The organism is Pantoea agglomerans NBRC 102470 (assembly GCF_001598475.1).
GTDB lineage: Bacteria > Pseudomonadota > Gammaproteobacteria > Enterobacterales > Enterobacteriaceae > Pantoea > Pantoea agglomerans.
Genome location: NZ_BCZA01000013.1, coordinates 1 through 56,803 on the forward strand (window position 1 = coordinate 1; position 56,803 = coordinate 56,803).

Below are 56,803 nucleotides of genomic sequence, written 5' to 3' on the forward strand. Positions count from 1 at the left end.
GAGAGACACAATTTTCAGCCTGTACCGGATAAAAATTAGCGGAAACGAAAGATTTTGCGGCGTGACAAGGCGCAGAGCGAGGACGTCAGCGGGAGCATACTGAAGTATGTGACCGGTGCGGCTGAGCGATGGCAACGCGGTCATGGCGTAAAAGATTCGTTTCGTGCACCAAGATTTGCCTGGCGGCTTTAGCGCGGTGGTCCCACCTGACCCCATGCCGAACTCAGAAGTGAAACGCCGTAGCGCCGATGGTAGTGTGGGGTCTCCCCATGCGAGAGTAGGGAACTGCCAGGCATTAAACAAGTGAAGAAGCCCCGCACGGAAGTGCGGGGCTTTTTTACGTCTGCAGATCGTGAAAAACTGCATCACAACATCCATTTCAGCGTTTCTCAAGCCAGTCGGCAATGAAGTCTGCAACGCTGTCCGGACGATTTATATCCAGAACTGGCACGTTCAGCGTTAATTTCTGGTCGCTGGCGACAGCGATTACCTGCTCATCAAGCAGTTCCTCGATCCCACCCTTGATCCCGGCCCGCCATAAAACAATTTTAGGTACGGGTTCATCTTTGAAGCCTTCGACCAGCACGACCTCTAGCGTAGCGTGATCCATGCGGCTGAGCAGATAAGGCAGATTAATCGACTGCTTTTCCGGCGTCTCACACATCAATGCCCATCGCTCTGAACTGGCCAATATTACCTGACTGGCACCCGCTTTTCTGAGCAGATAGCTATCTTTGCCTGGCGTATCCACATCCATCTGATGATGGGTATGTTTAATCAATCCTGCGCGGATACCTTTATCGCCGAGAATCGGTATCACCTGCTGCAATAGCGTCGTTTTCCCGGTTCCACTCCAGCCCACAATGGCAAGTATAGGTAATGACATGTCAGCCTCTGTTGTTCAGGTCATCAGGCGTATTGATATTGCGGAAGGCAGCCTCATCCTCATCCATCCGGACAGCATGGCCACCGTGGTCGCGCAGAAAATGCATAAGACGTCGTTCTCCAGCCTGAAGATAGTCATAAAGAGGTGCAGCCATTTCCCGATGAATCAGCGCCAGCGTAGGATGATCGCGCGACTGTGAACGTACCCAGACTGCCGGCGCCTCACCGCGTTGATCGACCAGTTTTTCGACGAAGTAGAGAGGTATTGCAGGCGTATCGCAGGAGCAAAAAGCGGCCCATTCACCGTCGATGGCGAGCAACCCACTGTAGATCCCGGCCAGCGGACCGGGATAATCATCAAAAACATCCTGAATAACCCGACATCCGCTTAACTGATAGCGATCAATATTACGATTCGCATTAATCATGACAATGTCGACTTGTGGCCTGAGCCGTTCAAGGACATGCTGATAAAGCGGCCTGCCATCCAGCTGTACTAGCCCTTTGTCCTGACCACCCATACGGCGGCCCTGACCACCGGCCAGAATGATACCGGTTAATATTGTCATGACTGTGCCCTCGCTGATGACGCACTGTGAAAGGAGAAATCTGAATGAAATGCCATCGTTTAAACGAGTTAATCGAGTTGCTGCAACCCGCCTGGCAAAAAGAGCCTGATCTTAATCTGGTCACATTTTTGCAGAAACTGGCTCAGGAATCTGGTTTCCGTGGCCCGTTAAGTGAATTAACCGATGATGTATTAATTTACCATCTCAAGATGCGTGACTCAGCCAGCGATGATGAGATCCCAGGCCTGAAAAAAGATTATGAAGTTGATTTCAAAACAGCACTGCTCCGTGCACGGGGTGTCATTAAACAGGACGAGTAGTGTTATCCTTGGCTGCTATTTGCAAGGGCAACTACAGGTAACATGATGAGCGACGCTGCTTTTAACTTCCAGACATTGAATCCCGACGTGTTGCTTGATGCGCTCTGGGAAACAGGAATTCGCGTCGAATCGGGTCTGACAGCCCTGAACAGCTACGAGAACAGGGTTTATCAATTCAGCGACGACGAAAAACGCCGCTATGTTGCGAAGTTTTATCGCCCACAGCGCTGGCGTGCCGAACAGATTGCTGAAGAACATCAGTACGCACTTGATCTGCTGGCTGACGAAGTGCCCATCGCGGCGCCACTGCGGTTAAAGGGTGAGACACTGCATAGTCACGCTGGCTTCTTCTTTGCCGTATTCCCCAGCCTGGGCGGACGGCAATATGAGACAGACAACGAAGATCAGATGGAGTGGGTAGGCCGCTTCCTGGGCCGCATTCATCAGACCGGGCGTAAAGCGCTGTTCAGGCATCGGCCTGCCATCGGTCTGGATGAATATCTGCATGAACCCCGGCAGGTGCTGGAGCACTCTCTGTTAGTGCCTGCATCGCTTAAAGTCGCACTGCTACAGGCTATCGATAAGCTGGGAAACACGCTGCAACAACAGTGGCACACCACGTGGCAGCCGCTACGATTACATGGCGACTGCCATCCGGGTAATATCCTGTGGCGTGACGGACCGCTGTTTGTCGATCTGGATGATGCCCGTAATGGCCCGGCCGTGCAGGATCTCTGGATGCTGATCAGCGGCGATCGTCAGGAACAGCGTATTCAATGGGATATACTGCTGGAGGCGTACAGTGAGTTCAGTGATTTTGATATTAATGAATTGTCACTGATTGAACCTTTACGCGCCATGCGCATGGTTTATTATCTGGCCTGGGTTGTCCGACGCTGGCAGGATCCCGCTTTTCCGCGCGCTTTCCCCTGGATGACAGATGAAGATTTCTGGCGCAGGCAAATTTCACTCTTTACCGAGCAGGAGAAGCTGTTGCAGGAACCTCCTCTGCAGCTGACACCGCAATATTAATGACGTAGTCAGGAGAATTTTTCACGATGAAAAAAATTTGGTTTGCACTGATGGGTTTAGTGCTGGCATTCAGCGCATCTGCTGCCCAGTTCACTGAAGGTAAACAATATGTGAGTCTGCCTAAACCTGTGGCCGGCGAACCTCAGGTGATGGAGTTCTTCTCCTTCTTCTGCCCGCACTGCTATCAGTTTGAACGTATTTATCACGTCAATGACGCGGTGAAAAAGAATCTGCCTGCTGACACTAAGATGGTGAAATACCACGTCGATTTTCTCGGTGGAGAGCTGGGGCCGGTCGTGACCCAGGCTTGGGCTGTCGCGATGGCGCTGGGCGTTGAAGATAAAGTGACAGCACCGATCTTCGATGGCATTCAGAAAACGCAGACCATCACCGATCCTGCCAGTCTGAAAGAGACCTTTGTCAAAGCGGCCGGTATCTCTGCGGCGGACTATGATGCAGCCTGGAACAGCTTCGCCGTAAAAGCGCTGGTTGCGCAGCAGCAAAAAGCCGCTGCTGATGTTGATCTGCGTGGTGTGCCTGCTATTTTCGTGAATGGCAAATACATGGTTAACAACGGCGGTCTTGATACCAGCTCTATGGATAATTTCGTCGCAGACTATGCGAACGTGGTTAAATTCCTGGTAAGCCAGAAGTAATCAGCCTCACACCCCCGTTAAACGCCAGCTCTGCTGGCGTTTTTTTTATGCCTTTGAACAACGGGCCAATTTTTGTCCATCTCCAGGGCATAAATTTAATATCCACACAAGGGATCGCGCTATTAAAAATAGCGATCGGGTCACGGAAATTAAATAAGCCAATGAAATTTATGGTTTTTATTCAAGTGTCGATTATTTATTTTCCTGAAAAAAAGCGCGTTATAATTTTTACGCACAAAGTTATCCACAGAACGATCGTTGCGATCCTGTCCCCAAAAGCGTGAAAAACTCCAGACGTGGCACGCCTTAGTTCACCATTTCTGCCTGGTTGTGGCATCCTTATAGCCCAACTCATAGCAACGAAGACTACACAGACTTATGGCGCAAATAGCAGAAAATCCCCTGATTCTGGTCGATGGCTCATCCTATCTTTATCGCGCGTATCACGCGTTTCCGCCGCTGACCAACAGTGCAGGTGAACCCACTGGCGCCATGTACGGCGTGCTCAACATGCTGAAAAGCCTGCTGGCGCAATACAATCCGAGTCACGTTGCTGTGGTGTTCGATGCCAAAGGCAAAACCTTCAGGGACGAGCTGTTTGAGCATTACAAATCTCACCGTCCCCCGATGCCTGACGAGCTCCGTGCACAAATTGAGCCGCTGCATGAGATGGTGCGGGCGATGGGGCTGCCGTTGCTGGCTGTGAGCGGCGTCGAGGCTGATGATGTCATCGGTACGCTGGCGCTGGAAGCGGAGAAAAAGGGTCTCTCAGTACTGATCAGCACCGGCGACAAAGATATGGCGCAGCTGGTCACGCCCGCCATCACGCTGATTAACACTATGAGCAACACCATTCTGGGACCAGAAGAGGTTGAGCAGAAATATGGTGTTCCACCCGCATTGATCATCGATTTCCTTGCCATGATGGGTGATAGCTCCGATAACATTCCTGGCGTGCCAGGCGTCGGTGAGAAAACGGCACAGGCGTTGCTGCAGGGGCTGGGCAGCATGCAGACGATCTATGACAATCTGGACAAAGTGGCCGATCTCGGCTTTCGTGGTGCCAAAACCATGGCGACCAAACTTGAGCAGAATCGTGATGTGGCGTTTCTCTCTTATCAGCTGGCGACCATTAAGACAGACGTTGAGCTGGCGCTGCCCTGTGAAGAGCTCACAGTCACTGAACCCGATACAGAGGCATTGCAGGCCCTGTTCAGTCGTTACGAGTTCAAACGCTGGCTGAGTGACCTGCAGGACGGTAAATGGCTGCAGGGTAAAAAGAGCACTACGCAGGCGCAAAAAGCGCAGGCCGATGAACCGGCCCTGGTGGTTGAAACCAGCAGCGTGTTACCGACCGAGGGTTATGTCACCATTCTGGATCAGGATCTCTTTGATAGCTGGCTGGAGAAGCTGAAAAACAGCGAAGTCTTTGCGTTTGATCTGGAGACCGACGCGCTGGATACCCTGAGCGCTAACATCGTCGGCATCAGCTTCGCGGTGGCACCCGGTGAAGCCGCCTATCTGCCGGTTGCCCATGACTATCTTGATGCGCCTGATCAACTGGATCGCGCTACCGTTCTGGCACAGCTCAAGCCCTTGCTGGAAGATGAGAGCGCATGGAAAGTTGGCCAGAACCTGAAATACGATCGCGGCGTGCTGAAAAACTACGACATTGAACTGGCCGGTATCAAATTCGACACCATGCTTGAGTCCTATATCCTCAACAGCGTGGTGGGCAAACATGACATGGATAGCCTGGCCGCTCGCTGGCTTAACCATAAAACCGTGACCTTCCAGGAGATCGCCGGTAAAGGCAAAAATCAGCTGACGTTCAATCAAATCGCGTTAGAGCAGGCATCCCATTACGCTGCAGAAGATGCAGATGTGACCCTGCAGCTGCATCTGAAGATGTGGCCAGAGCTGGAGAAAGAAGCGGGTCCGAAAAAAGTCTTCGAACAGATTGAGATGCCGTTACTGACGGTGATTTCGCGCATAGAGCGCAACGGTGTGCTGATCGATCAGTCTATTCTGGCGCAGCATTCGAAAGAGCTGACGGCCCGACTGGCTGAGCTTGAGTTGAAAGCGCATGAGCTGGCGGGGGAACCCTTCAACCTCTCATCCACCAAGCAGCTTCAGGTGATCCTGTTTGAAAAACAGGGCATCAAGCCCACAAAGAAAACACCAGGCGGCGCGCCGTCAACCAGCGAAGAGGTGTTAGCCGAGCTGGCACTTGATTATCCGTTACCCAAAGTGATTCTGGAGCATCGCGGCTTATCCAAACTTAAGTCTACCTATACGGATAAATTACCGCTGATGATCAATCCGATCAGTGGCAGGGTACATACCTCTTATCATCAGGCCGTCACCGCAACCGGACGCTTATCCTCTGCCGATCCGAATCTGCAAAACATTCCGGTGCGTAATGATGAAGGACGCCGAATCCGTCAGGCATTTGTTGCGGCCAAAGGCCATCGCATTGTGGCGGCAGACTATTCACAAATCGAACTGCGTATCATGGCGCATCTCTCTCAGGACAAAGGATTGCTGGACGCTTTTGCCCAGGGCGAAGATATCCACCGCGCGACGGCATCCGAAGTGTTTGGCGTGGCGCTGGATAAGGTCAGCGGCGAACAGCGTCGCAGCGCCAAAGCGATCAACTTTGGTCTGATTTATGGCATGAGCGCCTTTGGTCTGTCGCGTCAGCTGAATATCGGTGCGGGTGAAGCGAACAAGTATATGGATCTCTACTTTGAACGCTATCCGGGCGTCCTGCGCTATATGGAGAACACACGCCAGCTGGCGGCGAGTAAAGGCTATGTCGAAACGCTGGAAGGCCGTCGACTGTGGCTGCCCGATATTAAATCCGGTAATGCCATTCGCCGGAAAGCCGCAGAACGTGCCGCTATCAATGCGCCGATGCAGGGAACGGCAGCCGATATCATCAAGCGGGCAATGATTGCCGTGGATAACTGGCTGGAACAGCAAAACGACAATGCCGTCAGAATGATTATGCAGGTTCACGATGAACTGGTGTTCGAAGTTAAAGCCGAGGCGGTTGAAGAGGCGAGCCAGAAAATCCGTGCGCTGATGGAGGGTAGCGTACAGCTCGACGTACCTTTACTGGTTGAGGTCGGTGTGGGTGACAACTGGGATGAAGCCCACTGATTCGATGTATGTGGTCGGTTCTGAAGAACAGAATCGGCCCTGAATCAGGTATAAGAAAATCGTTTAGTTGACCGGTTTAGCGCGGTCAACGCTGGCACGGAGAGAAAGCGCTTTTCTAACTGCTTATCGCCTAAACACTTTTTTCGTCATTAAACTACATCACAACGCTATTTTTGTGACGTGCATGGTAAAAAAAGTCCTGTTTGATGTAAGTAAGCAACAAAAAAGCCTTTGTCACGCACAGAAAATCAGGTAAAGTTCGTCGCGTAGGGTACAGAGGTAAGATGTTCTATCTTTCAGACCTTTTACTTCACGTAATCGGATTTGGCTGAATTTAGCCGCCCCAGTCATTCTGTGACTGGGGCGTTTTTTATTGGGCTTTTTGTACCGTCAGCGTCACCGGCACAGGGTTTCCACTCACTCTTCCGCGTCCTGATCTTCAACCGCCGGTTCAAGCGTATTAAACCAGCTGTCCAGCTTCTGACGAACCTTATCCACGCCGATTTTCTTCAGCGATGAGAAGAGTTCTACCTGCACATCACCAACAAATTCGAGTGCGGCTTCACGCACGACATTGAGCTGCGCTTTACGGGCACCTGAGGCCAGTTTGTCTGCTTTAGTGAGAAGCAACAGCACCGGAATGCCACTTTCCACTGACCACTGAATCATCTGCCGGTCGAGATCTTTCAGCGGATGACGGATATCCATCAGGATAACCAGTCCTTTCAGCGCCTGACGTTTTTGCAGGTATTCACCTAACGCGCGCTGCCACTTCAGCTTCATCTCTTCCGGGACTTCGGCATAACCGTAACCGGGCAGGTCGACCAGACGCTTACCTTCTTTCACTTCAAACAGGTTAATCAGCTGCGTACGTCCCGGCGTTTTACTGGTACGCGCCAGACCCTTCTGATTGGTTAACGTATTCAGCGCACTCGATTTTCCCGCGTTCGAGCGGCCAGCGAAAGCCACCTCAATTCCGGTATCGGCAGGCAGATGGCGGATATCCGGCGCGCTCATGACAAAGTGGGTAACGTGGTAATTCAATTCAGACAAGGTGACACTCCAGAAAACGCATTAAGGCAATGCGGGCGATTATACGCGTTATGACGCGAAAGTGCTCAATCGCATCTCGGTAACAAACTTTGTAAGAGATTTGCCATTCACGGTGCGGGTTATTTCGCTTTTTACTTTAATTACTAAAAATAAAAAAATATGTAATTCAATCCCTTATCTTAAAACGTTCTTTTTTTGAACTAACTATTTTTGACACTGACTTGAGGCTTTTACCAGTTGGTCTACATTAGTGTGCAGTGCACGGCAGCACACATCAGGATGATGCGCTCAGGGATACCAGGAGGGTTATGAGCGATGGAATGGAACAGGGTCAGGGATGCGGCCAGACAGGGATAAGGAATAGCTCAGGAGTTGAGCAGGCGCGGGATTAACCGGGATGTTACGAGCCGAAAAGGATTTAAAACATGATTCCTTCTCATGAAGGTATGAAATAAGGCGACAGCTTGAGCTGTCGCCTTTTTTCTTTGTCTACTTTCTGCTAGATTTCGCCGCAATTCTATACTGAATAAAAAAAGCCGGGACCGAATACTATGAAGCAACCTGCACGAGCTGCTAACGGCAAACCTGCCGTCAAAGCCAAACGCAAATCGCGTGACGATATCAACCATGAAGCACGCGATCGCAAACGTGATAAAAAGCATCGCGGACATGCATCTGGCAGCCGTGCTAATCCGGCTGCGTCCGAAAACAATGGCGGACGTCAGGCGGACAGCGTCAAAGATCCGCGCATCGGGAGTAAAAAACCGGTGGCCCTGATCGCTGAAGGAAAAACCGCCGCCGTTAAACCAAAGAAAAGCGCAGAAAAACCGGCAGCAGAGAAGAAAGTGCGTCTGACACCAGAAGAAGAGCTGGCGAAGCTGGAAAATGACGAACGTCTGGATGCGCTGCTGGATCGGCTGGAAAATGGCGAAACACTGTCAGCTGAAGATCAGGGCTGGCTGGATGCCTCGCTGGATCGTATCGACGAACTGATGGAGCAGTTAGGCATTGTGATGGATGATGCCGAAGATGAGCAGGCTGAAGAAGATATGTACCGTCTGCTGAAAGGCAACTAAGCAAATTTGATCGGCATGCGTTACCCGCATGCCGCGCTTAACAGGTAAACGACAATGTTTTGGCCTGGATCAATTTTCGCGCTGCTGGCGACATGTTATCTGCTGTGGTTATTGTTTAAACTACGACGCCTGTCGCGTCTGAAGCAACGTTTACGTCGGGTCTCATCCCGCTCACCTTTTATCTCCTCTTCTTCGCGACCTTCTCTCAGACGACGTCACCGGAAGGAGTGAGCATGCCATCGCAGCAGATTGAGTGGGATCAGGCGTTAATTGAAAAGTACAATTATGCCGGCCCGCGTTACACCTCCTATCCTACTGCGCTGGAGTTCAGCGAGCAGTACGCGGAAAACGACTTCCAGCGTGCCGTGGCGCGTTACCCCGATCGTCCGTTGTCGCTCTATGTCCATATTCCCTTCTGCCATCGTCTCTGCTACTTCTGCGGCTGCAATAAGATAGTGACGCGTCAGCGCCACAAAGCGGACCGCTATCTGGATGTGCTTGAGCAGGAGATTATTCAGCGTGCGCCGCTGTTTCGTCAGCGTCAGGTCACGCAGCTTCACTGGGGCGGCGGCACGCCAACCTTCCTCGACAATGCGCAGATTTCCCGGCTGGTGGGTTTACTGAAGCAGTATTTCAGCGTGGCCGATGATGCCGAAATGTCGATCGAAGTGGATCCCCGGGAAATTGCGCTGGATGTGATTGATCACCTGCGATCGCTGGGATTTAATCGTCTGAGCATGGGGGTGCAGGACTTCAACAAATCGGTGCAGGAGCGGGTTAACCGGGTACAGGATGAAGAGGTGATTTTCGGGCTGATGGCGCGTGCCCGTGAACAGGGGTTCAGCTCGACCAGCATTGACCTGATCTATGGTTTACCCCTGCAGACGCCCGCCAGCTTCGCCTGGACGCTGGAGCGGGTACTGGCACTGAGCCCGGATCGTCTTAGCGTCTTTAACTATGCGCATCTGCCGGCGATGTTCGCGGCACAGCGTAAAATCAAAGAGGGTGAACTGCCATCGGCTCAGCAAAAGCTGGATATTTTACAGCAGACCATCGCAACCCTGACTCAGCAGGGCTACCAGTTCATTGGAATGGATCACTTTGCGAAGCCGCAGGATGAACTGGCTATCGCGCAGCGCAAAGGGCAGTTGCATCGCAATTTCCAGGGATATACGACGCAGGGCGACAGCGATTTGCTGGGGCTTGGCGTCTCTGCCATCAGCATGATTGGCGACAGTTATGCGCAGAACCAGAAAGACCTTAATACCTGGTACAATTGTGTGGAACAGCAGGGAAATGGCCTGTGGCGTGGCATCGCCTTAACCGACGATGATTGCCTGCGTCGTGACGTGATAAAAACGCTGATTTGTAACTTCTCGCTGAATTTTGCCGCGACAGAAGCACAGTGGGGCATTCGCTTTGGCGACTATTTTGCTGAGGATCTGGCGCTGCTGAAACCGTTGATAGCTGATGGGCTGGTGGAACAAACCGCTACGGGGCTGGAGGTGACGGGGATTGGCCGGTTACTGATCCGCAATATCTGCATGTGCTTTGATCGCTATCTGCGTCAGAAAGCGCGTCAGCAGCAGTTCTCCCGCGTTATCTGAAGAAACGGGCTGGCAGACTGCACCAGCCCGTACTGAACCGCTTATTCCATGCCCAGCTCTTTGAGCTTGCGCGTCAGCGTGTTTCGTCCCCAGCCCAGCAAACGTGCCGCTTCCTGTTTGTGGCCCTGCGTATGACGCAGCGCAGTGGTGAGCAGCGTTCGCTCCATCTCCGGCTGTGCTTCTGACAGCAGATTCTGATGACCGGAACGCAGAGCGCGATCGGCCCACTGTGCCAGCAGCGTTGCCCAGCTGTCAGGCAGCGACTGCACCGGATTCTCCGGCGTACTGGATTCAAACAGTTCTCCGGGCAGGTCCTGAATCAGGACTTCCTGACCCGCAGCCATCACGGTCAGCCAGCGACAGGTGTTCTCCAGCTGACGCACGTTTCCTGACCAGTGCAGTCGGGTTAACGCTGTCTCGGTTTCCGGATGCAGAATCTTCGCTTCCACACCCAGCTCACGCGCCGCCACCTGCAGGAAATAACGCGCCAGACGCGGGATATCCTCACGACGCTCACGCAGCGGCGGCAGATGCACACGAATCACATTCAGGCGGTGAAACAGATCCTCACGGAACTTGCCTTCCTGTACACGTAATTCCAGATTCTGGTGGGTCGCCGCGATAATACGCACATCCACTTTGACCGGCGCATAGCCACCAACGCGATAGAACTGGCCATCGGCCAGCACGCGCAGCAGACGGGTCTGCACATCCAGCGGCATATCACCGATCTCATCCAGAAACAGCGTGCCGCCATCCGCCTGCTCAAAACGGCCCTGACGGATCTGGTTCGCCCCGGTAAAGGCGCCTTTTTCGTGACCAAACAGTTCTGATTCAATCAAATCTTTGGGGATCGCCGCCATGTTGAGCGCGATAAAGGGCGCTTTGGTGCGTGGGCTGTGGCGATGCAGCGCATGGGCCACCAGCTCTTTACCGGTACCGGACTCGCCGTTGATCAGCACACTGATCGACGAGCGCGATAATCGCCCGATGATGCGGAACACATCCTGCATCGCGGGCGCTTCACCGATGATATCGGTGGTGGGTCCGCTGACCGGCTGATTACGCGGCTGCTGCTGCTCCTGATAGTGGCTGATAGCACGCTCGACCAGCGCAACCGCTTCATCAATATCAAACGGCTTAGGCAGGTAATCAAAGGCACCCTGCTGATAGGCGCTGACGGCAGCGTCCAGATCTGAATGCGCCGTCATTATGATGACCGGAAGCATCGGATGACGCTGTTTAATCTGTTTCAGCAGCGCCAGGCCATCCATACCGGGCATGCGAATGTCTGACAGTAAAACGTCCGGGGTCTTGGTTGAGAGGGCATCCAGCACCTCGCTTGCGCTGTCAAAAGTCGCACAGCTCAAACCGGCTCCAGTGAGCGCGCGTTCAAGCACCCAGCGGATGGAGCTATCGTCATCGACGATCCAGACTATCCCTCGTTGCATAGAAACCTCACTGGCGAATAGGCAGGTAAACCGAGAATTCGGTGTGTCCCGGCCAACTGTTAAATTCTATTTTTCCTGAATGTTGATCAATCAGGCTACGGGCGATGGAGAGGCCTAAACCGGTACCGCCTTCGCGTCCGCTGACCATCGGATAAAACAGCGTATCCTGCAGCTGGGCCGGAATGCCGGGGCCATCATCTTCAATATCAATACGTGCCACCAGGCGATAACGCGTGCCGTGCAGCGTCAGCTGGAAAGCCGTGCGGGTGCGGATAATAATGGTGCCACCATCGCCGCCCAGCGCCTGAAGCGCATTGCGCACCACGTTAAGCAGCACCTGTTCAATCTGATCGGGATCGTGCGGCAGTTCCGGCAGGCTGGGATCATAATCCCGTACCAGCGAGACATTCTCCGGCAGCTCCATCGACACCAGATTGACCACCCGTTCGGCCACCTGATGAATGCTCTGCGTGATGTGCATGCCCGGCTGCTGCGGCCCCAGCAGACGATCAACCAGATTCCGCAACCGGTCGGCCTGTTCAATAATCACTTTGGTATATTCATTCAGCGAGGGATCGGGCAGGGCGCGGGATAAAAGCTGTGCCGCGCCGCGCAATCCTCCCAGCGGATTTTTAATCTCATGGGCCAGGCCGCGAACCAGATCGCGAGCGGCCACCTGCTGGGCGTGCTGTAACTGCTCCTGACTGAGACGACGCTGATTATCCATCGGCGCCATTTCCATCAGGATTAAGCCATCGGGTAACCGCTGGGCGGTCAGCGACATAATGTGCGCGCGACCATCTACCACCAGCGTGACCTCACTGTCAGTAAATCCCTGGCCAGCCTCAAGACTCTCGCGCATCACCTCGATATTCAGCGAAAAGTAGCCGGTTAATTCCGGTAACGGCGTGCCGAACAATTTGCGTGAGCTTTGCGCCAGTAATTGCTGCGCCGCCGGGTTGGCGTAATGAATAACCAGATCGTTATCCACCAACAAAATACTGTTGATTAACGCGTTGAGAATCTGCCCTGCATCGGGCAGAGAGCCAGTTGCCATACAACGTTCCTCTGCACTAAAGAGGTGCATTTTAGTCTTTAAGCCGAAAAGAGGGCGAATGAACGGTGAATTCGCGGAGAAAAAAGCCCATCCGAAGATGGGCTAAAAGTTTCCACGGCAACAAAAAACGTCTGACCAGTTAAACGCTGTAGTAGAGCTCGAACTCAACCGGGTGTGGCGTCATGCGAACGCGATCCATCTCTGCTTTACGCAGTTCGATGTAAGCATCGATCGATTCGTCAGTGAATACTCCGCCGCGGGTCAGGAACTCGCGATCTTCGTTCAGTGCATTCAGCGCTTCTTCCAGAGAGCCTGCAACTTTTGGAATCTCAGCTTCTTCTTCCGGTGGCAGGTCATACAGGTTTTTGTCCATCGCATCGCCAGGATGGATTTTGTTGATGATGCCATCCAGGCCAGCCATCAGCAGTGCGGTGAACGCCAGGTATGGGTTAGCCGCTGGATCCGGGAAGCGCGCTTCGATACGACGCGCTTTCGGGCTGGCAACAACCGGGATACGGATTGAGGCTGAACGGTTACGGGCAGAGTAAGCCAGCATAACCGGTGCTTCGTAACCCGGGACCAGGCGCTTGTAAGAGTTGGTGGTCGGGTTCGCCAGGGCGTTGATCGCTTTAGCGTGCTTGATGATACCGCCGATGTAGAACAGCGCCATTTCAGACAGGCCGCCGTACTTATCGCCGGCAAACAGGTTCTGACCACCTTTGGAGAGTGACATATGGCAGTGCATGCCTGAACCGTTGTCGCCAAACATAGGCTTCGGCATAAAGGTCGCGGTTTTGCCGTAAGCGTGCGCAACGTTATGAACCACATATTTGTAGATCTGAATTTCGTCCGCTTTTTTGGTCATGGTATTGAAGCGGGTTGCCACTTCGTTCTGACCCGCGGTCGCCACTTCGTGGTGATGCGCTTCAACAACCAGGCCCATCTGCTCCATGGTCAGACACATGGCAGAACGAATGTCCTGTGATGAGTCAACCGGTGGAACCGGGAAGTAGCCGCCTTTCAGACCTGGACGGTGACCTTTGTTACCGCCTTCGTACTCTTTACCGGTGTTCCATGCCGCTTCGATATCGTCGATAGCAACGTGTGAACCGGACGTCGATGAGCCGAAACGGATGTCATCGAACAGGAAGAATTCTGGTTCTGGTCCAAACAGTACGGTATCAGCGATGCCGGAAGAGCGCAGGAAATCTTCAGCGCGCTTAGCGATAGAGCGTGGATCGCGGTCGTAGCCCTGCATGGTGCCTGGCTCGAGGATGTCACAACGGATGATCAGCGTAGAATCTTCGAAGAAAGGATCCATGACCGCCGTGGTGGCGTCAGGCATCAGCACCATGTCTGATTCGTTAATGCCTTTCCAGCCGCCGATAGACGAACCATCGAACATTTTGCCTTCTTCGAAGAAGTCAGCGTTAACCTGGTGAGCAGGGATCGTAACGTGCTGTTCTTTACCTTTGGTATCGGTAAAACGCAGGTCAACAAACTTAACTTCATGCTCGTTCATCATCGAGAGAACGTGTTCAGCGGACATACTCAACTCTCCTGGAAATGGTCTTTCATTATCTACATGGCGAGGAAACGTCGTTTCCGGAATACGTTGCGGGAAAACAACTCCCTGACCAACCTCTTCCGGCACGCTCTTCAACCGACATCTGTCTGGCGTTTACGCTTGATTTAGATAAAGCGAATTCTGTGCCAACTTTTTTGATGATGCTTAAATCGCCTTGTGGTGCACCTTTTTGTCATAAAGCGGCTGCACCACGATCGTTTTATTGCACCACTGTGGTGCTTAACGGTCATCTGGTGGCACTATTTTGGTGCATAAGACCAACTTAGTGCATTTTCTGCACCGGTAACAGGGCAAATTGGCCTCCATGCAATAAACTTTCAGTGAAAAGTGTGATCGTGTTCAGTCTTCCGCTTAATCAGTGTACAATAACGCGCTATTTCTAATGCCTGAGGCAAAGCTGTGATCGAAAATTTGCGTAACATCGCCATCATCGCGCACGTTGACCATGGAAAGACCACCCTGGTTGACAAACTGCTGCAACAATCCGGTACTTTTGATGCCCGTACCGAAGCAACAGAGCGCGTGATGGACTCCAATGATTTGGAGAAAGAGCGTGGGATTACCATCCTCGCAAAAAACACCGCCATTAAGTGGAATGACTACCGTATCAACATCGTTGATACCCCGGGACACGCCGACTTCGGTGGTGAAGTTGAGCGCGTCATGTCCATGGTGGACTCGGTGCTGCTGGTTGTAGATGCGATGGATGGCCCTATGCCGCAAACCCGCTTCGTGACCAAAAAAGCGTTCGCGCATGGTCTGAAGCCGATTGTGGTTATCAACAAAGTAGACCGCCCTGGTGCGCGTCCGGATTGGGTTGTTGATCAGGTATTTGACCTGTTCGTTAACCTGGATGCTACTGATGAGCAGCTCGACTTCCCTATCATTTTCGCCTCTGCGCTGAATGGTATTGCAGGTCTTGAGCACACCGACATGGCTGACGATATGACCCCGCTGTATCAGGCGATCGTCGACCACGTTGCGCCTCCGCAGGTTGAGGCTGACGCCCCACTGCAGATGCAAATCTCTCAGCTGGACTACAACAACTACCTGGGCGTGATCGGCATCGGCCGTATCAAGCGCGGTAAAGTTAAGCCTAACCAGCAAGTCACTATCATCGATAGCGAAGGCAAAACCCGTAACGGTAAAGTCGGTAAAGTCCTGACTCACCTGGGTCTTGAGCGTATCGACAGCGACCTGGCAGAAGCGGGCGATATCATTGCTATCACCGGTCTGGGCGAGCTGAACATCTCTGACACCATCTGTGATCCACAGAACGTGCAGGCGCTGCCAGCACTGAGCGTCGATGAGCCAACCGTAACCATGTTCTTTAACGTCAACACCTCACCGTTCTGCGGTAAAGAAGGTAAGTACGTGACTTCACGTCAGATCCTTGAGCGTCTGAACAAAGAACTGGTTCACAACGTGGCACTGCGCGTTGAAGAAACCGAAGATGCTGACGCGTTCCGCGTATCAGGTCGTGGTGAGCTTCACCTGTCAGTTCTGATCGAAAACATGCGTCGTGAAGGTTTCGAACTGGCGGTATCCCGTCCGAAAGTTATCTTCCGCGAAATCGATGGCCGTAAACAGGAGCCATTCGAAAACGTTACGCTGGATATCGAAGAGAACAACCAGGGTTCAGTCATGCAAGCCATGGGTGAGCGTAAGGGCGATCTGAAAAACATGGATCCGGATGGCAAAGGCCGCGTACGTCTCGACTACGTGATCCCAAGCCGTGGCCTGATCGGCTTCCGTAACGAATTCATGACCATGACTTCCGGTACCGGTCTGCTCTACTCTACCTTCAGCCACTACGATGACATTCGTGCGGGCGAAGTGGGCCAGCGTCAGAACGGCGTACTGATCTCCAACGGTCAGGGTAAAGCAGTTGCGTTTGCACTGTTCAGCCTGCAGGACCGCGGTAAGCTGTTCCTGGGTCACGGTGCAGAAGTCTATGAAGGCCAGATCATCGGTATTCACAGCCGTTCTAACGACCTGACAGTTAACTGCCTGACCGGTAAGAAACTGACCAACATGCGTGCTTCAGGTACTGATGAAGCCACGACGCTGGTTCCGCCAATCAAGATGACTCTTGAGCAGGCGATCGAGTTCATCGATGATGACGAACTGGTAGAAGTTACACCACAGTCAGTGCGTATCCGTAAACGTCACCTGACTGAAAACGACCGTAAACGTGCATCACGTGGTCCTAAAGACGCATAATTGCGCCTTTAGCTGATAAAGAGCCCCGCCTGCGGGGCTTTTTTTTTGCCTGAAATTCCTGCCTCTTCAGCCGGGCCAGCGATTATTTGTGGCATATGTCGCGCTTTTTAGCTGCCCGCTGCCGTTTACGCTTTTCTCTCCGCGAGTGCCTGTTCAGCCTGCCCTTTTGCCGCTAGAGTGAATACTCCAGGGAACAGAAGGAGACACACCATGCTGTATATCTTTGATTTGGGCAATGTGATTATTGATATCGACTTTAACCGCGTGCTGGGTGTCTGGAGTGACCTTAGTCGTGTGCCGCTGGCCTCGCTGCAAAGCCATTTCCAGATGGATGAGGCGTTTGAACAACACGAACGTGGCGAGATCAGCGATGAAGATTTCGCGCTGGCGCTGTGTGAAAAGCTGGAAATCGCGCTGAGCTATGAACAGTTTGCCGCTGGCTGGCAGGCGGTATTCGTTGATGTGCGTCCGGAAACCCTGGCGCTGATGAACCGGTTGCGGCTGGAAGGTCATCGGGTGGTGATCCTCTCTAACACCAACAAACTGCATTGCGAATTCTGGCCGACCCAGTATCCGGACGTGCAGCAGGCAGCCGACAAGCTCTATCTCTCCCAGCAGCTGGGCATGCGTAAACCGGAAGCCCGCATTTATCAGCATGTGCTGGACGCAGAAGGTGTGGCTGCCGATCAGGCGGTATTTTTTGACGATAATCCACAGAACATTGAGGCGGCCCGCGCCCTGGGTATTGAAAGTGTACTGGTTACTGACAGTAAAACGGTACCCAACTGGTTTGCAGGTCAACAGTAATTCATGATGTCACGTAAATTTCGTCCCGGGCTGCATGCGTTCTGGTTGTGGCTCAAACTGTTGTGGAAACGCATTGATGAGGATGGCATGACGACCCAGGCCGGTAATCTGGCTTATGTCTCATTGCTGGCGCTGGTGCCGCTGATTGCGGTGGTGTTTGCCCTGTTTGCGGCGTTTCCGGTCTTTTCAGATATCAGCGTGCAGTTGAAGCACTTTGTCTTTACCAATCTGATGCCGGCTGCAGGTAACACGCTGCAACGCTATCTTGAGCAGTTTGTGGCTAACGTAAACCGGATGACGGCGGTCGGAGCGGTCGGCCTGATTGTTACCGCCTTACTGCTGATGCATTCCGTCGATACCGCGTTAAACACCATCTGGCGCAGCAACAAGAAGCGGCCGATGGTCTATTCCTTTGCGGTCTACTGGATGATCCTGACACTTGGCCCGTTACTGGCCGGAGCCAGTCTGGCAATCAGCTCTTATCTGCTGTCGCTGCGCTGGATTAACGCGACAGGCGTCACCAGCCTGGTCGATCAGATGCTGCGAATTTTCCCGCTCCTGCTGTCTTGGCTCGCCTTCTGGTTGCTCTACAGCATCGTTCCTACCCAGCGAGTGCCGCCGCGCGATGCGCTGATTGGCGCGCTGGTTGCCGGTGCGCTGTTTGAGCTGGGCAAAAAGGGCTTTGCGCTCTATGTTACTATGTTCCCCTCTTATCAGCTGATCTACGGCGTACTGGCCGTGATCCCCATTCTGTTTCTCTGGGTCTACTGGACCTGGTGTATTGTGTTGTTAGGCGCTGAAATCACCGTTGCGTTAGCCGACTATCGGCAGTTAAAGCAGCAACACAAAGAGGAGCAACGCGAGGAAACATGATTGCATTGATTCAACGCGTACAGCGCGCCAGCGTCAGCGTCAATCAGGAAGTGGTCGGTGAAATCGATGCCGGTTTACTGGTTTTGCTGGGCGTGGAAAAGGGCGATGACAACGCGCGTGCGGAACGTCTCGCAGAACGCGTATTGGGCTATCGCATCTTTAGTGATGAGCAGGGCAAAATGAACCTGAGTGTTCGCCAGGCGGGCGGAAGCGTGCTGGTGGTGTCACAGTTTACGCTGGCCGCAGATACCCAAAAAGGGATGCGTCCTTCCTTTTCGGGTGGCGCCGAGCCCGCTGAAGCCGAGCGGCTGTATGAATATTTCAGCGACTGCTGTCGCAAGCAGGGCATCACCACGGCTAATGGCCGTTTTGCTGCGGATATGCAGGTCTCGCTGGTGAATGATGGTCCTGTGACGTTCTGGTTACAGGTGTGAAAACGTCAGCTGAGCGGCAGGGAACTGGCCACACATCCGAGCGGGAGAAACATTACATGTATCACCTTCGCGTGCCACAGACGGCGGAAGAGCTGGATATCTATTATCAGTTCCGCTGGGAGATGTTGCGTAAACCTCTGCGTCAGCCGCAGGGGTCGGAACGTGACGCCTGGGATGCGCTGGCGCATCATCAGATGGTGGTTGATGAGCAGGGCAATCCGGTCGCCATCGGCCGTCTCTATATTAATGCCGACAATGAGGCTGCTATCCGCTTCATGGCCGTTCATCCTTCGGTTCAGGGCAAGGGACTGGGTACTCTGGTGGCGATGACGCTGGAATCCGTGGCGCGTCAGGAAGGGGCTAAGCGGGTAACCTGCAGCGCCCGCGAAGATGCTGTCGCTTTCTTCGCTAAACTCGGCTACATCAATCAGGGCGAGATTACCGCGCCGCAGACGACGCCGGTTCGTCACTTTCTGATGATCAAACCGGTCGTCACGCTTGACGATATCCTGCATCGCGCCGACTGGTGCGGTCAGCTGCAACAGGCCTGGTATGATCATATCCCGCTCAGCGAAAAGATGGGCGTTCGTATTCTGCAGTTTACCGGGCAAAAATTTATCACCACCATGCCGGAAGCGGGCAACCAGAATCCACACCAGACGCTGTTCGCTGGCAGCCTGTTTTCGCTGGCAACGCTGACCGGCTGGGGGTTGATTTGGTTGCTGCTGCGCGAGCGTCATCTGGGTGGCACCATTATTCTGGCGGATGCGCACATTCGCTACAGCCACCCCATCAGCGGACGGCCTGGCGCGATTGCCGATCTGGGCTCATTAAGCGGCGATCTCGACCGCCTGGCTCGCGGACGTAAAGCGCGTGTGCAGCTCGAAGTTGAGCTTTTTGGCAATGATGAGTGTGGCGCTGTATTTGAAGGGGTCTATATCGTCCTGCCCGCCGATCCTGACGGGCCGCTGGAAGAGGGCGGTTCCGGCGCGCGTATCAACTAATCATCAGGGCCGCTTCAGCGGCCCTGATCTGTTGTTAACGTACCTCGCCTGCCTGCATGGTCTGCTGCAATTGCTGACTGTCTGTAGTCACCGACAAACTGCCATTAACCGTCGGGCGCAGCGGCTGATTGGCGGTTAATGCACCGCTCAGCTGCAGTTGCATATTGCTGTCACCGGTTAACGGCAGTGCGGGCCATCCCCAGTTCTGCAACACATTCACCGGCACAGCACGACCTGTCAGTTGCAGCGTCAGCGGACGGGCTGGCTGCTGGCCTACGGTGGCCGTTCCTTCGAGCAGACCCTTATTACTGAACGCACTCAGCTCGGTAACCTGAATCTGCTGCTGGTCAGCGCTCAGCGCAATCGACGGATGACGCAGGTCGGTGCGATTAAAGGTTGATTCTGCCGCGTTCAGGCTGAGTTTACCCGACCAGATCCCCCACTGATGCTGCTGCGCCAGCAGCAGGTTTTCACCGGATCCATCCAGTGAGGTCAGCTGGAAGGGAAAAGCCGGATTGATATCGATAATCAGGTTGCGATTAGAGGTGAAGCGCGTCACCGCTACGCTATCCAGCCACGCGGGCAGTGTCGCCTGCCAGCGGTCGCGCCAGTCCTGCGGCAGGGTATATTCCAGTCCGGCCACCGCCAGGTTTTTCAGGGTCAGGCGTTTATCGCTACGCGACCAGTCACCGTCAGCCCGAATCACCCCATTCGCCCAGCGTGAACTGAACTGCGTCAGCGCCACGCCCTGCGGTGAGAAGTCCAGGTTAACGATGGGATCATTTAGTTCGAATCCACCGTTGATAAAATTGCTGGCATTCAGCGCCAGCGAACCATCGTTACTCTGCCAGTCATCACCCTGCCAGTTAACGTTTCTCAGCGTCAGATCCAGATCCGTTACCGCCCAGTCAGGCCCCTGCAGGCGGGCATCGGTCATGTCGAGTCGCGTAATGGCAATGGAGGGGACAACCTGCAGGCTATGCAGGAAATCTTTCAGGCTGCTGGTGGTCTGCAGACGGATGTCGTTCAGGCGCAGCTGATTAATTTTCCAGTTGCCCTGGGCATCGCGCTCACCGTTGCCGGTCATAGAGCCACGCGCCAGGTCGGCACCAATATTGTCAAAGCGCATCCGACCCTGGGAGACACTGCCCTGGATTAGTACGTTTTCACCCGGCACATTATTCAGCGTCATGCTGCCTGCGCTCATCTGGAAGCGGGCATCGCGGCCCAGCATATCAAGGGCAGTGGGTTTCCACGGCAGAATGCCGCCATTAACCTGCTGAGCAAACAGCGGTAACGCGCTGTTGGGGCTGTCGATACGCATATTGTTGAGTTGCAGGCGATCGGCCTGAATCGGTAGCGCGCTGCCTGGTGCCAGATTGGCCAGATTCACTTCTCCATCGCGCAGCTCAAGGCTGCTGAAATGCAGCGGATCGCTGAACTGAATCAGTGCCAGACCGAGATCGACCCGTTTCGCCACCAGAACTGCAGGCTGTCCATCGTGACCAAAGCTGAAGTCATCCAGAATGATGTGAGAGGGAGAGGAGAAATTGTGTTCAATTTTACTCAGGGAGAGATGCCATTCGGTTTTGTCACTCACCCAACGGCTAAACCAGCCTGCACCCCACTGTGTCTGCAACAGAACATAGATCACGACCAGGGTGAAAAGCAGCAGCAAAAGTAAGGTGAGGAAAAACTTTCCAATAAATTTCATAGCATCCTTCCCGAGTTAAATCCGGTGAGAGGTTGTTATGCCTGAATTACCGTTACAGCTCAACAGCCTGGATGTAAATCCGAATAATTAGCAGGCAGGCCGAAGCCTGCCTCTGGCCTTACTTCTCTGGCGGAAAAATCAGGTTGAGTACGATAGCGGTAATACCGCCCGCCGCAATACCGGAAGAGAGCAGGGTTTTCAGCCAGTCAGGCGCAAACTGCAGGATCAGCGGCTGCTGAGAAACGCCCAGGCCCACCGCCAGCGACAGCGCAATAATCATGATGGCGCGGCGGTTAAGCGGCTCGCGTGACACAATGCGAACACCCGAGGCGGCGATGGTGCCGAACATCACAATGGTGGCGCCGCCGAGTACCGGTTCAGGGATCATCTGCACCAGCCCGCTGACCGCCGGGAACAGCCCCAGCACAATCAGCATCAGCGCGACAACAAAGCCGACGTAGCGGCTGGCAACACCGGTTAACTGGATCACGCCATTGTTCTGACCGAAGCAGGAGTTCGGGAAAGTATTAAACAGCGCGGAGACAAAGGAGTTGAGGCCATTCGCCAGCACGCCGCCTTTCAGGCGTTTCATATAGAGGGGGCCGCTGACCGGCTGCTCTGACACATCCGAGGTGGCGGTGATATCGCCGATGGTCTCCAGAGAGGTCACCATAAACACCAGCATCAGCGGGATGAGCAGATTCCAGTCGAAGCCCAGCCCGTAATAGAGCGGGGTCGGCACCACGATTAGCGGCTGATCGATGGGGATTCCGGCAGCAGGCAGTATGCCCATCGCCCAGGCCAGCAGATAGCCCACCGCCATGGCAATGACCAGGGAGGCAACGCGCAGGTAGGGGTTCTTCTGCCGGTTAAGTAGCACGATCACCAGCAGCACAGCCCCTGCCAGCATCAGATTTTTCGGCGCACCAAAAGTATGGTCGTTAATCGCGCTGAAACCGCCGCCAATGGAGGTCAGCCCCACCTGAATCAGCGACAGGCCGATAATCATCACCACGATACCGGAAACCAGCGGCGTGATGATCCGGCGCGCCAGGTGCAATACGCGTGACAGCACCATTTCGGTACAGGAGGCGAGCATCAGCGTACCAAACAGCGCCGCCATCATGGTGGGCACGTCAGCGCCGCCATTTTTTAGCGCCATGCCGCCCATAATCAAGGGCGTAACGAAGTTGAAGCTGGTGCCCTGAATTGACAGCAGGCCCGAACCCACCGGCCCCCATGTTTTGATTTGCAGCAGTGATGCCACACCCGATGCAAACAGCGACATGCTGATCACGTGCCGGGTATCCTCTGCGGGCAGCCCTAACGCCTGACAAATCAGAATCGCGGGGGTAATGACCGCGACAAACATCGCCAGCAGATGTTGACCGGCGGCAAACAGCGTTTGCGGCAGGGGAGGACGATCTTCAAGACGATAAATCAGTTCGCTTTGCGTGGCGGAAGGCTGTTCTGGCTGCGGATTAGTGGACATCTTCTGTTCTTCCCGAAAAATAATGTGGCGATTGTAATCATCCGCAGGCTAAAAGCAATCGTTTGCCCGGCAGGGATAAAAAAGCCGAATCAGAGGGGGGCGTTCAGACGTTGGTATAACGGGTGTTCTCTGGCAGCCAGCGTTCAATTAATGCGCTGGCCTGCTCGGGATAGTGCTGGTGGATGTGGCGCGCCACACGCTGAACTTCGGGCACCATCGCCGCATCGCGCAGCAGGTCGGCCACTTTAAATTCGGCATTGCCGGTCTGACGCGTGCCCAGCAGTTCACCCGGCCCGCGAATCTCCAGATCGAACTGGGCAATGACGAAGCCGTCATTGCTGTCGCGCAGCACCTGTAAACGCTTCTGCGCCGTCTTGCTCAGCGGCGCTTTGTAGAGCAGTACACAGTGTGATGCCACGGCACCACGGCCCACACGGCCCCGCAGCTGATGCAGCTGTGCCAGCCCTAACCGTTCCGGGTTTTCGATGATCATCAGGCTGGCATTCGGCACGTCCACACCAACCTCAATCACAGTCGTCGCCACCAGCAGCTGCAGTTCATTCGCTTTAAACGCCTGCATCACCGCCTGTTTTTCTGCGGGTTTCATGCGGCCATGCACCAGCCCGATGTTTAAGTCGGGCAGCGCCGTTTTCAGGGATTCCCAGCTGGCTTCTGCCGCCTGTGCTTCCAGCAATTCTGACTCTTCAATCAGGGTGCAGACCCAGTAGGCCTGACGCCCTTCGCGGCAGGCATGCTCAACCCGCGCCACAATCTCATCGCGTCGGGTATCGGGGATAGCCACGGTGGTCACCGGTGTACGTCCCGGCGGCAGCTCATCGATGGTTGAGGTATCGAGATCGGCATAAGCGGTCATCGCCAGGGTGCGCGGAATCGGTGTGGCGGTCATGATCAGCTGATGCGGGTGGAAGCCCTGCTCCTCACCTTTCTCCCACAGCGCCAGTCGCTGGTGGACGCCGAACCGGTGCTGCTCATCAATAATGACCAGTGCCAGACCGTTGAACTGCACCTGCTCCTGAAACAGGGCATGTGTGCCCACCACCATCGCCACCTGACCGCTGGCTATCGCTTCCTGCTGTGCCTGGCGGGCTTTGCCTTTCTGTTTTCCGGCCAGCCAGCCCACTTCAATGCCCAGCGGCGCAAACCACTGGCGGAAGTTACTGGCGTGCTGTTCAGCCAGCAGTTCGGTCGGCGCCATCAGGGCAACCTGCTTACCATGTGCGATAACGTTCAGCGCAGAAAGCGCGGCGACCAGTGTCTTACCCGAGCCGACGTCACCCTGCACCAGCCGCATCATCGGAAAGTCATTTGCCAGATCTTTCTCTATCTCCGCCACCACGCGTTTCTGCGCATTGGTCGGTGAAAAGGGCAGCGCTGCCAGCAGCTGGTCGCTAAGGTTGTGCCGGGGAAGCATAGGTAAAGCGTAATAGCGCTGAGCACCGGCGCGTACCGCCAGCATGCTGAGGTTGTGTGCCAGCAGCTCTTCCAGAATCAATCTGCGTTGTGCCGGATGACGACCACTCTCCAGCTCGCTGAGTTTTAGATCGGGTGGTGGACGATGCAGCGTGCGGAGCGCATCTGGCAGGCTGATTAAACCGCCGCTCAGTTCCTGCGGCAGCAGTTCGGCAATCGGGCAGCTCTCCAGCAGCGTCAGTGCCTGATCGGTGAGATTACGCAGCGTGGCCTGCCGAATACCTTCGGTGGTGGGATAAACCGGCGTTAAGGTCTCTTCCAGCGTCACATTGCTCTGTTCGCCCTGGATCCGGTATTCGGGATGGATAATCTCAGCGCCACGCTGACCGCGTTTAATTTCACCATACGCGGTGACGCGCCGGCCCGGCGACAGGTTGTTCTTCATCCCGGCATTGAAATTAAAGAAGCGCATCGTCAGTACGCCGCTGCCATCGCTAATCTGGCACACCATCATCCGGCGGCGACCAAAGGTGATATCTGTGTGCAGCACTTCGCCTTCTACTGTGGCCCAGATACCGGGCAGCAGATCATCAATGGCATAAAGTTGGGTACGATCTTCGTAGCGTAGCGGGAGATGAAGCAGGAGATCCTGAATGGTATGCAGGTCAATTTTGGCCAGCTTTGCCGCCTGGCTGGCACCGACGCCGGTCAGGGTACTGAGCGGGATGGCATCCAGCAGACGGCCTTTCATCTTCTTTTACCGGTCGATTGCATGGTTGCCCACCAGCTGGGATCGGCGTCGACTTCGCCCTGCGCATTGATGCGCGGATAGGGTAAACCTTTCTGTTTTGCGACCCGCGCCAGTACCGGGAATCCGCCTTCGAACAACAGACGTTGCTGCTCATCTTCGTCCAGCAGGCTGTAGTCGCGCAGGTACAGACCCGCGTTCTGCCGCTGCCGCTGTGCTTCATACAGGATCAGCGCGCAGGCGACCGAGACATTCAGCGACTGCACCATACCCACCATCGGAATCACAATCTGCCGATCGGCCAGCGCCAGCGCTTCTTCGGTGATGCCGGTTTTTTCCTGGCCCATCAGGATGCAGGTCGGAAGGGTATAATCGATCTCACGGAAATCCACGGCATCGGCAGAGAGATGGGTCGCTAAAACCTGCATCTTCTGTTGTTTGAGCTTTTTTACAGCATCGCCGATGGTGGGATGGGTGACCACTTTAACCCAACTGTTGCTTCCGGCAGATGCGGAAGCCTGAGTGCGCATCCGCTGGCTCGGCCAGACGGCATGCACTTCGTGGATGCCGACGGCGTCCGCCGTGCGGATCACTGCGGAAACATTGTGCGGCTTATGCACCTGCTCCATACAGACCGTGAGATCGTGCTGGCGCAGTGCCAGCATCGCCTGAATCCGGGCAAATCGTTGATCGTTCATGCCTAATTACGGTTACGATGGACTTTGATCACATCCGGCATCACGCGAATTTTACGCATGATATTCGCCAGATGGACGCGATCACGTGCGGTCAGGCGGATAAAGGCGCTGTAAACGCGGCCATCACGCTCTTCGGTATTCAGGCTCTGAATATTGGAACCGGCCGTGTTGATTGCCGCCGTCAGGTTAGCCAGTGCACCCTGATGGTTAAACATGTCGACTTTGATTTCCGCCACGAACTCCTGCTCGGTGACTTTATCCCACTCGACCGGCATGAATTTTTCAGGCTCTTTCTGGTAGCCGCGAATATTCCGACAGGATTCATGATGCACCACCAGCCCTTTGCCGGGACTGACATGGGCAACAATCGGGTCACCGGGAATCGGACGGCAGCATTTGGCGAAGGTAATCAACACGCCATCTGCACCTTTGATCGGCAGTTTACCGCGCTTGCTGTTGCTGCTGATGGCGTTGCTGTCAGCCTGCAACAGGTTCTTCGCCACCACCACGCTCATCGCATTGCCCAGACCGATTTCTGCCAGCAGATCGTCAAGCGAGGTCAGCTTCATACGATCCAGCTCCTGCCTGATATTCTCAGGCGGAATCTCAGCCAGTTTACGGCTGCCGCCCAGCGCATGGCTGAGCAGGCGGCGACCCAGATTGACTGAGTCTTCGCGTTTGAGGTTTTTCAGCAGCTGACGAATTTTTGCGCGGGCTTTGGAGCTGACGACAAAGTTGAGCCAGGCGGCGTTAGGACGGGCGCCTGGCGCGGTGATGATCTCAATCGTCTGACCGCTGGTCAGGGTTTGCGACAGCGGATAAGGCTGGCGGTCAACGCGTGCGCCAACGCAGGCATGGCCGATATCGGTGTGGACCGCATAAGCGAAGTCCACCGGCGTCGCACCGGTTGGCAGCTCAACAATGCGGCCTTCAGGTGTAAAGACGTAGATCTCATCGGGAAAGAGATCGGACTTCACGCTTTCAATAAATTCAAACGAACTGCCCGCACTCTGTTGCAGCTCCAGCAGGCTTTGCAGCCAGCGCTGAGCGCGAATCTGTGCGGTGGTGCCACTTTCGCCCGCCTGTTTATAAGCCCAGTGCGCAGCGACCCCCATTTCCGCCATCTGATCCATATCCTCGGTGCGAATCTGTACTTCGACCGGCACGCCATGCGGACCAATCATTGAGGTATGGAGCGATTGATAGCCGTTCGCTTTGGGGATGGCGATATAATCTTTGACGCGGCCCGGACGCGGTTTATACAAACTGTGCATCTGGCCCAGAACGCGATAGCAGGTATCCAGATCTTTCACGATGACGCGAAAGGCATAGATATCCATGATCGAGTGAAAACGCTGCTCTTTCAGCGTCATTTTGCGGTAAATCGAGTAAAGATGCTTTTCACGCCCGCTGACGCGGCAGGGAATGCCCGCTTCCTGCAAACGGCCGTCGATCTCAGAAAGAATCTTCTGGATCATCTCTTTACGATTACCGCGCGCGGCTTTCACCACCTCTTTAATGACCCGATAACGGTTCGGATAGAGGGCCTCAAAACCGAGCTCTTCCAGCTCTGTTTTAAGATGATGAATACCCAGGCGGTGCGCCAGCGGACTGTAAATCTCTAACGTTTCCAGCGCGATGCGGCGACGTTTGTCCGGGCGTAATGCGCCGAGAGTGCGCATATTGTGGGTGCGGTCAGCCAGCTTGATGAGAATGACGCGGATATCCTGCACCATCGCCATAATCATCTTGCGGAAGTTCTCTGCCTGCGCTTCTTTCTTGTCGCGGAATTTCAGCTTATCCAGCTTGGAAACGCCTTCGACCAGTTCCGCCACGCTTTTACCGAACAGTTGTTCCATGTCCTGGTAAGTGGCAGGCGTATCTTCGATCACGTCATGCAGCAGCGCGGCCATGAGAGTTTCATGGTCGAGCTTCATTTCCGCCAGAATACAGGCCACGGCAACCGGATGGGTGATATAAGGCTCACCGCTGGAGCGTGTCTGTCCCTCGTGGGCATCACGTGCGACAAGGTAGGCTTGCTGAAGGCGCTTGATCTGCTCCTCTGGCAAGTATTTTTCAATCAGTTGATTGAGGCTTTCAAACAGATACAAGGGCGACCTGCAGGTGGCTGTTAACGACGACCTTCAGCGATAGCGGTAACGGCCTGTAACTCAGCGGCTTCCTGCTCTTGCTGTTCCTGACGATCACGCACATCTAAAATCTGATTGGTGACCAAACCTTCTTCGATTTCGCGCAGGGCGATAACGGTAGGTTTATCGTTCTCTTCCGGAACCAGTGGATCTTTGCCGCCTACCTGCATCTGACGTGCACGACGTGCAGCGACCAACACCAGGTCAAAACGATTACCAACTTTTTCTACTGCGTCCTGAACGGTTACGCGTGCCATAGGTGTGCTACTCCACAGATGAAGAAATGACTGCGCATCATACTGAAACTGTATTCAGACTGCCAACAGTTTGCTGATTAAAGCATCGTGACGCGCCTTCTGACGTGCCATACGCAGACGTTCTGCGCGAATAATGGTTTTCAGATCGGACAGCGCCAGATCAAAATCATCATTCACAATTAAATAGTCATACTCGGCGTAGTGGCTCATTTCCGCTACCGCCTGAGCCATGCGACGCGTGATCACCTCTTCGCTGTCCTGGCCACGACCGCGCAGACGGCGATCGAGCTCTTCTTTCGAAGGCGGCAAAACAAAGATGCTGCGTGCGCCAGGCATTTTGGTGCGAATTTGCTGCGCACCCTGCCAGTCGATGTCGAGAAACACGTCAACGCCGGTTGCCAGCACCTGCTCAATAGCATGGCGCGAGGTACCGTAATAGTTGTCGAAAACTTTGGCATGTTCGAGGAAAGCCTCTTCCGCGATCATCTGCTCAAATTCATGCTTCTCAACAAAAAAGTAATGTTCGCCATGGGTTTCACCCGGACGCATACCGCGCGTCGTGTGCGAAACAGAGACCTGCGTATCATACAACGGCTGGGTCTTTAACAGCGCCTGAATCAGGCTGGATTTACCTGCGCCGCTGGGAGCAGAAACAATATAGAGCGTGCCTTGAGCCATGGTTTTCTTGAATTGATTAAAAGCGGAGTCGATTTCCTGCACAGTATACACAGCTTCCCGCCGCCACGCAGCGTTTGCGCAGCGGCAACACCCAACTTTTGCGCATCTTCGCGCAAATCTCTGTCGGACGACTGTAATTATTCCCTGATTGCGACGGCATCCCTTCCATAGCTGAACATCACCTCTGGCTGACGCTGAAGCACCGGTATTGAATGCTGCAAAACGTCAGGAGAGAGTTCATGAAAGGATACGGCTGGCCGCTGTTTGCGGCTGCTCTGTGGATCGTCCTATGGCCTGCGCATAGCGCCCTTTGTCCGGTCTGGACTCCCACCCGGGCGACAGAAGAGATCCGTCGTCTGCAACAGCAGCTGCAGCATTGGGATGATGCTTACTATCGTCAGGGGCAGAGTCCGGTGGCTGATGCAGATTATGACAGTCTGCAGCAGCGACTGAATCACTGGCAGCACTGCTTTAACCCTCCGCAGCCTGCTTACGTACCGCAACTGCCGGGTGAGGGTGAGCACCTGCATCCGGTCGCCCACACGGGCGTAAAAAAGATGCGCGACAAGCTGGCCCTGGCTTACTGGATGCAGGGGCGGCACGATCTCTGGGTGCAGCCGAAAGTGGATGGCATTGCCGTTTCCCTGGTTTATCGCCACGGCAGACTGGTTTCACTGTTGAGTCGTGGTGATGGATTACGCGGTGAAGAGTGGCTGGCTAAAGCCGCCTGGATCCCTGCGATTCCGCTGCAGATCGAGACCGGACTTGAAGAGGTTGTGCTGCAGGGTGAGCTGTATCTGTCGATGACCGGTCATCAGCAGGCGGTTGATGGCGGCAGGAATGCGCGCTCACAGGTAGCAGGCGCCATGATGAGCAAGCAGCGGGTTCCTCTGCTGGACTCGCTCGATATTTTTATCTGGGCCTGGCCAGATGGCCCCGCCACGATGACGGAACGCCTTCAGCAACTCAGCCGCTGGGGACTGGGCGTTGCCGCAAAATGGAGCCACAGCGTTAAAGACGAAGAGGAGGTTGCAGCGTGGCGGGAGCGCTGGTTTCATGCTGCGCTGCCCTTTGTCACTGACGGTGTCGTCGTTCATCAGAGCCTGCGACCTGCGGGCAAAAACTGGTTGCCTGGAGAGGGAACATGGGCCGTTGCCTGGAAATATCAGCCTCCGGAAGTCAGCGCTGAAGTGCTCTCCGTCGATTTTCCAGTCGGCCGAACCGGGAAGATAGCCGCGGTACTTAATCTGCAGCCGGTACAGCTGGATGATAAGACGGTCAGGCGGGTCAATGTTGGATCGCTGCGTCGCTGGCAGGAGAGCGATATCGTGGCGGGAGATGTCATCACACTGAGTCTGGCAGGCCAGGGCATTCCCCGGCTGGAGCGGGTGATCTGGCGCGTGGCAGAGCGGCACTATCCTCAGCCTCCCGACGCGTCGCGCTACACGCCGCTGAGTTGTTACACCTTCAGCGCTGAATGCCAGAAGCAGCTACTGGCAAAATTACGCTGGCTCAGTCAGAAAACGGTGCTGAATATTCCTGGCGTTGAGCGCAGCACCTGGCTGCACTTACTGGAAACCGGCAGTATGACGCACCTGTTCGGCTGGCTGACGTTAACACCGGAACAGATCGCCGCCGCAACGGGCCTCTCTCGGGAGCGGGCGGGTCAGCTCTGGCACCGTTTTAATCTCACCCGTCAGCAGCCGCTTCGTCGCTGGGTGGATGCCTTAGGTGTTTCACTGCCGCGGAAGGCCCTCAATGCGCTGCCCGATCAGCAGTGGGAGAGCTTAACGCAGCGGGATGTCAGGGACTGGCAAGCTTTACCGGGTGTCGGGGCGGCGCTGGCAAAGCGCCTGGTTACGCAGTTCCATGATGACCGCCTGCAGGCGCTGATCGCTTTCCTGAGACAGCAGGGAATTCCCGCATCCTCAATGCTCGGGATGGGGATAGTTGAAAATCGGCAAACCAAGACGGAAGCGCAGCGCCAGTAAACGCGCGAAGAATCCGAACAGCAGGGTAATGATAATCACCGCTTCATGCGCCAGTGTGGTTTTCAGCAGCAGGATATACATCCAGCCAGAGGCGAAAGCGATACCGGCGTAGAGTTCCTTCTGAAACACCAGCGGAATGCGATTACAGAACATGTCACGCAGTACGCCGCCAAAGACGCCGGTAATGACCGCACTTATCGCGGCAATAATCATGGCGTGTCCTGAATCGAGCGCAACCTGCGCGCCGATAATAGAAAAGACCACCAGTCCTAACGCATCGAGCACCAGAAACACTTTGCGCAGATGCGTCATCAGGGGTGCCAGGAAAGTGGTCACTACCGCTGCTGCTGCAACAATCATGATGTATTCGGGATGTTTCACCCAGCCCAGCGGATAGTGACCCAGCAGGATGTCGCGCACCGAACCGCCACCAATGGCGGTCACGGACGCGATAATGATGACACCGAACAGATCCATTTTGCGACGTCCCGCCGCCAGCGCACCCGTCATGGCTTCAGCAGTAATACCAATAATGTAGAGAACGGTCAGTAACATAGCAGACTCCAGTAAGACGGCGGCAAGACTACGGCATTGCCTGAGAGACGGCGACTGAGCTTTTCTGGCGATCGGCGTCCGGGATGAGCGCAGTTTATACCAGCCAGCGCTGGCGTCATCATAGAAAGACTTTTTTGCGAAGGGACTGCGGCAGGTGATTGAAAAAGTTGAAAGGAAACAACGTACAGAGGGTTTGCGCGTTCCGGCGCGGGGTTTTCCGACCCAGGGCGGGCGGTGAACTGACGACGATCGCCAGATAGCCGCTGGTCGAAAACCAGTTTATACAGGAGATAAAAAAGGGCTGGATGCTGCGGGAAAAGAATCGATCAGGTAAATATTGCGACAGACTAAATAAAAAGAAAAGGCGTGCTGGTTAACAGCACGCCAACGCATCGTTTCGGATGCTCAGAGCCCACCATACAGACTTATTTTATTATTTGTTTCTTGCACGAATTTTAGAAAATGCATTCAGGCTAAAACGGTATTCCGGCTGGAACCATGAACGACCGTAGTAGCAATAAATCAGCATACGAATGGATGCCATCGCCAGGTAACCCCAGATCGCACACAATACTGAAGGGGTCAGCCAGACGGTAAATAAGGTGACGGCAAGCCCGGCTAATACCGAGGAGGTTTCAGCAAAAGCGATACGGGTATATTGTTTTTCGCGCTGTAATATCGCACGGTAATGCTGACCCTGTGGGATGATAATAAACACCACTGAGACCATCTGCAGCATTAATGCCAGTTCAGGCTGATCAAAAAGGCTGGTCAGCAGATGGCTGCCAGTAAATAACAGACCAAACACCGCGACCCCCATCAACATATTACCCCAGTAGATCGTGGAGAGGTCATTGATAGAGAGAAGCGAGCGGCGGATCAGCGTATTTGAGAAGCCCCGATCGGCCAGAGTATCGATAGCCAGTAAAGCTATCACGGCGATCGCCAGCAGATTGAGCTCATTCGCCTGCAGAATCTGCGCCAGCAACGAGAGTTGTAATACGCCGATGCCAATAATTTTGATTGAAGAGAGCAGAGACCATTTTGCGCCATTCAGACTGCTTTCACGTATTGCCATAATATACTCGTTAGAGTCCATCGACTCTGTGAGAATTAAATAGTTGTGTAACGGCAAGGAGAGGTTGCTGTAACACCGTTAGTTAGTGCAATTTTTCCGGCCGAAGTCCTGAAAACGCTTTACAGGCTTGCCATGTTATTATGGGTTCAATCAAATGATGCCTGGATAAAAAAGATATCCCTGGTAAAATCGCTGTTTCGTGTCATGGCGGAATTCCCTGCAGCGAATAAGAATTCCGCCAGATCACGAATAAATCCTGTTGTAGTTTTATATTCTCCTGCCAGCATCCTTGCGGCAATCTCAACGCATTCTTTTTCTGATAACAAAGGATACGTTGAGCGGTCCATGACTTTTTTCCTGCTTTATCATTATGGGTATTGCTGTGTGTGGAATGATTTATACATTGTTTTATTTAATTTAACACCATAAGAAAAGTCTGATTACGCGACCGCAGAAATAAATGGTTTCACTTTATGCATGATAAATATTAAATCCCCAGCAGATTGCTAATAAACGATTGTTAATGATTAATGTATGGGTCAGTCAGAAATTGTTTGTGCGGCAAACCAGGAGGCCCGAAATCAGAGGGGGTCGCCTGCCTTTCAGAGGATTTTGCCAGGATTTTTCCTGGCAGCGATGCTTAAGCAGGGTTGGTGATAAATGCGTAAGGATGATGAGTAATCAGATAAGCGCTTTATGCTTTATCGTCGAAAGTTTTTCTATTTTTTTTCATTAACGGCCAGTGATAAATGCAGAGAAAAAGGCGCGCTAAGTCATTGATTTATTGTGTAAGAAGCTGGTTGAGTTTCTCAAGATCGTTGCTAACCCATTCAATATCCTGCTTAAATTTCTCATCTGAAGTAAATGGCTGGCGATAAACCGTTACCATCACCTCGGCGCCCTGTTCGTTTGCTATCACGCGCATCGGTACGTAGATCTCCTTTCCTGAGCCGCTATCAATCCAGTGATCCATTACCCCAAACGGATTATGTGGCGAGAACCGGATCTTCACATTGCCCTGGGGGCCTTTAGCACGCCAGCGATTGCCATCGGGTTCTAACGCGCTGTGCGTCAGCCCGGAAGCCCACTTTGGGAAAAACTCCGGTTTCCAGATGGTTTCATAAAGATCTAACCAGTGACGTGGAATCGTCAGGCTCAGAGTGCGAGAGGAGAGCATGTAACCTCCGGTGAATAAGCTAAAAAAGCATTAAAGCATGGGGCCAGGCTTGTTAAAACGTTGTAACAGCAGAAGTGTGGTGTTGAAAGGGTTTCGTACAAATGGCAGACAACGGATGATGCTGTCTGCCACTGACTCAGATGAAATTGCCGCGCGCAGAAACCACATGATCTTCGCTATGGCCGTTAGCGTGCCGCAGAACAAAGCCGTCCGACTGCGCCATCACGGCACAACTGTGATTAGGGAAGATACGCAGCAGCGTGCCGACTTCAGGGCGGCGATCCTGATAAAGCAGAAAACCGTGCTCCTCAGATAATTTTGTCACTTCATAAGTCTGACCCGCTTCGTCGGCTGCCACACCAAAGCCGCTGGCATTGGTGCCGTGTGGCCCTTTATCCGAACTCAGCATTTTTGACCCGGCATCCACAATCGCGAAATGATCGTTCACCGCCACGACACGGGTAATGACGCTCATTGCCAGCTGATCGACGTGAGTTAATCCGAGACGGCAGGCGGTTAGGTCCAGTAGTGCATAGTTTCCGGGCCGGATTTCATTCATGCAGGGTGCAATCTCTGCTGCCAGCGCCGTAGGCGTTGAACCCACAGAGAGAGGGCAGTCGGTAAAACCAGCCGCCTGCAGTTTTGCCTGTACTCGCTGCATCAATACCGTTTCCTGCCGGGCGACATCCGCAATGGCCGCGGCATTCCCGGCACCATAAGCGTGGCCAGCATGTGACACTAATCCGGCAAAGCGTAACCCTTTGTCCTGCAGCGCCTGAGCAATCAGCACCGCTTCATCTGTATCAGGATTGACACCTATCCGATGTAATCCAACATCAACCTTAATCGCTACCGCCAGGTCGCATTCCGGTTGCTGCTGGCAGGCATCAGCAATAGCCGCCACGCCCTGCAGTCTGTCCGCAATCAGGGTGAGCTTTGCCTGATGAAGCACAGCGTGGCGCAGCAATTCAGCCACGCTTTGCGGTTGCACAATCGGGTAGGCTAATAGCAGATCACGAACACCGCCCTGAATAAAGCTGATGCCTTCGCTGGGCTTAGAGACGGTCACACCCTGTGCACCGGACGCGATCTGACGCTGCGCAATCCAGACGCTTTTATGCGTTTTGATATGGGGTCGCAGCGCGACGCCTGCCGCACTGGCTTTGCGCTTCATATGCTGCAGGTTCTGCTCCAGGCGCTCTGCATCCACTTCAATATAGGGCGTAAGGCGATCATCAATCAGCGGACGCTGCCACTGCTGTGTATCCATAAGATTGTCCGGCATTGACGAGGTAAGAGGATTCATCATTCCTTAATTATCTCTTTGATACCAGCCTGCCGGACGCAGACAGGTGTGCTGAACAGCAGAAGCTGCAGGGGTAGCTATAACGGCAGAGGCAGTATGAGAGCACAGCAAACGGGGATGAGAGAGTGGACGTAAAGCAGAAGTCGTACAGCAGATTAAAACAACAAAGCAGGCGCGAGGCCTGCTTTATCAGTTAACTCAGACGTAGAGCGACTTTTCACCCGGTGGCCGGGTTTTGAAGCGACGATGCAGCCAAAGGTACTGTTCGGGTGCGCGAAGGATCTGATTTTCGATTACTTTGTTCATATAAGCTGCAGCAGCAGCCTCGTCCGTATGAGGATAATTTTCCAGCATCGGTTCGATGATCAAATGGTAGCCATCATTTCCTGGATTACGAATCAGCATAATCGGCACCATCGCTGGCTTCGCCAGACGCGACAGAACAAAAGTCCCGTTAGTCGTGGCGGCTTTTTCCACCGCAAACAGCGGCGCAAAGGTGCTGCCTTTAGGGCCGTAATCCTGGTCAGGCGCAAACCAGACCGATTCACCCTGTTTCAGGGCATTAACCATACCGCGTAGATCACGACGGTCGATCATCGCTTTATTTGAGCGCATCCGGCCTTTAGTCTGCACATACTCCATCGCCTGGTTATTGTGTGGGCGATACATCGCCATCATTGGCTGACAGAGTCCGCTGATGCGGCCGCCCAGCTCCAGTGACATGAAATGTACACCAATCAGCATCACGCCTCGCTTTTCTTTCTGCGCGGCATGCAGGTTTTCCATTCCCGACACTTTAAACAGACGTCTTACCGCACGGTCAGACCAGAACCAGGCAATACCGGTTTCAGCCAGCGCCATCCCAAGCGACGCGAAATTGCCGGCAATCATATGTTCTGTTTTTTCTTCGCTGATGCCCGGAAAGCAGAGTTCGATGTTACGACGGGTAATACGCTCGCGGCGCTGCAGGAAATGGCGAGAGATTTTGCCGGCACCGGCACCGAGACGCATAAGAACAGGATAGGGGAGCTGGACCAGCAGCCAGAGTACGCCAAGGCCAAACCAGGTAAACCAATAACGCGGATGCAGCAGCGAACTGCTAAATTTTCCGGTGTTTTTCATTAACAACCTTCATGGGATAGAGGGATGCATCGCACAAAGAGCACTTCCATGAGTCTTAAGGCGGTACAGCTGTACTGATTTCGACCAACATTTTATCAAAAAGTGCCTTCAAAGAAAGGGAAACTCCGGCATCTACAGGATTGACCTGTTTCATGGAGAGGCGTTAATACCGGCTATAAAAGTACATTAACCCGATAAAATCATTATTTTTCAAATAATTAATCTAAGCCTGAAAGAAGCTTTAATTGTAAGCGAGGCCGTTTCAGGAACAGTCTGGAAATGATTATTTATTTATCTTTACCTGATTCTGATGCTGGCCGCGCTGAAAAAGCGATCAATTCGCGGAAGGAGCTAACCCTTTAAGTGCTGACAGCGCCTGAGAGGGGAACAAAGCGCTACTGCGAGCGCTTTGTTGAGTGGATATTACTCGATATTCTGAATATGAATGATGATTTTGAGTAAATCTTATAAAAATCAGTATTTTACTTTGATTTTTATGAGGGTTTACTATTCTGCCCATCAATCCACTATCCAATGAGCATAGCTACAAGCTCATCAGCTTACTGGCTTGATGGTTGTCGTAAATCTTTCACCTTTGACCAGTTCACCAGAAGGTTTTCGATAGTAAGACTCGCCATCAAGACGGTAGTAAGTGTAACCATCCTTTGTCTTAGTGACTTCCATGATCCAGGTTGACTTGTCTATACAATTTTCTTCTGTTTTCATGTCGTCGAAGCATAATAAGTAATCAGTATCATGGTCTGGAAAAACATCTGAGTTCCTGGGAGCGAGCTTTTGATACTTCCCATCAAACTTCCAGATTGAAACATTGTAAGTTTCAGGGGAAGAGATGGTTTTAACTCCATTATTATCCCACCACTCGATTTTATCGCTATCAGTGAAAGGGATATTTTTAACTAATAATTCTTTATTAGCTTCAGAACCATGAATTGCAAGCACCTTTGGAGAACTAAAGAAGCTTACGTAAAACAATAGTAACATTGCCAATGCCACAATAAAAATAATAATCTTTTTAATTCGCATTACTTTCTCCTGCTATTTATTTGAAACTCAGCTTTCATGTTGGTTAAAAAAGGCTTAAAAGCAAAGTATTCCCATCTTTGAAGGATAAACCATATACGAAAGGCTCTGATAAAATGAAATTTAGGATTCTGGATGTCAGTTTTATCGAGACCGAAATGATCCTGCCCTGTAAAAGTTATTTTTGCGATATAACCATTATCAGTTATATCGAGCTGGTTTATCAGTATATTTGTAGCATGAATATCATGTATCGACATACCTAATCCATTGAAACTGTCGGCCCAACGGTTAAACTTAGGAAGTATTGAATTGCCTATAGCTTGTGTTATTAAATGTTTATCTGTAACTGATAAGCTTTTTTGTCCATCAACAATAATTTTATCTAATGAAGATTTGATTATTGTAAGTGGTGAGAGTGGCGATGTTTGACCACCTAATATTAGCGTCTTATATGCACTATCAAGAAAGGGACTGGAATAGCTTTTTCCGTTACCGTGATAAAGATGCTTTACGAGATTGTTGAATATTTGATGTTGCCCAAGGTAATATGCAGGCATAGAAAGACGAAGAAACTCATTGAAAAGAAGTTCAGCCATTTCCGTTCTGGATTTTTGACGGGTATCCTGGAAGGCGTTAAATATTGATACTTCCTTTCCAGTCCAGGGATCGACGACATTTGAAACATCAGCCAGGCCTAAATCACTTCTTAGCTGTTTTTCAGTAAAATCTCCGCACTTCATATCATCAGTGCTGTAATCGTTAAACTTGTGCTTCGTTTGAAAAATGGTGGCAGGAAACTTCAATGCTGGCATGATGACTTCCTTGTGATATTAATGTTTCATCCTGAAAAAATCATGTAATTAATCGAATGCTAAATTATTTTAATATCGACATATCTGTAAAATCGAATGCTTCTTTGTTACAGCCCTGCTCATATAACTACCAGTTGCAGGTATTAAGCAGACTGATGTAATACTAAACGGCATGGTCGGAAAAGTGAAGGCGTGTAAGTCCCACCTTTTATTATGACCAATGACTATCCCTGACCTCACAGGAAAAAATGTTACCCATATAACTGACCTGTTAAACCTGACTCAGGACTACACCATTCTGACTATTCATTTATAGCTGGTTAAGCAGACGAGTTCCCCACTTTACTCCCAAAACCAGTGAACATTGACAGGGGAATATGGGCATCATGGAAAAGTAAAAAAGCCCATTTAACATGGGCTTGTGGGATGTTCTGTGCAGGTGTGAAAACTTACTCGATATTCTGAATCTGCTCGCGCATCTGCTCAATCAGCACCTTCAGTTCAATAGCTGACGTAGTGATTTCGGCGTTGATCGACTTCGAAGCCAGCGTGTTCGACTCACGATTGAACTCCTGCATCATAAAGTCGAGACGGCGGCCAACTGCTTCTTTCTTTTTCAGGATGTTGTAAGTCTCTTTAACGTGCGCATCCAGACGATCCAGCTCTTCAGAAACGTCAACACGCTGCGCCATCATCACCAGTTCCTGCTCAAGGCGATTGTTTTCCAGCTGGACTTCAGCATCTTCCAGTTTGGCGACCAGCCGCTCACGCTGCCATTTGATCACCTCAGGCATCTGCGCGCGCACTTTGCTGACTTCCTGCGAGACGCCTTCCAGACGCTGCTCAATCATCGCTTTCAGGGCGGTACCTTCGCTTTCGCGTGCCGCAATAAAGTCATCAAGCGCACCATCCAGTGCCTGCAACAACTGGGTGTTGATGGCATCCAGATCCTGTTCCTGCGCAGACATCACACCCGGCCAGCGCAGAATATCCAGCGGATTAATCGCGCCTTCGTCGCTCTGCATTTTTACCCAGTTGGCAGCCTGCACCAGCTGTTTCGCCAGCGTTTCGTTGAGCATCAGTTCGCCCTGTGCGCTGGGATCGGCATCATAACGGAGGTTGCACTCAATTTTACCGCGCGTCAGACGCTGGCGAATGCGCTCGCGGATAACCGGCTCCAGCCCACGAAACTGTTCCGGCAGGCGGATGTAGGTTTCCAGATAACGCTGGTTCACGGAACGCAGCTCCCAGGCGGCGCTGCCCCATTCGCCTTTGGCTTCGCTGCGGGCATAAGCGGTCATACTGCGGATCATAAGCGGTACTCATTTGCGGAAAGATGGGTGAAGTATAGCGAGGCGAGCCACGGCATAACAGGCATAAGCGTCGCACAGGAAAATAACGAACCATTTCCGCTTTCAGCGACAGCCACTTATGATGACCATTGACCCTTTGTGAGGATGACTGATCTATGTCTCGCGTTATTGCCCTTCCTGTTGTGATGGCTCTGCTGCTGGCAGGTTGCCAGGCACGCCACTCGCCGCCCACTAAACCGCAACCTATCTGTGCGGGTGGCGACATGATGATGCAGACCACGTTGTGGTTTGGACTGAGCAAGCCTGATGGCGGCAGGGTGAGTTCACTCGACTGGATGAACTTCGTGGATAATGAGGTCACGCCACGGTTTAAAGCGGGCCTGTCGGTCTATGATGCCAAAGGGCAATGGCTGGGCGAGAACGGTCAGCTGGCACGGGAGAACAGTAAGGCGTTGATGCTGATCCACGGGATCGACCCCGCCACCAACGTTGATATTGAGGCGTTACGTAGCCTCTATAAAAAACGGTTTGGTCAGGAGTCGGTTATGCGGGTGGATGCACCCGTCTGCGTCGGATTCTAAGGCGAAAGCGGGCGGCAGAACTGCCGCCCGTTGAATAATCAGATAAACAGACCAGCAAAGGCTGCGGAGAGCAGACTGACCAGCGTGGAGCCATAGACCAGCTTCCAGCCAAAACGGGAAACCACATTTCCCTGTTTCTCATTCAGGCCTTTTATTGCGCCTGCCACAATGCCGATAGAGGCAAAGTTAGCGAACGAGACCAGGAACACCGACAGAATACCCAGTCCACGCGCACTCATGCCCGCCGCGACTTTCTGCAGTTCAATCATCGCCACAAACTCATTCGCCACCAGTTTGGTTGCCATGATGCTGGCCGCCTGCAGGGCATCGGCTTTGGGAATGCCAATCAGCCAGGCCAGAGGATAGAACAGGTAGCCGAGCAGTTGCTGGAAGCTGTAGCCGAACACCGCCGCAAACAGCGCGTTGACGGCAGCAATCAGCGCAATAAAGCCAATCAGCATGGCCAGAATAATCATCGCGACTTTGAAGCCTGCCAGGATGTATTCGCCCAGCATCTCAAAGAAGCTCTGCTCTTCATGCAGTTTATCCAGCGCGATAGGCTGCTCATCCTGGCTTTTCATCGGGTTGATGATCGACAGGATAATAAAGGTGCTGAACATGTTAAGCAGCAGTGCCGCAACCACATACTTCGGTTCGATCATCGACATATAAGCACCGACAATCGACAGCGAAACGGTAGACATCGCGGTCGCTGCCATGGTGTAGAGCCGGCGCGGCGGGATATCACCCAGAATCCCTTTATAAGCGATGAAGTTTTCCGACTGTCCAAGAATCAGCGTGCTGACGGCGTTGAACGACTCCAGCTTGCCCATGCCGTTAATCTTCGACAGCAGCGTCCCGAAAATACGGATCAGCAGCGGCAGGATGCGCCAGTGCTGCAATATGCCGATCAGTGCCGAAATAAAGACAATCGGGCAGAGCACGCCAAGGAAGATAAATGCCAGCCCCTGTTTGCTCATTCCGCCAAACACGAACTCCGTGCCTTGTGCGGCAAAACCCAGCAGCGTCTCAAAGAAACCGGCGAACGAACCGACCAGCGCCAGACCTCCGGCAGAGTGAAGGAAGAACCAACCCAGCGCGGCTTCCACCACAATCAGTTGAATAATAAAGCGCAGGCGAATCTGTTTACGGTCATGACTGACCAGCAGCGCAAGGGCGAAGATCACCACCAGCGCCAGCAGGAAATGAAGAATGGCGGCCATATGTCTTTTTTATCAGAGAGAAAGGAACGCGCATTTAGCCACAGCTGGCGGGGAATTTCATCTGATGCCTGCGTCAGACCAGCGTAAGAGACAGCGGACAAGGAAGTCCGTATAATGCGCAGCCAATCATTAGCAAGCCGGAGAATACCCATGCGTCCAGCAGGCCGTAGCGCACAACAGGTGCGTCCAGTCACATTGACCCGCAATTACACCAAACACGCAGAGGGTTCCGTTCTGGTGGAATTCGGCGAAACGAAAGTGCTTTGCACTGCCTCGGTAGACGAAGGGGTTCCGCGTTTCCTCAAAGGCCAGGGCCAGGGTTGGGTAACGGCCGAATATGGCATGCTGCCGCGTTCGACCCACAGCCGTATGGCGCGTGAAGCCGCAAAAGGCAAGCAGGGCGGACGTACGCTGGAGATTCAGCGTCTGATCGCCCGTTCACTGCGCGCCGCGGTTGATCTTAAAGCGCTGGGTGAATTTACCATTACGCTCGACTGTGACGTGATCCAGGCCGATGGCGGCACTCGCACCGCATCAATCACCGGAGCCTGCGTGGCGCTGGCTGATGCGCTGAACAAGCTGGTGGCCAGCGGTAAACTGAAAGCGAACCCGATGAAGGGCATGGTCGCGGCGATTTCAGTGGGCATCGTCAAAGGCGAAGCGCTGTGCGATCTGGAGTATGTTGAAGACTCAGCCGCAGAAACCGACATGAACGTCGTGATGCTGGAAGATGGCCGCATGATCGAGGTGCAGGGCACTGCCGAAGGCGAACCGTTCAGCCATGAAGAGTTGCTGACGCTACTGGCGCTGGCTCGGGGCGGAATTGAGGAATTAATTCAGGCGCAGAAAGCAGCGCTGGAAAATTGATGTAACAGGCGACCTCAGAGTCGCCTTTTCTTTATTTGAGGAGTGAGAAATGAAAGCCTGGCAGCGTCAGTTTATTGAATTTGCCCTGAACAAGCAGGTGCTGAAGTTCGGTGAGTTCACTTTGAAGTCCGGGCGTAAAAGCCCCTATTTCTTTAATGCTGGTCTGTTTAACAGCGGACGGGATTTAGCGCTGCTGGGACGCTTCTACGCGCAGGCGCTGGTGGATGGCGCTGTTGATTTTGATCTGCTGTTCGGCCCGGCCTATAAAGGCATTCCGATTGCCACCACCACGGCGGTGGCGCTGGCGGATCATCATGACCGCGATGTGCCTTACTGCTTTAACCGTAAAGAAGCGAAAGATCACGGCGAAGGTGGCCTGCTGGTTGGCAGTCCGCTGCAGGGCAAAGTGATGCTGGTGGACGATGTGATCACCGCAGGCACCGCGATTCGTGAGTCGATGGATATTATCGGTGCGCACAACGCCACTCTGGCAGGCGTGCTGGTCTCGCTTGATCGTCAGGAGCGTGGACGCGGAGAAATGTCGGCGATTCAGGAAGTGGAACGTGATTACGGCTGCAAAGTGACCGCGATTATAACGCTGGCAGATCTGATTGCCTGGCTGGAAGAGAAGCCTGAGATGGCCGATCATCTGGCCCAGGTACGTGCCTATCAGAAAGCGTACGGGATTTAACAGAGGCGGGCGCAATGCCCGCCTTCTTTTACGCTTTACGCCAGCTGGGCGGCAATCAGCGGCCAGCGAGCCTCAAAGTCTGCGGTAGGACTGAAACGAAATTCAGAACGAACATACCGTGACAGTAAACCCTCACAGAAAGCCAGCAACTGACTTGCCAGCAGCGCCTCATCAGCCTGAAAGGCTTCGCCCTCGCGCATTTTCCGTTCCCGCATCACCTGTCGCAGCTGCACTTCAATCCGCTCAAACAGCTGATTGATGCGTCCCTGCAGTCGGTCCTGCTCAAACATCAATGCATGGCCGGTCAGAATGCGCGTCAGTCCCGGATTACGCTCACCAAATCCCAGAATCAGTTGCACGATCAGACGCAGACGCGTCATGGTCTCTTTTTCATCCTTGAGGATCAGATTGATGCGGGTAATCAGACTGTCTTCGATAAACTCAATCAGGCTATCGAACATTCGTGTCTTACTCGGGAAGTGACGATACAGCGCCGCTTCGGAAACGCCCACCGTGGCTGCCAGTTTGGCTGTGGTAATGCGCTGGCTGCCATCACCCGACTCCAGCATCTGCGCCAGCGCCTGCAAAATCTCTTCGCGACGATTCCGCTTCGCGACTTTTTTTTCTGCCATGACCTTAAAGACCCCTGAAATTCACCTAAAAACAGGCAACACCTACGCATCTGCCACAGGAACGCGTCCTGTGGCGATGAGGAAAAAATAACGGGCGTAAGTGAAAGTCGGTAATGCGGGTTACTGGCGACCGGAGTGGCCGAAGCCGCCTTCGCCGCGCAGGCTGGCGTCGAAATCTTCGACCAGGTTAAATTCCGCCTGCACCACCGGTACAAAGACCAGTTGTGCCATGCGATCGCCGGGCTGCAGCGAGAAGCTTTCCTGGCCGCGATTCCAGACCGAGACCATCAGCTGTCCCTGATAGTCGGAGTCAATCAGACCCACCAGGTTGCCCAGCACGATGCCATGTTTATGGCCAAGGCCTGAGCGCGGCAGGATCACAGCGGCCAGATCGGGGTCGGCAATATGAATCGCCAGGCCGGTCGGAACAAGCGTTGTGGTGCCTGGTGCGATGTCGAGAACATCATCAATGCAGGCGCGTAAATCTAACCCAGCGGAACCTGAAGTCGCGTAGGTCGGCAGTGGAAACTCTTTGCCGACGCGCGGATCCAGGATTTTAACGTCTATTTTTTTCATCATAACGGCTGACAATCTCGTCTATTAATTGTTGGCCAAGGAGTGACTTATCGCTGAGCGGTAAGCGTTTTTCTCCATCCTGCCAAAAAAGGTGAAGAGCATTGGTGTCGCTATTAAACCCCTGTCCGGCTTTAGCGACGTCGTTAGCGCAGATCAGATCCAGATTCTTGCGCACCCGTTTTTGCCGGGCGTATTCTTCCACATTCTGTGTTTCAGCAGCAAATCCAACGACGAACGGCCGGTTTTCCTGAAGTGCAGCGACGCCGGCAACAATATCGGGATTCTTTACCAGGTTCAGCGTGACGTTATCATCGCCGCCCTGTTTCTTGATTTTATCGGCCGCAATATCGGCTGCCCGGTAGTCTGCCACGGCTGCGCTTGCAATGAAAATATGTTGTTTATCTATCTCACTCATGACGGCGGCCTGCATCTCCAGCGCGCTGGTCACATCAATTCGCCGCACACCCGCTGGCGCAGACAGGGTGACCGGGCCGCTGACCAGCGTGACCTGTGCACCGCGTCTGGCGGCGGCGGCGGCAATAGCAAAGCCCATTTTGCCGGAGCTGTGGTTAGTGATGTAGCGCACCGGGTCCAGCGCCTCACGGGTAGGACCGGCGGTAATCATAATGTTGAGATGTTGCAGATCGTTGACGGGCGAGGCCCACTGCACCGCATGGTCAACAATCACCAGCGGGTCGAGCATCCGGCCCGGCCCGACATCGCCGCAGGCCTGGCTGCCGCTGTCCGGTCCCCAAATCAGCATGCCACGCGCCTGCAGGCTCTGCAGGTTATGCTGGGTCACCGCCGCACGATACATCTGCTGATTCATAGCGGGCACCACTGCCACGGGTGAGGCCGTCGCTAACACGGCGGTCGTCACCAGATCGTTTGCCATACCGGCAGTAATACGGGCAATCAGGTCAGCAGTGGCCGGTGCCAGCACAATAAGATCGGCCCATTTTGCCAGTTCAATATGACCCATCGCCGCCTCCGCTGCCGGATCAAGCAGATCGTCAAATACCGGATAGCCGGAGACAGCCTGCAGGCTGAGCGGAGTAATAAATGCTTTCGCACCCTCTGTCATCATCACGCGGACATCAGCACCGCGATCGCGCAGGCGGCGCACCAGCTCAGGTGCTTTATAAGCAGCAATACCGCCGCTCATGCCAAGAAGAATTTTTTTGCCGGCTAATCCCATCATGATGTTGGCCTCACTAAGCTCTCTGCCGCTCGCGGCGGCGAATGCACGGACTTTATCACAAAAGCGCGGATGCGCCTTTTCACTGACTGCGTTTGCGAGCCGTCTCGTAGATTGCAGCTTCACTGATAGCTGCACTCTTCATGATGGGCCATGCTGAGGCTCATCTCAGGGAGAGCGGACATGAAAATAAAGGGACCACGGGAAAAACTCCGGAAGCTGGGTGCGCATGCCCTCAGCGATACTGAACTACTGGCCATTTTTCTCCGTACCGGATCGCCTGGACAGAACGTCCTGGAGCTGGCCGGACAGATGCTGGACGGTTTTGGCTCGCTTTATCAGCTCATGACGTCAGACAAAGCGGCATTCGGTGAAATCAAAGGGGTCGGCGATGCCAAGCTGGCACAGCTTCATGCGATTGCCGAACTGGCGAAGCGTTTTTTCGCCAGTAAGCTGGCCCGCGAAAGCGCAATGGAAAATCCACAAATCACGCGCCAGTATCTGCAAAGTCTGTTAGCCCATCAGGAGCGTGAGATCTTCATGGCACTGTTTCTTGATAATCAGCATCGGGTGCTGCGGGCACAAAATATGTTCTCTGGTTCCATTAACAGCGTGGAAGTTCACCCCCGCGAGATTGTCCGGGAAGCGCTGAAGCTCAATGCTGCCGCTCTGATACTGGCGCATAATCACCCGTCGGGCATGGCGGAGCCGAGCCGTGCAGACCGTGAAGTGACCCATAAAGTCAGCGAAGCCTGCCAGCTACTCGACATCCGTCTGCTCGATCATCTGGTGATTGGTCATGGCGAATATGTCTCCTTTGCCGAGCGGGGATGGCTCTGACAGGGGGAAATTTCACGCCAGGTGGCGGCTTTTTGCCCGATCATTCGGGATCTTTATCTGTTCGGGACTTGAGCACTTGGGCTGAGCGGCGTATACTACGCCACCTTTGAGAATCTCGGGTTTGGCGGTTAGGCCAGCTTAGCGGGTTCCATGGAATTCGCCTGGCGGGCTGCAAGCCTGACGAGGCGGCCCAAACCTAATTTTTAAAGCTCGAGCTGATTTGATTTTTGGAGATATTGACATGTCACGAGTCTGCCAGGTAACTGGAAAGCGTCCGGTGACGGGTAACAACCGTTCCCACGCAATGAACGCGACGAAACGCCGTTTCCTTCCGAACCTGCACTCACACCGTTTTTGGGTTGAGAGCGAGAAGCGCTTCGTTACTCTGCGTGTATCTGTTAAAGGTATGCGTATTATTGATAAAAAGGGCATTGATACGGTGTTAGCCGATATGCGTGCCCGTGGTGAGAAGTACTAAGGTACTAAGGAACTGAATCATGGCTAAAGGTATTCGTGAGAAGATCAAGCTGGTTTCCTCTGCTGGTACAGGTCACTTCTATACCACCACGAAGAACAAACGTACTAAACCAGAGAAGCTGGAACTGAAAAAGTTCGATCCGGTTGTACGTCAGCATGTGCTCTACAAAGAAGCTAAAATTAAGTAATTTTAGTGTTCTGCTAAAAACCCGGCTCCGGCCGGGTTTTTTGTTTGTGTAAAACGCTGAGGAGAGGGTATGCCAGAGTTGCCAGAGGTTGAAACCAGCCGTCGCGGTATCGAACCGCATTTGGTCGGTGAAACCATCCTTCACGCCGTGGTGCGTAATTCACGTTTGCGGTGGCCTGTTTCGCAGGAGATCCTGGCGCTGAGCGATCAGCCGGTGCTCAGTGTGCAGCGCCGGGCGAAATATCTGCTGCTGGAGCTGCCGCATGGCTGGATCATTATCCACCTTGGCATGTCCGGTAGCCTGCGCGTGCTGTCAGAAGAGCTGCCAGCGGCGAAGCATGACCATGTTGATCTGGTCATGAGCAACGGCAAAGTGCTGCGCTACACCGACCCGCGCCGCTTTGGTGCCTGGCTCTGGAGCAGCGATCTGGCGGGCAGCAGCGTGCTGGCACATCTCGGGCCGGAGCCGCTTAGCGAGGAGTTTGACGGCGCTTACCTGTTTGAGAAGTCACGCGGCAAGCGGACGCTCATCAAGCAGTGGCTTATGGATAACAAAGTGGTGGTGGGCGTGGGCAACATTTACGCCAGCGAGTCACTGTTTACCGCCGGGATCATTCCCGATCGTGCTGCCAGCAGTCTGTCGCAGGCCGAAGCGGAACTGCTGGTCAATACCATCAAAGCGGTGCTGTTACGCTCCATTGAGCAGGGCGGAACCACACTGCGTGACTTCTTACAGACCGACGGTAAACCCGGCTATTTTGCACAGCAGTTACAGGTTTATGGGCGGGCAGGCGAACCCTGCCGGGCATGCGGTACGCCGATTGTCAGCGGCAGACACGGGCAGCGCAGCACCTACTGGTGCCCGAACTGCCAGCATTAAGCCAGTTTAGCCAGCAATGCCTGATGCACCGGCGCGGGCAGGAAGGCGGTCACATCGCCGCCGTGACGCGCCACCTCTTTGACCAGCGAAGATGAGATAAACGAGAAGCCTTCAGACGGCATCAGGAAAACACTCTCCAGCGTTGGCAGCAGGTGACGATTCATCTGCGCCAGCTGCATTTCATATTCAAAGTCTGACACCGCACGCAAGCCACGAACCAGCACATTCGCCTGCTGGTCACGGGCGAAATTCGCCATCAGGTCGCTGAATCCGACCACCTCAACGTTGGGCAGATGGGCTATCACTTCACCGGCCAGCGCCACGCGCTCATCCAGGCTGAACATTGGTTTTTTGCTGGGGCTGGCAGCAACGGCCAGAATGACCTGATCAAACATCTGCGCTGCCCGCGTCACGATGTCGAGATGGCCGAGCGTCACAGGATCAAACGTTCCGGGATAGATGGCTTTCGTGATCATACTCGCCCTTTTGCCGAAGCATGATTCAGCGCCCAGAGGGCTGAATATTTATTGAAGGTATATTGCGCATTGACCACCGCCAGAATCCAGCCCTGCTTTCCGTCGAGAAAACCGGCACGCAGCAGCAGGGTTTTCATAAACGCGCCCAGCGTATGGCTGAACAGAGAAAACAGGCTGCAACGCTTACCGCGCCGATGGCGTTCCGTAGCCCAGGCTTCGGCATAAGCCAGCTGCTTGCGCTGAAAGGCGATTAAATCGCGGCAGGTCAGATGCTGCAGATCGCCGGGTAATGCCACCACCTTCGCGCCGTCACTCTGCAGTGATTCATGCACCAGATTGTCATTGTAGCGGAAGGTGCGTGGATAGAGTCGCATGACGCGGTCAGGATACCAGCCGCTATGGCGCATAAAGCGGCCGAGAAACAGATTACTGCGGCCCAGGCTATAAACCGTACGGCTGGGTGGCGCGACCAGCACCTGCTCAATCGCGGCGCGCAGTTCAGGTGTCACGCGTTCATCCGCATCGATCATCAGAATCATGTCGCCGGTGGCATAGTGCTGCGCGCGCTGGCGCTGGATACCATAGCCCTGCCAGTCATCATTGAGGTAGACCTTCGCCCCAGCCTGCGTGGCGATCTCGACACTGTTGTCATGGCTGCCTGAGTCCAGCACGATAATTTCATCGGCCCAGCTGACCGAGGCCAGGCATTCAGGCAGCAGTTCCGCTTCGTTTTTGGCGATCATCACCACGGAAAGACGTTGGCGTGCTGACATTAGTGGGCCCGTGGTGGCAGATGCGGTTCGAGTAACTGTAGCAGACGCTGTAGCGCACCCTGATTCTGGTGCAGCACGTCTACCGCATGACGTCCGTAATAACGGCGGTAATCATCATCCTGTAACAGGTTGGTGACCTCTTTTTCCAGCGAAATCACGTCGGTGACGGTGATCAGCCCCTGGCCTTCCTGCAACTTGCTGCAGATATCTTTGAAGTTCCAGATATGGGGTCCCATCAGAACCGGAAGCGCATGGGCAGCAGGCTCCAGCGGGTTGTGTCCACCCCGTTCAACCAGGCTGCCGCCGACAAAGGCCAGATCGGCAATGCCGTATAGCAGCATCAGTTCGCCCATTGAATCTCCGATGACCACCTGCGTTGAGCCAGACGGGATCTCGCCGCTGCTGCGCAGGATAAAACTGAAGCCGCGTTCCTGCGTCAGTTCACGGGCATCGTTAAAACGCTCGGGATGGCGGGGCACCAGAATCAGCAGCAGATCCGGGAAGGTCTGCAGCAGGCGGCGATGGGCATCCAGCACAATGGCCTCTTCACCTTCGTGCGTGCTGGTGGCGATCCACACCGGACGGCGCGGCGCCCACTGACGACGCAGCGTCACCGCTCTGGCGGCCAGTTCTGGCGTCACGGAAATATCAAACTTCAGGCTGCCGGTAATCGTTAGTTGAGAACGTTTCAGGCCCAGGCTCAGGAAACGGTCGCCATCTTCCGCATTCTGCGCCGCGATAAGCGTGATGCTCTGCAACAGCCGGCGCATGAATTTACCCAGCTTGCGGTAGCCTTTGGCCGATCGGGCCGAGAGGCGGGCATTGGCGATCACCAGCGGAATATTACGCTGGTGCAGAATGCGGATAATATTCGGCCACAGCTCGGTTTCCATGATGATCACCAGGCGTGGGTTGACCGTATCCAGAAAACGATTAATCGAACCCGGCAGATCATAAGGCAGATAGACGTGATGCACATCTTTGCCAAATGCAGATTGCGCGCGTTCAGAGCCGGTAGGCGTCATGGTGGTGACGGTAATCGGCAGGGTCGGGTAACGATGACGCAGAGCACGCACCAGCGGGATCGCGGCCAGGGTTTCACCCACAGAGACCGAGTGCAGCACAATGCCGTCGGGCTTAACTTTGCCGACACAATAGCCATAGCGTTCTGCCCAGCGTTTGCGATAGGCAGGCGCTTTACGACCGCGCAGCCACAGGCGCAGCCAAATCAGTGGCTGAATTAAGTAGAGCAATGCGGTGTAAAAGGTCGTCATAGTTACCGTTACAGCAAATTCGCGTCTAAAAGCAGATTAAAATCAGATGGCGGCATGTTATCAGAAACCCCGCATGCACTCATCCCACATTGTCAGTTGCTGCTCAGGACCTGCTGATAAAGCGAAGTCAGCGCCTGCGCCAGCCGTTGTGGACCATAAGGTTCAATTTTGCGCCGCGCCGCGTTACCCATTCGTGAATCGACGGAAAGCGCCGGTAATGCATTAACAGCCTGATTTAACCCGTTGATATCCAAAGCATCACAGACGAAGCCTTCCTGACCAGCGGTAATAAATTCTGCGCCACCGCAGCCAGTACTGGTAATCACCGGTAAGCCGCAGGCCATCGCCTCCAGTACCACATTAGGAAAAGGATCGTAGAGGGTGGGCAGCAGCAGGCCATCAGCCGCGTGATAGAACGGCTGCACATCCTGCTGTACGCCGACAAAGCGCAGGCGGTCCAGACAGTTAAGCTGATTTGCCAGCTGCTGATACCGCTGCAGTTGCTTATCCTGACCCACCACAATCAGATAACGGTCGCTGGCAGCCAGCGCCTGTATCGCCGCTTTCAACCCCTTGCGTTCAAAGCCGGAGCCGACATAAATCAGTACGGTGGCCGCATCGGGCAGCGCCAGCTGCTGACGGGTGGCGCGACGTGCAGCTTCCGTGGCGGGCTGGAAACGGCTGGCATCGATAGCATTATGAATAACGTGGATTTTTCCGGCGTCGAGCGAGAAACAGCGCAGGATATCGCGCTTTACCATCTCAGAATTACAGATCACCGCTTTCAGCGTCGGAGAGTTAAACATCTCCGCTTCCGCCTGCAGGACATAGCGATGATAAGGGCTGAGCACAGCACTCAGTCGTTGCCACGATGAGACGATGCGGGCGCGCTGTTCCAGCCAGACGCGATGAACACCATCACCCGCGCGAAAAATATCACAGCCCGCGATGCGCTCGTGGCTTTGCACAATATCGAACTTTTCGCGCTCCCAGCAGGCGCGTGCTGCACGGGCAAAACCGCGCTCACGGGATACCCGGCCCAGCTTTGCAGGATTACAGATATGCAGATGCCAGTCAGGATTGGGTGTGCCCTGCCAGCTGCGGGTAATGATGTTGAGATCGAGCTGCTCGCTGCCCAGCGCTTCCAGCGCGCGCGAGATAAAACGCTCGGCACCGCCATCCGGACGATATTTCTGCCGGACAATCGCCAGCCGTAACTTACTCATTCAGATAGCTCCTCGCTGCCGCGACCACATCCTTCACCGGAATGGCCGACAGATAACGCTGGTCTGTTTTGGTGTCGATGGAATCGGGTGAGGGCAGCGGGCCATAATCCCCCGCCCAGATGACATGATTATTGTCGCCCCATGGCCGCCAGTGCTGCAGCTTGGTCGGACCAAACAGCGCAATACAGGGCGTTTCAAGTGCGGCGGCCATGTGCATTGGTGCAGAGTCGACACCAATAAACAGTCGGGCATGATCGATAAGCGCCGCCAGCTGTGGCAGAGTAAACTGACCGGCCAGCGAAACCACATCCGGCGACGCACACAGTGCCCGAATGCGGTTGATCATCGCCAGCTCCTGTTTGTCCGGCCCGGCGGTCAGCACCACTTTGCGGCCCGGCTGCGCCAGCTGATCGAGCGTGGCAGCAACGCTCTCCTCTTCCCAGCATTTAAAGCCCCAGCGTGAGGTCGGCTGCACCACAATATAGGGCGCGGTTACCTGATGCTCTGCCAGTCGGGTCAGCACAATTTGCTGGTCAGCGTCGCTGTAGTGCATTGAGACACGTGCGCCGTCGCTGCTGATGCCGAGGGGTGCCAGCGCCGACATATTCTGCTCAACGGTATGCAGCTTGCTGTGATTGTGTGTGGAGACCAGCTGGTTGTGACACCATCGCCACAGGACGTTATCACGTTTTTTATAGGCAAAACCGATGCGAACGGGTGCCGCAGAGAGCCGCGTAATCAGGGCAGCCCGCCACTGATCGGCCAGATTAATCACCAGATCATAATGTGCGTCACGTATGGCGCGAATTAATGCACGCTCATGGCCCAGCTTGCGCCAGGTGCCCTCCTGCTTCCATTTACGATCGATGACGTGCAAATGGCGGATAGCCGGATGCGCTTCCAGCATCGGACGCGTCTCCTGATAGAGCAACACGTCGATGCTGGCCTGCGGATAACGCTCATGAAGCGCATTGATGGCGGGCGTTGTGAGCAGCATGTCACCATGATGGCGCAGCTTAATCAGTAATATATTTTTTGGAGAGATGTTTGCTGGAGTCAGGCTGGCCATAAACAAGAGTTCTCAGAATTCAGTGAACCGATTGTAGGGCAAACCCTTTTTAGGATAAAGCCAGCCTCAAAGGTTATTTATCACGCCAGCGATAGAGCCGGGCCAGCCACAACAGCAACTGATACCACTGCTTAATTCCCCGGGCGTTGCGTAACATGCGCAGGTGTGTCCGGGTGGCGAACAGCTCGGCAATGATTGCCTGGCGTGCGCGGGCGTCAGGCTCACGTCTTACACTGTGGCAAACGCTGAGCGCTTCATGGGTCACCTGATAGTGAAACGACGGGTAGATCTTCACGCGGTCACGATAGCGGTCATTGAGCTCTTCCAGCAGTCGCGCAATCTTCATGTAGTGACGCTGATACTCTACGTTGCGCTCGCCGGTACGTTTGCGATTGCTGATTGAGGCGTCGTGCATATAGTAGCGATAGAGTACCGCTTCGGTATAACGCACGCGTTTTGCCAGCAGCATAAACTCGGTGGTCCAGGGAATATCCTGATGATGCAGGCCGGGTTCAAACTGCAACTGATGCTGCTCAATCAGTTCCCGGCGATAGATGCCCAGCCAGACCACATGCATATAACGATGGGTTTTCAGCGCGGTATTCAGCCAGTCGGCACCGCTCAGCACCGGCGTGCTGCGCAGGCGATCCAGCGGAATTAGCGGCTTTACCCGCTGGCTGTGTTTGAAAAACCACTCGGCGTTGCACTGTGCCGCATCCAGATTATCTGCTTCCGCCAGCGTCACCAGCGTCTGATACATATCGGGTTGCATGGTGTCATCCGCATCAGGGAAGGTGACATATTTCCCGCGGGCAATCGCCAGTCCGGCGTTGCGGGCGCGCGAGACGCCGCCATTTTCCTGATGTATCACACGAATGTGAGAATGCTGCTGTGCATACTGATCGGCGCGCTCGCCTGAGCCATCGGTTGAACCGTCATCGACGATAATGATCTCAAGCAGAGTCAGCGTCTGCGCCAGCAGTGACTGCATGAACTCATCAAACATGCTGCCCGCATTGTACATCGGGGTAATGATACTCAGCAGAGGAGAAGTACTCATGACAATATCTGCACCAGCATTGTATTCACTGCGAAAAGGCGTTGCCTTGTCATAAATCATTTCCAAATCAGCAGAGTGAAATCAGGGAGTTCACAATTATAAAACGATGTTGCATCCCTGCTTTACTAAAAACCACGCCCGACAATAATAATGCGCTACATGCGCTTTTTTTACGCAATGTGGCCGTGCAGGTAAACAGATTATTATGCTGGCTTGCTGTCAGCGCCGTTATTACAGAGGTCGTGGCAAACAGCTGGCGGGATAAATGGCGGGAAAGTCAGGCGCTGAAATAACAGCGCCCGTATCAATCTGATAAACCTGAGTGTGCTATTGCTCACTCTGCTTAAAAAACTTGAGACTGACATACTTCATCATCCAGCTCAGGCTTTCAGCATACTGTTTCTGATGCCACTTTACGCGGGCGAATCGCTTCATCTCTTTATAATGCTTTGGCGTATCAAGCTGTTGTGAAGCCCAGGGGGAGCGCTGGTAATAGCTGTAGTAGCGCTGGGAAAGATCGCTGCCAGCCCATGCATGCCAGGGTTTGCATTTACCGGTGTAGTGAATCATTACCGTCTCTTCTGGCACGCTCGTGTGATCCCAGACTTTATTGGCGATGATGTCGTAAATGTGGTTATAGCGGTCTGGCAGGATCAGGACCTCATCCTCCAGCACGATATTCAGCGCATCCTGATCGGGAAAACCAAACTCTGCGCCCCGCGTTACCAGCACGTCGGTAATGCGCGCGGTGGTCTGCCTTTCGAGCCAGCGTGGAATATTAATCAGCATAAAACCGGAGTTGAAATAGTGGTGATGCTTCAGCCCCAGCCTTGCGCACTGGTTATGTCGCGCTCGCGGTGTGTCATTACAGGCCGCCAGCGTGTAATCAGTGATATCCAGTGTGAACAGGGGAGAGTAGTCGCCCACCACCAGGGTGTCAGCATCAATATAGATCACACGATCGCTGTAGCTCGCCACGGTTTCCGGGATCAGGAAACGGTAGTGGATACTTTTGGGATAGCGTCCGACCGCAGGCAACTGATCAACCCAGGCACGGTTAAAGATATGCAGCGTGATCGCCAGACGATGGCCCGTGGCCAGTGAACGCAGTTTTTCCACATCCTCTTCGCAAAGCGAGTCTGAAAAAACATGGGCGTGGAAAGCGGTATCAGGATGATGGCTGAGAAGTGAAAACAACGTAATGCCCAGGCCACGCGCGTAGGCGTAGTTGATGCCAAACGCAACATGAACCGGATTATCATCCGTGTCAGCAAGCGTGTTAACCAGCAGCTGACTTTGCTGAACGGCCTCAGCAAGAGGGGTAATTGCCATTACGCTTCACTATTCCAGATTATGAGTAATAAACGTTTGTATTCTAGTCAGTTTATCGTGATCCAGCCCGAATAATTTTTCAGCAGGCTGATCAAACTGAAAACGGGTGGCAAAAACGAACGTCGACGCAGCAATATTATCCGGTCCGATAAACAAAACGTTATTGACCGGACGCTGTTCCCTGACTTCACACGGCCCGTAAAGCATGATCACCGGTATCTGCTGCGCATCCGCAATATAGGCATTGCCAGAGTCAGAGGAGATGTAGAAATCCATCTGTGCAATGGCCCACGGAACCTCTTCCAGTTTTAGCTCACCAATCAGACTGACGATATTGTCTTTCGGGCCGGTCAGGCTCAGTAACTCATCCAGCCACGGCTGCTCAGCCGGTGGGCCAAACACATAAAAGGTGCAGGGCAGGTCAGCCAGCGACGCCATCAGCTGCTGCCAGATGCTGGCCGGAATGGTTTTAGCCCGGTTACCGGCAGAAATACTGATGCCAATTTTAATACCGCTGCGCGGATTAACCAGCGCGGCGGGCGGCGCAGGCGGCTGCCAGAGCGGTGAGGTCGCATGCTTAGGGAAATCGGTGTAGCGGTAGTCACGATTAATCAGCTTCAGGTAGCTGTCGAGCGTTAAATCCGTTTTGGTGTGGTCGACAATACCGCTGGCGCTGCGATAGAAGGTCTTATGGTAGGACTTACGCACATAGGTGCGCAGAAACTGCTTGTTCGGTGCGTTGCAGAGCGCGGCGAAAAACAGGTTCACGCTGTTTGGCTGCACCAGATAGACGTTGTCATAGCGGTTCATCAGAGTGAACGCGAGCTTCAGTTTGGCAAAAAAGCTGCGCTTCGCCTCTTCAATCAGGAAATAGCGGCTGACCGTGTCATCGTGACGCACCAGCGGCTCCACCGCTTTGCTGATAAGCAACTCAGACTGACCCAGCGCACGCAGCATCGGGGTGATATTAATAAAATCACCAATCTTCGCCGTCTGGATGATCAGGCTGCGTCCGGTTGGCCGGTAAAACAGCCGCATTATGGCCCGGAAAGGCAGCAACAGCAGGTAGATCAGCACATAGTTCATGGCATGTTTTCCGTAATAACGGCCCGCAGTTTCTCTGCCACCGTGTCAGCAGTCAGCTCCGCCAGATTATGATTCGGGGCGCTCAATGCCTGTTGGTTCTGCCCGTAACCGCCAATCAGTCCAGGATCGGTCGGACCATAAAGCGTGAGGTTGGGGCGATCCAGTGCCGCCGTCAGATGGCTCAATCCGGTATCCACTGAGACCACCGCGCGTGCGCCCGCCAGCTGTTGTGCTATCGCTTCCAGCGTCAGCTTAGGCAGCACATCGACATGCTCAAATCCTTCTGCAAGGCGCTGCGCACGCTGATGCTCATGTTCAGCACCCCAGGGCAATTTCACCCGCAACCCGCTGGGCTGCATCAGCTCAATCAGCTCTCGCCAGTGTGATTCCGGCCAATGCTTGTTGTCACGCGTTGTGGCATGCAGAAAGACCAGGTAATGATGTGCGTCAGCGGGCAGATGATGCAGGAAGTGTCCGGCAATGGCGTAGTCACCCTGACTTTGCGGCTTTTCATAGCCCAGGCTTTTGGCGAACAGTTCGCGCGTCCGCTCAACCGCGTGCTGTCGCTTACTAACCTCATGGCGGATGTCATACCACCAGCTGGCGAACGGCTCACGTGCGCTACGGCTGTCCTGCCCATGTTTCACCCCTTTCGATAAGCGGGTGACCAGCGCGGCACTTTTGATCAGGCCCTGTGCATCAATCACGATATCGTACTCACGTGACTGTAACGCGCGCTTAAACAGCACGCGCTCTTCACGCTGCTGACTGCCAAACCAGTGTTTGCGCCAGCGGCGAATCGCAACCGGTAACACCTTATCTACTGCGGGATGCCAGCCAGGGATCTGTGCGAAATTCTCTTCCACTACCCAGTCGAAACGGATGCCGGGAATGGCATGCATTGCATCGGTCAGTGCCGGGAGCGAATGCAGCACATCGCCCATTGATGAGGTTTTAACAATCAGGACGTGCATGGCACCTCCTGTGGC

56 protein-coding genes and 1 rRNA gene (1 of these 57 cut by a window edge) are annotated in these 56,803 nt (G+C 53.8%); 21 read left to right on the forward strand and 36 right to left on the reverse strand.

Annotation, left to right across the window (positions count from 1 at the left end; genetic code table 11):
• The first annotated feature begins 178 nt into the window (after positions 1–178).
• Positions 179–294: ribosomal RNA gene (gene rrf / locus PAG01S_RS19880) — 5S ribosomal RNA — on the forward strand.
• An 85-nt stretch (positions 295–379) separates the two neighbouring features.
• Here rrf and mobB read toward each other — a convergent pair.
• Together mobB and mobA are read right to left on the reverse strand one after the other, a co-directional pair.
• Entirely contained in the window at positions 380–886 is a 507-nt protein-coding gene (gene mobB / locus PAG01S_RS19885; protein WP_033759293.1) for a molybdopterin-guanine dinucleotide biosynthesis protein MobB, read from the reverse strand.
• A 1-nt stretch (position 887) separates the two neighbouring features.
• Positions 888–1,454, reverse strand: coding sequence for a molybdenum cofactor guanylyltransferase MobA (gene mobA, locus PAG01S_RS19890; protein WP_033781132.1), 567 nt, complete (start codon positions 1,452–1,454; stop codon positions 888–890).
• A 44-nt stretch (positions 1,455–1,498) separates the two neighbouring features.
• On the opposite strand from mobA, the gene PAG01S_RS19895 reads away from it, so the two are divergent.
• From PAG01S_RS19895 to spfP, 5 genes are all read left to right on the forward strand, one after another.
• The gene (locus PAG01S_RS19895; protein WP_033759287.1) at positions 1,499–1,774 is read left to right on the forward strand and encodes a YihD family protein; all 276 of its coding nucleotides are present in this window, start codon (positions 1,499–1,501) and stop codon (positions 1,772–1,774) included.
• A 45-nt stretch (positions 1,775–1,819) separates the two neighbouring features.
• Positions 1,820–2,806, forward strand: coding sequence for a serine/threonine protein kinase (locus PAG01S_RS19900; protein WP_010258460.1), 987 nt, complete (start codon positions 1,820–1,822; stop codon positions 2,804–2,806).
• 26 nt (positions 2,807–2,832) lie between these two features.
• A complete protein-coding gene (gene dsbA, locus PAG01S_RS19905; protein WP_010672112.1) occupies positions 2,833–3,462 on the forward strand; it encodes a thiol:disulfide interchange protein DsbA in 630 nt (209 codons plus the stop codon).
• 378 nt (positions 3,463–3,840) lie between these two features.
• Positions 3,841–6,627, forward strand: coding sequence for a DNA polymerase I (gene polA, locus PAG01S_RS19915; protein ID WP_062759619.1), 2,787 nt, complete (start codon positions 3,841–3,843; stop codon positions 6,625–6,627).
• Positions 6,628–6,911: 284 nt separating this feature from the next.
• Positions 6,912–6,959 carry a small protein SpfP gene (spfP, locus tag PAG01S_RS22785; protein WP_071892919.1) on the forward strand — a complete coding sequence of 16 codons (48 nt, stop codon included), beginning with the start codon at positions 6,912–6,914 and terminating at the stop codon, positions 6,957–6,959.
• An 85-nt stretch (positions 6,960–7,044) separates the two neighbouring features.
• On the opposite strand, the gene yihA is transcribed toward spfP, so the two are convergent.
• Positions 7,045–7,680 carry a ribosome biogenesis GTP-binding protein YihA/YsxC gene (yihA, locus tag PAG01S_RS19920; protein ID WP_010258448.1) on the reverse strand — a complete coding sequence of 212 codons (636 nt, stop codon included), beginning with the start codon at positions 7,678–7,680 and terminating at the stop codon, positions 7,045–7,047.
• Between the two features lie 551 nt (positions 7,681–8,231).
• On the opposite strand from yihA, the gene yihI reads away from it, so the two are divergent.
• A complete protein-coding gene (gene yihI, locus PAG01S_RS19925) occupies positions 8,232–8,756 on the forward strand; it encodes a Der GTPase-activating protein YihI (protein ID WP_010258445.1) in 525 nt (174 codons plus the stop codon).
• Positions 8,757–8,989: 233 nt separating this feature from the next.
• On the forward strand, positions 8,990–10,363 hold the full coding sequence (gene hemN, locus PAG01S_RS19930; RefSeq protein WP_062759620.1) for an oxygen-independent coproporphyrinogen III oxidase: 1,374 nt from the start codon (positions 8,990–8,992) through the stop codon (positions 10,361–10,363).
• 41 nt (positions 10,364–10,404) lie between these two features.
• Here hemN and glnG read toward each other — a convergent pair whose 3' ends face one another.
• The 3 genes from glnG to glnA all read right to left on the reverse strand — a co-directional run bounded on the left by glnG (position 10,405) and on the right by glnA (position 14,420).
• Positions 10,405–11,814, reverse strand: a complete 1,410-nt coding sequence (gene glnG, locus PAG01S_RS19935) for a nitrogen regulation protein NR(I) (RefSeq protein ID WP_010258440.1) — start codon at positions 11,812–11,814, stop codon at positions 10,405–10,407.
• A gap of 7 nt (positions 11,815–11,821) precedes the next feature.
• Entirely contained in the window at positions 11,822–12,871 is a 1,050-nt protein-coding gene (gene glnL, locus PAG01S_RS19940; protein ID WP_062759621.1) for a nitrogen regulation protein NR(II), read from the reverse strand.
• A gap of 139 nt (positions 12,872–13,010) precedes the next feature.
• Positions 13,011–14,420: a glutamate--ammonia ligase gene (gene glnA, locus PAG01S_RS19945; RefSeq protein ID WP_010258434.1), complete on the reverse strand. Its 1,410-nt coding sequence runs from the start codon at positions 14,418–14,420 to the stop codon at positions 13,011–13,013.
• Between the two features lie 438 nt (positions 14,421–14,858).
• Here glnA and typA point away from each other — a divergent pair, with 438 nt between their 5' ends.
• The 5 genes from typA to fabY all read left to right on the forward strand — a co-directional run bounded on the left by typA (position 14,859) and on the right by fabY (position 19,800).
• Positions 14,859–16,682: a ribosome-dependent GTPase TypA gene (gene typA / locus PAG01S_RS19950; RefSeq protein ID WP_010258429.1), complete on the forward strand. Its 1,824-nt coding sequence runs from the start codon at positions 14,859–14,861 to the stop codon at positions 16,680–16,682.
• Positions 16,683–16,892: 210 nt separating this feature from the next.
• On the forward strand, positions 16,893–17,489 hold the full coding sequence (yihX, locus tag PAG01S_RS19955) for a glucose-1-phosphatase (protein WP_062759622.1): 597 nt from the start codon (positions 16,893–16,895) through the stop codon (positions 17,487–17,489).
• Positions 17,490–17,492: 3 nt separating this feature from the next.
• Positions 17,493–18,362 carry a virulence factor BrkB family protein gene (locus PAG01S_RS19960; RefSeq protein ID WP_010672108.1) on the forward strand — a complete coding sequence of 290 codons (870 nt, stop codon included), beginning with the start codon at positions 17,493–17,495 and terminating at the stop codon, positions 18,360–18,362.
• Positions 18,359–18,796 (forward strand): D-aminoacyl-tRNA deacylase, encoded by a 438-nt coding sequence (dtd, locus tag PAG01S_RS19965; protein ID WP_022624890.1) that lies wholly within the window; start codon positions 18,359–18,361, stop codon positions 18,794–18,796. Before PAG01S_RS19960 ends, dtd begins: the two co-directional genes overlap by 4 nt.
• A gap of 56 nt (positions 18,797–18,852) precedes the next feature.
• Complete coding sequence (fabY, locus tag PAG01S_RS19970) at positions 18,853–19,800, forward strand: fatty acid biosynthesis protein FabY (protein WP_010258423.1); 948 nt, start codon at positions 18,853–18,855, stop codon at positions 19,798–19,800.
• A gap of 34 nt (positions 19,801–19,834) precedes the next feature.
• Here the strand turns inward: fabY and PAG01S_RS19975 are convergent, their stop codons facing one another.
• The 7 genes from PAG01S_RS19975 to gmk all read right to left on the reverse strand — a co-directional run bounded on the left by PAG01S_RS19975 (position 19,835) and on the right by gmk (position 28,968).
• Positions 19,835–21,514, reverse strand: coding sequence for an AsmA family protein (locus PAG01S_RS19975; protein WP_062759623.1), 1,680 nt, complete (start codon positions 21,512–21,514; stop codon positions 19,835–19,837).
• 118 nt (positions 21,515–21,632) lie between these two features.
• The gene (locus tag PAG01S_RS19980; RefSeq protein ID WP_062759624.1) at positions 21,633–23,006 is read right to left on the reverse strand and encodes a nucleobase:cation symporter-2 family protein; all 1,374 of its coding nucleotides are present in this window, start codon (positions 23,004–23,006) and stop codon (positions 21,633–21,635) included.
• Between the two features lie 103 nt (positions 23,007–23,109).
• On the reverse strand, positions 23,110–25,188 hold the full coding sequence (recG, locus tag PAG01S_RS19985; RefSeq protein WP_010258417.1) for an ATP-dependent DNA helicase RecG: 2,079 nt from the start codon (positions 25,186–25,188) through the stop codon (positions 23,110–23,112).
• Complete coding sequence (trmH, locus tag PAG01S_RS19990; RefSeq protein ID WP_010258414.1) at positions 25,185–25,883, reverse strand: tRNA (guanosine(18)-2'-O)-methyltransferase TrmH; 699 nt, start codon at positions 25,881–25,883, stop codon at positions 25,185–25,187. The genes recG and trmH overlap by 4 nt, the downstream gene beginning before the upstream one ends.
• A 2-nt stretch (positions 25,884–25,885) precedes the next feature.
• Positions 25,886–27,994, reverse strand: coding sequence for a bifunctional GTP diphosphokinase/guanosine-3',5'-bis pyrophosphate 3'-pyrophosphohydrolase (spoT, locus tag PAG01S_RS19995; RefSeq protein WP_010258411.1), 2,109 nt, complete (start codon positions 27,992–27,994; stop codon positions 25,886–25,888).
• Between the two features lie 20 nt (positions 27,995–28,014).
• On the reverse strand, positions 28,015–28,290 hold the full coding sequence (gene rpoZ / locus PAG01S_RS20000) for a DNA-directed RNA polymerase subunit omega (RefSeq protein WP_003851346.1): 276 nt from the start codon (positions 28,288–28,290) through the stop codon (positions 28,015–28,017).
• Positions 28,291–28,344: 54 nt separating this feature from the next.
• Entirely contained in the window at positions 28,345–28,968 is a 624-nt protein-coding gene (gene gmk / locus PAG01S_RS20005; RefSeq protein WP_010258405.1) for a guanylate kinase, read from the reverse strand.
• Positions 28,969–29,207: 239 nt separating this feature from the next.
• On the opposite strand from gmk, the gene ligB reads away from it, so the two are divergent.
• Positions 29,208–30,959 carry an NAD-dependent DNA ligase LigB gene (ligB, locus tag PAG01S_RS20010; RefSeq protein WP_062759625.1) on the forward strand — a complete coding sequence of 584 codons (1,752 nt, stop codon included), beginning with the start codon at positions 29,208–29,210 and terminating at the stop codon, positions 30,957–30,959.
• On the opposite strand, the gene PAG01S_RS20015 is transcribed toward ligB, so the two are convergent.
• From PAG01S_RS20015 to PAG01S_RS20055, 9 genes are all read right to left on the reverse strand, one after another.
• Positions 30,897–31,514, reverse strand: coding sequence for a trimeric intracellular cation channel family protein (locus tag PAG01S_RS20015; protein WP_010258398.1), 618 nt, complete (start codon positions 31,512–31,514; stop codon positions 30,897–30,899). The genes ligB and PAG01S_RS20015 overlap by 63 nt on opposite strands.
• A gap of 433 nt (positions 31,515–31,947) precedes the next feature.
• Positions 31,948–32,592, reverse strand: coding sequence for an oligosaccharide flippase family protein (locus tag PAG01S_RS20020; RefSeq protein WP_045139517.1), 645 nt, complete (start codon positions 32,590–32,592; stop codon positions 31,948–31,950).
• A gap of 146 nt (positions 32,593–32,738) precedes the next feature.
• Complete coding sequence (locus PAG01S_RS20025) at positions 32,739–32,939, reverse strand: hypothetical protein (RefSeq protein WP_033766533.1); 201 nt, start codon at positions 32,937–32,939, stop codon at positions 32,739–32,741.
• A gap of 434 nt (positions 32,940–33,373) precedes the next feature.
• The gene (locus PAG01S_RS20030; protein ID WP_010258391.1) at positions 33,374–33,769 is read right to left on the reverse strand and encodes a hypothetical protein; all 396 of its coding nucleotides are present in this window, start codon (positions 33,767–33,769) and stop codon (positions 33,374–33,376) included.
• A 136-nt stretch (positions 33,770–33,905) separates the two neighbouring features.
• Positions 33,906–35,039 (reverse strand): alanine racemase, encoded by a 1,134-nt coding sequence (locus tag PAG01S_RS20035; RefSeq protein WP_245006267.1) that lies wholly within the window; start codon positions 35,037–35,039, stop codon positions 33,906–33,908.
• A gap of 234 nt (positions 35,040–35,273) precedes the next feature.
• The gene (lpxP, locus tag PAG01S_RS20040; protein ID WP_022624898.1) at positions 35,274–36,197 is read right to left on the reverse strand and encodes a kdo(2)-lipid IV(A) palmitoleoyltransferase; all 924 of its coding nucleotides are present in this window, start codon (positions 36,195–36,197) and stop codon (positions 35,274–35,276) included.
• Positions 36,198–36,752: 555 nt separating this feature from the next.
• Positions 36,753–37,241 carry a DUF943 family protein gene (locus PAG01S_RS20045; protein WP_062759627.1) on the reverse strand — a complete coding sequence of 163 codons (489 nt, stop codon included), beginning with the start codon at positions 37,239–37,241 and terminating at the stop codon, positions 36,753–36,755.
• Positions 37,241–38,053 carry a DUF3289 family protein gene (locus PAG01S_RS20050; RefSeq protein ID WP_062759628.1) on the reverse strand — a complete coding sequence of 271 codons (813 nt, stop codon included), beginning with the start codon at positions 38,051–38,053 and terminating at the stop codon, positions 37,241–37,243. Before PAG01S_RS20050 ends, PAG01S_RS20045 begins: the two co-directional genes overlap by 1 nt.
• Positions 38,054–38,502: 449 nt before the next feature.
• Positions 38,503–39,366, reverse strand: a complete 864-nt coding sequence (locus PAG01S_RS20055; protein ID WP_010258384.1) for a YicC/YloC family endoribonuclease — start codon at positions 39,364–39,366, stop codon at positions 38,503–38,505.
• 155 nt (positions 39,367–39,521) lie between these two features.
• On the opposite strand from PAG01S_RS20055, the gene PAG01S_RS20060 reads away from it, so the two are divergent.
• On the forward strand, positions 39,522–39,947 hold the full coding sequence (locus PAG01S_RS20060; RefSeq protein WP_010672099.1) for a DUF3574 domain-containing protein: 426 nt from the start codon (positions 39,522–39,524) through the stop codon (positions 39,945–39,947).
• A gap of 38 nt (positions 39,948–39,985) precedes the next feature.
• On the opposite strand, the gene PAG01S_RS20065 is transcribed toward PAG01S_RS20060, so the two are convergent.
• On the reverse strand, positions 39,986–41,170 hold the full coding sequence (locus PAG01S_RS20065; RefSeq protein ID WP_031591888.1) for a NupC/NupG family nucleoside CNT transporter: 1,185 nt from the start codon (positions 41,168–41,170) through the stop codon (positions 39,986–39,988).
• Positions 41,171–41,320: 150 nt separating this feature from the next.
• Here PAG01S_RS20065 and rph point away from each other — a divergent pair, with 150 nt between their 5' ends.
• Together rph and pyrE are read left to right on the forward strand one after the other, a co-directional pair.
• Positions 41,321–42,037: a ribonuclease PH gene (gene rph / locus PAG01S_RS20070; RefSeq protein ID WP_010258378.1), complete on the forward strand. Its 717-nt coding sequence runs from the start codon at positions 41,321–41,323 to the stop codon at positions 42,035–42,037.
• Positions 42,038–42,086: 49 nt separating this feature from the next.
• Positions 42,087–42,728 (forward strand): orotate phosphoribosyltransferase, encoded by a 642-nt coding sequence (gene pyrE / locus PAG01S_RS20075; RefSeq protein ID WP_031591887.1) that lies wholly within the window; start codon positions 42,087–42,089, stop codon positions 42,726–42,728.
• 35 nt (positions 42,729–42,763) lie between these two features.
• Here pyrE and slmA read toward each other — a convergent pair whose 3' ends face one another.
• The 3 genes from slmA to coaBC form a co-directional block, all read right to left on the reverse strand.
• On the reverse strand, positions 42,764–43,360 hold the full coding sequence (gene slmA, locus PAG01S_RS20080) for a nucleoid occlusion factor SlmA (RefSeq protein WP_010258372.1): 597 nt from the start codon (positions 43,358–43,360) through the stop codon (positions 42,764–42,766).
• 120 nt (positions 43,361–43,480) lie between these two features.
• The gene (gene dut / locus PAG01S_RS20085; protein WP_022624903.1) at positions 43,481–43,939 is read right to left on the reverse strand and encodes a dUTP diphosphatase; all 459 of its coding nucleotides are present in this window, start codon (positions 43,937–43,939) and stop codon (positions 43,481–43,483) included.
• Positions 43,917–45,137 (reverse strand): bifunctional phosphopantothenoylcysteine decarboxylase/phosphopantothenate--cysteine ligase CoaBC, encoded by a 1,221-nt coding sequence (coaBC, locus tag PAG01S_RS20090; protein ID WP_062759629.1) that lies wholly within the window; start codon positions 45,135–45,137, stop codon positions 43,917–43,919. Before coaBC ends, dut begins: the two co-directional genes overlap by 23 nt.
• A gap of 180 nt (positions 45,138–45,317) precedes the next feature.
• Between coaBC and radC the strand changes: the two genes are divergently transcribed.
• The 4 genes from radC (at position 45,318) to mutM (ending at position 47,518) form a co-directional block, all read left to right on the forward strand.
• A complete protein-coding gene (gene radC / locus PAG01S_RS20095) occupies positions 45,318–45,974 on the forward strand; it encodes a RadC family protein (protein WP_010258361.1) in 657 nt (218 codons plus the stop codon).
• 241 nt (positions 45,975–46,215) lie between these two features.
• Complete coding sequence (gene rpmB, locus PAG01S_RS20100) at positions 46,216–46,452, forward strand: 50S ribosomal protein L28 (protein ID WP_006121249.1); 237 nt, start codon at positions 46,216–46,218, stop codon at positions 46,450–46,452.
• Between the two features lie 19 nt (positions 46,453–46,471).
• Positions 46,472–46,639: a 50S ribosomal protein L33 gene (gene rpmG, locus PAG01S_RS20105; RefSeq protein ID WP_003024094.1), complete on the forward strand. Its 168-nt coding sequence runs from the start codon at positions 46,472–46,474 to the stop codon at positions 46,637–46,639.
• 69 nt (positions 46,640–46,708) lie between these two features.
• Positions 46,709–47,518, forward strand: coding sequence for a bifunctional DNA-formamidopyrimidine glycosylase/DNA-(apurinic or apyrimidinic site) lyase (gene mutM / locus PAG01S_RS20110; RefSeq protein ID WP_062759630.1), 810 nt, complete (start codon positions 46,709–46,711; stop codon positions 47,516–47,518).
• Here mutM and coaD read toward each other — a convergent pair.
• The 10 genes from coaD to rfaF all read right to left on the reverse strand — a co-directional run.
• Positions 47,515–47,994 carry a pantetheine-phosphate adenylyltransferase gene (gene coaD, locus PAG01S_RS20115; protein WP_010258279.1) on the reverse strand — a complete coding sequence of 160 codons (480 nt, stop codon included), beginning with the start codon at positions 47,992–47,994 and terminating at the stop codon, positions 47,515–47,517. The genes mutM and coaD overlap by 4 nt on opposite strands.
• Positions 47,991–48,767 carry a glycosyltransferase family 2 protein gene (locus PAG01S_RS20120; RefSeq protein ID WP_062759631.1) on the reverse strand — a complete coding sequence of 259 codons (777 nt, stop codon included), beginning with the start codon at positions 48,765–48,767 and terminating at the stop codon, positions 47,991–47,993. The genes coaD and PAG01S_RS20120 overlap by 4 nt, the downstream gene beginning before the upstream one ends.
• Positions 48,767–50,041: a lipid IV(A) 3-deoxy-D-manno-octulosonic acid transferase gene (gene waaA, locus PAG01S_RS20125; protein WP_010258275.1), complete on the reverse strand. Its 1,275-nt coding sequence runs from the start codon at positions 50,039–50,041 to the stop codon at positions 48,767–48,769. Before waaA ends, PAG01S_RS20120 begins: the two co-directional genes overlap by 1 nt.
• Positions 50,042–50,133: 92 nt before the next feature.
• Positions 50,134–51,267 (reverse strand): glycosyltransferase family 4 protein, encoded by a 1,134-nt coding sequence (locus PAG01S_RS20130; RefSeq protein ID WP_062759632.1) that lies wholly within the window; start codon positions 51,265–51,267, stop codon positions 50,134–50,136.
• Positions 51,260–52,336, reverse strand: coding sequence for a putative lipopolysaccharide heptosyltransferase III (gene rfaQ, locus PAG01S_RS20135; RefSeq protein ID WP_010672090.1), 1,077 nt, complete (start codon positions 52,334–52,336; stop codon positions 51,260–51,262). Before rfaQ ends, PAG01S_RS20130 begins: the two co-directional genes overlap by 8 nt.
• A gap of 73 nt (positions 52,337–52,409) precedes the next feature.
• Positions 52,410–53,396, reverse strand: a complete 987-nt coding sequence (locus tag PAG01S_RS20140; protein WP_191914759.1) for a glycosyltransferase — start codon at positions 53,394–53,396, stop codon at positions 52,410–52,412.
• Between the two features lie 327 nt (positions 53,397–53,723).
• Positions 53,724–54,728, reverse strand: coding sequence for a glycosyltransferase family 8 protein (locus PAG01S_RS20145; protein WP_061704405.1), 1,005 nt, complete (start codon positions 54,726–54,728; stop codon positions 53,724–53,726).
• A gap of 9 nt (positions 54,729–54,737) precedes the next feature.
• Positions 54,738–55,814, reverse strand: coding sequence for a glycosyltransferase family 9 protein (locus tag PAG01S_RS20150; RefSeq protein WP_062759634.1), 1,077 nt, complete (start codon positions 55,812–55,814; stop codon positions 54,738–54,740).
• Positions 55,811–56,788 carry a lipopolysaccharide heptosyltransferase RfaC gene (gene rfaC / locus PAG01S_RS20155; RefSeq protein WP_010672086.1) on the reverse strand — a complete coding sequence of 326 codons (978 nt, stop codon included), beginning with the start codon at positions 56,786–56,788 and terminating at the stop codon, positions 55,811–55,813. The genes PAG01S_RS20150 and rfaC overlap by 4 nt, the downstream gene beginning before the upstream one ends.
• On the reverse strand, positions 56,776–56,803 hold the 3' end of the coding sequence (gene rfaF / locus PAG01S_RS20160) for an ADP-heptose--LPS heptosyltransferase RfaF (RefSeq protein ID WP_010258260.1). The gene runs 1,028 nt beyond the window's last position; the window shows 28 of its 1,056 coding nt (coding positions 1,029–1,056); the start codon falls outside the window, past its right edge — the gene reads right to left on this strand; it ends in the stop codon at positions 56,776–56,778. Before rfaF ends, rfaC begins: the two co-directional genes overlap by 13 nt.

Bases quoted from the DNA above. Each gene is read 5' to 3' on its own strand.
- PAG01S_RS20145 (WP_061704405.1), bottom strand. From the start codon at position 54,728: ATGGCAATTACCCCTCTTGCTGAGGCCGTTCAGCAAAGTCAGCTGCTG.
- mutM (WP_062759630.1), top strand. From the start codon at position 46,709: ATGCCAGAGTTGCCAGAGGTTGAAACCAGCCGTCGCGGTATCGAACCG.
- polA (WP_062759619.1), top strand. From the start codon at position 3,841: ATGGCGCAAATAGCAGAAAATCCCCTGATTCTGGTCGATGGCTCATCC.
- dsbA (WP_010672112.1), top strand. From the start codon at position 2,833: ATGAAAAAAATTTGGTTTGCACTGATGGGTTTAGTGCTGGCATTCAGC.
- PAG01S_RS20120 (WP_062759631.1), bottom strand. From the start codon at position 48,767: ATGTCAGCACGCCAACGTCTTTCCGTGGTGATGATCGCCAAAAACGAA.
- PAG01S_RS19980 (WP_062759624.1), bottom strand. From the start codon at position 23,006: ATGTCCACTAATCCGCAGCCAGAACAGCCTTCCGCCACGCAAAGCGAA.
- coaD (WP_010258279.1), bottom strand. From the start codon at position 47,994: ATGATCACGAAAGCCATCTATCCCGGAACGTTTGATCCTGTGACGCTC.
- PAG01S_RS20015 (WP_010258398.1), bottom strand. From the start codon at position 31,514: ATGTTACTGACCGTTCTCTACATTATTGGTATTACTGCTGAAGCCATG.
- rph (WP_010258378.1), top strand. From the start codon at position 41,321: ATGCGTCCAGCAGGCCGTAGCGCACAACAGGTGCGTCCAGTCACATTG.
- recG (WP_010258417.1), bottom strand. From the start codon at position 25,188: ATGAAAGGCCGTCTGCTGGATGCCATCCCGCTCAGTACCCTGACCGGC.
- waaA (WP_010258275.1), bottom strand. From the start codon at position 50,041: ATGACGACCTTTTACACCGCATTGCTCTACTTAATTCAGCCACTGATT.
- PAG01S_RS20035 (WP_245006267.1), bottom strand. From the start codon at position 35,039: ATGGATACACAGCAGTGGCAGCGTCCGCTGATTGATGATCGCCTTACG.
- PAG01S_RS20020 (WP_045139517.1), bottom strand. From the start codon at position 32,592: ATGGCAATACGTGAAAGCAGTCTGAATGGCGCAAAATGGTCTCTGCTC.
- rpmG (WP_003024094.1), top strand. From the start codon at position 46,472: ATGGCTAAAGGTATTCGTGAGAAGATCAAGCTGGTTTCCTCTGCTGGT.
- slmA (WP_010258372.1), bottom strand. From the start codon at position 43,360: ATGGCAGAAAAAAAAGTCGCGAAGCGGAATCGTCGCGAAGAGATTTTG.
- PAG01S_RS19960 (WP_010672108.1), top strand. From the start codon at position 17,493: ATGATGTCACGTAAATTTCGTCCCGGGCTGCATGCGTTCTGGTTGTGG.
- trmH (WP_010258414.1), bottom strand. From the start codon at position 25,883: ATGAACGATCAACGATTTGCCCGGATTCAGGCGATGCTGGCACTGCGC.
- ligB (WP_062759625.1), top strand. From the start codon at position 29,208: ATGAAAGGATACGGCTGGCCGCTGTTTGCGGCTGCTCTGTGGATCGTC.
- rpmB (WP_006121249.1), top strand. From the start codon at position 46,216: ATGTCACGAGTCTGCCAGGTAACTGGAAAGCGTCCGGTGACGGGTAAC.
- radC (WP_010258361.1), top strand. From the start codon at position 45,318: ATGAAAATAAAGGGACCACGGGAAAAACTCCGGAAGCTGGGTGCGCAT.
- coaBC (WP_062759629.1), bottom strand. From the start codon at position 45,137: ATGATGGGATTAGCCGGCAAAAAAATTCTTCTTGGCATGAGCGGCGGT.
- gmk (WP_010258405.1), bottom strand. From the start codon at position 28,968: ATGGCTCAAGGCACGCTCTATATTGTTTCTGCTCCCAGCGGCGCAGGT.
- fabY (WP_010258423.1), top strand. From the start codon at position 18,853: ATGTATCACCTTCGCGTGCCACAGACGGCGGAAGAGCTGGATATCTAT.
- PAG01S_RS20065 (WP_031591888.1), bottom strand. From the start codon at position 41,170: ATGGCCGCCATTCTTCATTTCCTGCTGGCGCTGGTGGTGATCTTCGCC.
- rpoZ (WP_003851346.1), bottom strand. From the start codon at position 28,290: ATGGCACGCGTAACCGTTCAGGACGCAGTAGAAAAAGTTGGTAATCGT.
- PAG01S_RS20045 (WP_062759627.1), bottom strand. From the start codon at position 37,241: ATGCGAATTAAAAAGATTATTATTTTTATTGTGGCATTGGCAATGTTA.
- glnG (WP_010258440.1), bottom strand. From the start codon at position 11,814: ATGCAACGAGGGATAGTCTGGATCGTCGATGACGATAGCTCCATCCGC.
- dtd (WP_022624890.1), top strand. From the start codon at position 18,359: ATGATTGCATTGATTCAACGCGTACAGCGCGCCAGCGTCAGCGTCAAT.
- PAG01S_RS20030 (WP_010258391.1), bottom strand. From the start codon at position 33,769: ATGCTCTCCTCTCGCACTCTGAGCCTGACGATTCCACGTCACTGGTTA.
- PAG01S_RS19975 (WP_062759623.1), bottom strand. From the start codon at position 21,514: ATGAAATTTATTGGAAAGTTTTTCCTCACCTTACTTTTGCTGCTGCTT.
- hemN (WP_062759620.1), top strand. From the start codon at position 8,990: ATGCCATCGCAGCAGATTGAGTGGGATCAGGCGTTAATTGAAAAGTAC.
- rfaQ (WP_010672090.1), bottom strand. From the start codon at position 52,336: ATGGCCAGCCTGACTCCAGCAAACATCTCTCCAAAAAATATATTACTG.
- PAG01S_RS20140 (WP_191914759.1), bottom strand. From the start codon at position 53,396: ATGAGTACTTCTCCTCTGCTGAGTATCATTACCCCGATGTACAATGCG.
- PAG01S_RS20055 (WP_010258384.1), bottom strand. From the start codon at position 39,366: ATGATCCGCAGTATGACCGCTTATGCCCGCAGCGAAGCCAAAGGCGAA.
- PAG01S_RS20060 (WP_010672099.1), top strand. From the start codon at position 39,522: ATGTCTCGCGTTATTGCCCTTCCTGTTGTGATGGCTCTGCTGCTGGCA.
- PAG01S_RS19900 (WP_010258460.1), top strand. From the start codon at position 1,820: ATGAGCGACGCTGCTTTTAACTTCCAGACATTGAATCCCGACGTGTTG.
- rfaC (WP_010672086.1), bottom strand. From the start codon at position 56,788: ATGCACGTCCTGATTGTTAAAACCTCATCAATGGGCGATGTGCTGCAT.
- glnL (WP_062759621.1), bottom strand. From the start codon at position 12,871: ATGGCAACTGGCTCTCTGCCCGATGCAGGGCAGATTCTCAACGCGTTA.
- PAG01S_RS20130 (WP_062759632.1), bottom strand. From the start codon at position 51,267: ATGAGTAAGTTACGGCTGGCGATTGTCCGGCAGAAATATCGTCCGGAT.
- mobB (WP_033759293.1), bottom strand. From the start codon at position 886: ATGTCATTACCTATACTTGCCATTGTGGGCTGGAGTGGAACCGGGAAA.
- mobA (WP_033781132.1), bottom strand. From the start codon at position 1,454: ATGACAATATTAACCGGTATCATTCTGGCCGGTGGTCAGGGCCGCCGT.
- pyrE (WP_031591887.1), top strand. From the start codon at position 42,087: ATGAAAGCCTGGCAGCGTCAGTTTATTGAATTTGCCCTGAACAAGCAG.
- PAG01S_RS20150 (WP_062759634.1), bottom strand. From the start codon at position 55,814: ATGAACTATGTGCTGATCTACCTGCTGTTGCTGCCTTTCCGGGCCATA.
- PAG01S_RS20050 (WP_062759628.1), bottom strand. From the start codon at position 38,053: ATGCCAGCATTGAAGTTTCCTGCCACCATTTTTCAAACGAAGCACAAG.
- lpxP (WP_022624898.1), bottom strand. From the start codon at position 36,197: ATGAAAAACACCGGAAAATTTAGCAGTTCGCTGCTGCATCCGCGTTAT.
- dut (WP_022624903.1), bottom strand. From the start codon at position 43,939: ATGATGAAAAAAATAGACGTTAAAATCCTGGATCCGCGCGTCGGCAAA.
- PAG01S_RS19895 (WP_033759287.1), top strand. From the start codon at position 1,499: ATGAAATGCCATCGTTTAAACGAGTTAATCGAGTTGCTGCAACCCGCC.
- PAG01S_RS20025 (WP_033766533.1), bottom strand. From the start codon at position 32,939: ATGGACCGCTCAACGTATCCTTTGTTATCAGAAAAAGAATGCGTTGAG.
- yihI (WP_010258445.1), top strand. From the start codon at position 8,232: ATGAAGCAACCTGCACGAGCTGCTAACGGCAAACCTGCCGTCAAAGCC.
- glnA (WP_010258434.1), bottom strand. From the start codon at position 14,420: ATGTCCGCTGAACACGTTCTCTCGATGATGAACGAGCATGAAGTTAAG.
- yihX (WP_062759622.1), top strand. From the start codon at position 16,893: ATGCTGTATATCTTTGATTTGGGCAATGTGATTATTGATATCGACTTT.